At 54.1% G+C, this 51,564-nt stretch carries 48 protein-coding genes and 2 tRNA genes; 33 read left to right on the top strand and 17 right to left on the bottom strand.

Annotated elements, in window-relative coordinates; all coding sequences use genetic code 11:
* Positions 1–713: 713 nt before the first annotated feature.
* Positions 714–2,618, top strand: a complete 1,905-nt coding sequence (locus E8D52_12790) for a hypothetical protein (protein TKB67444.1) — start codon at positions 714–716, stop codon at positions 2,616–2,618.
* A gap of 124 nt (positions 2,619–2,742) precedes the next feature.
* On the opposite strand, the gene E8D52_12785 is transcribed toward E8D52_12790, so the two are convergent.
* From E8D52_12785 to E8D52_12770, 4 genes are all read right to left on the bottom strand, one after another.
* Positions 2,743–5,394: a CHASE2 domain-containing protein gene (locus E8D52_12785; GenBank protein ID TKB67443.1), complete on the bottom strand. Its 2,652-nt coding sequence runs from the start codon at positions 5,392–5,394 to the stop codon at positions 2,743–2,745.
* Between the two features lie 4 nt (positions 5,395–5,398).
* Positions 5,399–6,610: a tetratricopeptide repeat protein gene (locus tag E8D52_12780; protein ID TKB67442.1), complete on the bottom strand. Its 1,212-nt coding sequence runs from the start codon at positions 6,608–6,610 to the stop codon at positions 5,399–5,401.
* An 81-nt stretch (positions 6,611–6,691) separates the two neighbouring features.
* Entirely contained in the window at positions 6,692–7,120 is a 429-nt protein-coding gene (locus E8D52_12775; protein ID TKB67441.1) for an HIT family protein, read from the bottom strand.
* Complete coding sequence (locus tag E8D52_12770) at positions 7,117–7,758, bottom strand: hypothetical protein (protein TKB67440.1); 642 nt, start codon at positions 7,756–7,758, stop codon at positions 7,117–7,119. The genes E8D52_12775 and E8D52_12770 overlap by 4 nt, the downstream gene beginning before the upstream one ends.
* Positions 7,759–7,974: 216 nt before the next feature.
* Between E8D52_12770 and E8D52_12765 the strand changes: the two genes are divergently transcribed.
* From E8D52_12765 to E8D52_12720, 10 genes are all read left to right on the top strand, one after another.
* A complete protein-coding gene (locus E8D52_12765; protein ID TKB67439.1) occupies positions 7,975–8,793 on the top strand; it encodes a hypothetical protein in 819 nt (272 codons plus the stop codon).
* Positions 8,790–9,212, top strand: a complete 423-nt coding sequence (locus tag E8D52_12760) for a YjbQ family protein (GenBank protein TKB67438.1) — start codon at positions 8,790–8,792, stop codon at positions 9,210–9,212. Before E8D52_12765 ends, E8D52_12760 begins: the two co-directional genes overlap by 4 nt.
* Positions 9,213–9,243: 31 nt before the next feature.
* Positions 9,244–10,323, top strand: a complete 1,080-nt coding sequence (locus tag E8D52_12755) for a trypsin-like serine protease (GenBank protein TKB67437.1) — start codon at positions 9,244–9,246, stop codon at positions 10,321–10,323.
* Positions 10,324–10,388: 65 nt separating this feature from the next.
* Positions 10,389–12,125, top strand: coding sequence for an AAA family ATPase (locus tag E8D52_12750; protein TKB67436.1), 1,737 nt, complete (start codon positions 10,389–10,391; stop codon positions 12,123–12,125).
* Between the two features lie 86 nt (positions 12,126–12,211).
* Positions 12,212–13,738, top strand: a complete 1,527-nt coding sequence (locus E8D52_12745) for a peptidase (protein ID TKB67435.1) — start codon at positions 12,212–12,214, stop codon at positions 13,736–13,738.
* Positions 13,735–13,929, top strand: coding sequence for a ubiquitin-like protein UBact (locus tag E8D52_12740; GenBank protein TKB67434.1), 195 nt, complete (start codon positions 13,735–13,737; stop codon positions 13,927–13,929). The genes E8D52_12745 and E8D52_12740 overlap by 4 nt, the downstream gene beginning before the upstream one ends.
* Positions 13,930–14,011: 82 nt before the next feature.
* Complete coding sequence (locus E8D52_12735) at positions 14,012–14,785, top strand: proteasome subunit alpha (protein TKB67433.1); 774 nt, start codon at positions 14,012–14,014, stop codon at positions 14,783–14,785.
* Positions 14,778–15,587, top strand: a complete 810-nt coding sequence (locus E8D52_12730) for a hypothetical protein (protein TKB67432.1) — start codon at positions 14,778–14,780, stop codon at positions 15,585–15,587. Before E8D52_12735 ends, E8D52_12730 begins: the two co-directional genes overlap by 8 nt.
* A gap of 4 nt (positions 15,588–15,591) precedes the next feature.
* Positions 15,592–17,079 carry a hypothetical protein gene (locus tag E8D52_12725; GenBank protein TKB67431.1) on the top strand — a complete coding sequence of 496 codons (1,488 nt, stop codon included), beginning with the start codon at positions 15,592–15,594 and terminating at the stop codon, positions 17,077–17,079.
* Positions 17,080–17,182: 103 nt separating this feature from the next.
* Complete coding sequence (locus E8D52_12720; GenBank protein ID TKB67430.1) at positions 17,183–17,641, top strand: hypothetical protein; 459 nt, start codon at positions 17,183–17,185, stop codon at positions 17,639–17,641.
* A gap of 38 nt (positions 17,642–17,679) precedes the next feature.
* Here E8D52_12720 and E8D52_12715 read toward each other — a convergent pair whose 3' ends face one another.
* From E8D52_12715 to E8D52_12665, 11 genes are all read right to left on the bottom strand, one after another.
* Positions 17,680–18,684 carry an alpha/beta fold hydrolase gene (locus E8D52_12715; GenBank protein TKB67429.1) on the bottom strand — a complete coding sequence of 335 codons (1,005 nt, stop codon included), beginning with the start codon at positions 18,682–18,684 and terminating at the stop codon, positions 17,680–17,682.
* A gap of 247 nt (positions 18,685–18,931) precedes the next feature.
* Positions 18,932–19,007 (bottom strand) — tRNA-Asn (locus E8D52_12710).
* Positions 19,008–19,070: 63 nt separating this feature from the next.
* The gene (locus E8D52_12705; GenBank protein ID TKB67428.1) at positions 19,071–19,340 is read right to left on the bottom strand and encodes a hypothetical protein; all 270 of its coding nucleotides are present in this window, start codon (positions 19,338–19,340) and stop codon (positions 19,071–19,073) included.
* 75 nt (positions 19,341–19,415) lie between these two features.
* Positions 19,416–19,694 carry a pyruvate ferredoxin oxidoreductase gene (locus E8D52_12700; protein TKB67427.1) on the bottom strand — a complete coding sequence of 93 codons (279 nt, stop codon included), beginning with the start codon at positions 19,692–19,694 and terminating at the stop codon, positions 19,416–19,418.
* Between the two features lie 23 nt (positions 19,695–19,717).
* A complete protein-coding gene (locus E8D52_12695; protein ID TKB67426.1) occupies positions 19,718–20,425 on the bottom strand; it encodes a ferredoxin oxidoreductase in 708 nt (235 codons plus the stop codon).
* A gap of 17 nt (positions 20,426–20,442) precedes the next feature.
* Positions 20,443–21,351 (bottom strand): ferredoxin oxidoreductase, encoded by a 909-nt coding sequence (locus E8D52_12690; protein TKB67425.1) that lies wholly within the window; start codon positions 21,349–21,351, stop codon positions 20,443–20,445.
* Between the two features lie 54 nt (positions 21,352–21,405).
* On the bottom strand, positions 21,406–22,617 hold the full coding sequence (locus E8D52_12685) for a ferredoxin oxidoreductase (GenBank protein ID TKB67424.1): 1,212 nt from the start codon (positions 22,615–22,617) through the stop codon (positions 21,406–21,408).
* A gap of 56 nt (positions 22,618–22,673) precedes the next feature.
* Positions 22,674–23,309 (bottom strand): carbon monoxide dehydrogenase, encoded by a 636-nt coding sequence (locus E8D52_12680; protein TKB67423.1) that lies wholly within the window; start codon positions 23,307–23,309, stop codon positions 22,674–22,676.
* Positions 23,310–23,681: 372 nt separating this feature from the next.
* Positions 23,682–24,947, bottom strand: coding sequence for a hypothetical protein (locus E8D52_12675; GenBank protein TKB67422.1), 1,266 nt, complete (start codon positions 24,945–24,947; stop codon positions 23,682–23,684).
* Positions 24,948–25,023: 76 nt separating this feature from the next.
* Positions 25,024–25,305 carry a hypothetical protein gene (locus E8D52_12670; GenBank protein ID TKB67421.1) on the bottom strand — a complete coding sequence of 94 codons (282 nt, stop codon included), beginning with the start codon at positions 25,303–25,305 and terminating at the stop codon, positions 25,024–25,026.
* Between the two features lie 61 nt (positions 25,306–25,366).
* Complete coding sequence (locus tag E8D52_12665; GenBank protein ID TKB67420.1) at positions 25,367–25,783, bottom strand: DUF2203 family protein; 417 nt, start codon at positions 25,781–25,783, stop codon at positions 25,367–25,369.
* A gap of 542 nt (positions 25,784–26,325) precedes the next feature.
* On the opposite strand from E8D52_12665, the gene E8D52_12660 reads away from it, so the two are divergent.
* From E8D52_12660 to E8D52_12620, 9 genes are all read left to right on the top strand, one after another.
* Positions 26,326–27,573, top strand: a complete 1,248-nt coding sequence (locus E8D52_12660; protein ID TKB67540.1) for a transcription termination factor Rho — start codon at positions 26,326–26,328, stop codon at positions 27,571–27,573.
* A gap of 96 nt (positions 27,574–27,669) precedes the next feature.
* Positions 27,670–27,876 carry a 50S ribosomal protein L31 gene (gene rpmE, locus E8D52_12655; protein ID TKB67419.1) on the top strand — a complete coding sequence of 69 codons (207 nt, stop codon included), beginning with the start codon at positions 27,670–27,672 and terminating at the stop codon, positions 27,874–27,876.
* A gap of 97 nt (positions 27,877–27,973) precedes the next feature.
* Positions 27,974–29,056, top strand: a complete 1,083-nt coding sequence (gene prfA, locus E8D52_12650) for a peptide chain release factor 1 (protein TKB67418.1) — start codon at positions 27,974–27,976, stop codon at positions 29,054–29,056.
* Positions 29,053–29,946, top strand: a complete 894-nt coding sequence (gene prmC, locus E8D52_12645) for a peptide chain release factor N(5)-glutamine methyltransferase (protein TKB67417.1) — start codon at positions 29,053–29,055, stop codon at positions 29,944–29,946. Before prfA ends, prmC begins: the two co-directional genes overlap by 4 nt.
* A 9-nt stretch (positions 29,947–29,955) precedes the next feature.
* Positions 29,956–31,224, top strand: coding sequence for a UDP-N-acetylglucosamine 1-carboxyvinyltransferase (gene murA / locus E8D52_12640; GenBank protein ID TKB67416.1), 1,269 nt, complete (start codon positions 29,956–29,958; stop codon positions 31,222–31,224).
* A gap of 9 nt (positions 31,225–31,233) precedes the next feature.
* The gene (locus E8D52_12635) at positions 31,234–31,932 is read left to right on the top strand and encodes an ATP phosphoribosyltransferase (protein ID TKB67415.1); all 699 of its coding nucleotides are present in this window, start codon (positions 31,234–31,236) and stop codon (positions 31,930–31,932) included.
* Positions 31,929–33,212 carry a histidinol dehydrogenase gene (hisD, locus tag E8D52_12630; GenBank protein TKB67414.1) on the top strand — a complete coding sequence of 428 codons (1,284 nt, stop codon included), beginning with the start codon at positions 31,929–31,931 and terminating at the stop codon, positions 33,210–33,212. Before E8D52_12635 ends, hisD begins: the two co-directional genes overlap by 4 nt.
* Positions 33,209–33,817, top strand: coding sequence for an imidazoleglycerol-phosphate dehydratase HisB (hisB, locus tag E8D52_12625; protein TKB67413.1), 609 nt, complete (start codon positions 33,209–33,211; stop codon positions 33,815–33,817). Before hisD ends, hisB begins: the two co-directional genes overlap by 4 nt.
* A 69-nt stretch (positions 33,818–33,886) precedes the next feature.
* Positions 33,887–34,507, top strand: coding sequence for a hypothetical protein (locus tag E8D52_12620; GenBank protein TKB67412.1), 621 nt, complete (start codon positions 33,887–33,889; stop codon positions 34,505–34,507).
* A 50-nt stretch (positions 34,508–34,557) separates the two neighbouring features.
* On the opposite strand, the gene E8D52_12615 is transcribed toward E8D52_12620, so the two are convergent.
* Together E8D52_12615 and E8D52_12610 are read right to left on the bottom strand one after the other, a co-directional pair.
* Positions 34,558–34,971, bottom strand: a complete 414-nt coding sequence (locus tag E8D52_12615) for a DUF86 domain-containing protein (protein ID TKB67411.1) — start codon at positions 34,969–34,971, stop codon at positions 34,558–34,560.
* Positions 34,964–35,359: a nucleotidyltransferase domain-containing protein gene (locus E8D52_12610; protein TKB67410.1), complete on the bottom strand. Its 396-nt coding sequence runs from the start codon at positions 35,357–35,359 to the stop codon at positions 34,964–34,966. The genes E8D52_12615 and E8D52_12610 overlap by 8 nt, the downstream gene beginning before the upstream one ends.
* 179 nt (positions 35,360–35,538) lie before the next feature.
* On the opposite strand from E8D52_12610, the gene hisH reads away from it, so the two are divergent.
* The 13 genes from hisH to E8D52_12545 all read left to right on the top strand — a co-directional run bounded on the left by hisH (position 35,539) and on the right by E8D52_12545 (position 51,350).
* Entirely contained in the window at positions 35,539–36,147 is a 609-nt protein-coding gene (hisH, locus tag E8D52_12605) for an imidazole glycerol phosphate synthase subunit HisH (GenBank protein TKB67409.1), read from the top strand.
* Between the two features lie 2 nt (positions 36,148–36,149).
* The gene (locus E8D52_12600) at positions 36,150–36,887 is read left to right on the top strand and encodes a hypothetical protein (GenBank protein TKB67408.1); all 738 of its coding nucleotides are present in this window, start codon (positions 36,150–36,152) and stop codon (positions 36,885–36,887) included.
* Position 36,888: 1 nt separating this feature from the next.
* A complete protein-coding gene (gene hisA, locus E8D52_12595; GenBank protein ID TKB67407.1) occupies positions 36,889–37,614 on the top strand; it encodes a 1-(5-phosphoribosyl)-5-[(5-phosphoribosylamino)methylideneamino]imidazole-4-carboxamide isomerase in 726 nt (241 codons plus the stop codon).
* A gap of 44 nt (positions 37,615–37,658) precedes the next feature.
* Positions 37,659–38,438: an imidazole glycerol phosphate synthase subunit HisF gene (hisF, locus tag E8D52_12590; GenBank protein TKB67406.1), complete on the top strand. Its 780-nt coding sequence runs from the start codon at positions 37,659–37,661 to the stop codon at positions 38,436–38,438.
* Between the two features lie 4 nt (positions 38,439–38,442).
* Positions 38,443–39,108 carry a bifunctional phosphoribosyl-AMP cyclohydrolase/phosphoribosyl-ATP diphosphatase HisIE gene (locus E8D52_12585; GenBank protein TKB67405.1) on the top strand — a complete coding sequence of 222 codons (666 nt, stop codon included), beginning with the start codon at positions 38,443–38,445 and terminating at the stop codon, positions 39,106–39,108.
* 10 nt (positions 39,109–39,118) lie between these two features.
* Positions 39,119–39,463, top strand: a complete 345-nt coding sequence (locus tag E8D52_12580) for a histidine triad nucleotide-binding protein (GenBank protein ID TKB67404.1) — start codon at positions 39,119–39,121, stop codon at positions 39,461–39,463.
* A gap of 89 nt (positions 39,464–39,552) precedes the next feature.
* Positions 39,553–41,409, top strand: a complete 1,857-nt coding sequence (locus E8D52_12575; protein ID TKB67403.1) for a DNA primase — start codon at positions 39,553–39,555, stop codon at positions 41,407–41,409.
* A 2-nt stretch (positions 41,410–41,411) separates the two neighbouring features.
* Positions 41,412–43,226, top strand: a complete 1,815-nt coding sequence (gene rpoD / locus E8D52_12570) for an RNA polymerase sigma factor RpoD (GenBank protein ID TKB67402.1) — start codon at positions 41,412–41,414, stop codon at positions 43,224–43,226.
* Positions 43,227–43,377: 151 nt separating this feature from the next.
* Positions 43,378–43,454, top strand: a tRNA-Met gene (locus tag E8D52_12565).
* A gap of 55 nt (positions 43,455–43,509) precedes the next feature.
* Positions 43,510–44,229 (top strand): hypothetical protein, encoded by a 720-nt coding sequence (locus E8D52_12560; protein ID TKB67401.1) that lies wholly within the window; start codon positions 43,510–43,512, stop codon positions 44,227–44,229.
* A 798-nt stretch (positions 44,230–45,027) separates the two neighbouring features.
* Complete coding sequence (locus tag E8D52_12555; GenBank protein ID TKB67400.1) at positions 45,028–47,310, top strand: hypothetical protein; 2,283 nt, start codon at positions 45,028–45,030, stop codon at positions 47,308–47,310.
* Positions 47,311–48,617: 1,307 nt separating this feature from the next.
* Positions 48,618–49,784, top strand: coding sequence for a hypothetical protein (locus E8D52_12550; GenBank protein TKB67399.1), 1,167 nt, complete (start codon positions 48,618–48,620; stop codon positions 49,782–49,784).
* Between the two features lie 168 nt (positions 49,785–49,952).
* Complete coding sequence (locus tag E8D52_12545; GenBank protein TKB67398.1) at positions 49,953–51,350, top strand: hypothetical protein; 1,398 nt, start codon at positions 49,953–49,955, stop codon at positions 51,348–51,350.
* The last annotated feature ends 214 nt before the right edge of the window (positions 51,351–51,564 follow it).

Here is a 51,564-nt window from a genome sequence, read left to right as displayed (position 1 = left end):
CATTCACTTCGCCTTGATCGTCGAAGGCTTACGGTAGCGTTAACAGGCCCTAGTCAGGAGAGCCGATTCAAAAGCATCACTGGCTAAGCGCGGAGACTGTTCTCATGCACGGAGTAACTATTCTGACTGCTCCAGCCCTTCCTAACACAGACCATCGCTCTCAGCGGGAATGCGAATTGGAGTGATTTGCAAAGCTTTGTTTCTGAGAGTGCTCGATCATCTCTCTGCTAGCAACGCACTCGCTGGGGCCCGGCGATAGCGTCGTCGGCGTATCACGCTCCTTCACATAACGAAGTTAGGCGATCCTCTCAACTCCTAGTTGCATAGCTGCGCACAATCTGCTGGAGGACGTATCCAATCAGATACCATCTGTATCATTTCAGATTCACCACTCTCCGATATCGGCACAGAGTGCAATCTAATAGATGATCTAGCAACATTCCTGCGTTTCCTTCTAGTACGGGGATGATATAGCTACGCAGCGCCAGCGAAGCGCTTGTCAGTTGTGTCTTTTGTCCATTGAAGGCACGCACAGACATCAACTGCATCTCAGTGGACCGCACCGAATTTCTAGGCCAAAGAAGAGCAACCACACCTTTGCGAAGACCTGGCATCAGTGTTGCTCTATTCAAGTCAAGTATCGACGACGAAACGTGGCCACGGTCGAGCTGTAACCATTGAGCAACACACACCGTTACTCTAAGGAGATCCCAATGCCCTTTCCAACCCCCAATTCAGATGAAAGCCTCGTTCAGCCCAATGCGCCGTTTATCGGAAACTTTCACAAGACCTTGCCGCACAATGAGTTTGGCGAGGTTGAACCTATTGCATACCGAAAGTTCGAGCGCGTATGTATCGAAATTGAAGCCGGGTCCCCACGCAACTTCGATGAGGTGCCAAGTGGCCCCTTATCTCCATCGGGCGGGGTTCCTCAGACACCATTCGTTTTAGGTCCGTCGCCGACGCCTGAGATTCATGCCTTGACCCAGTCAGTTGCGAAGTTCGTAAGCCCGCTGGCCGGCGCGGCGACCGAGTCCCTGGGGCCAGACCCAAAGACGCTGGAGATGCTGCCCGCCCCAGGATGTCGCTCGCTCACGGCTATGGCCGAGATGGTGGAGCTTTACTGGATGGCGTTGTTGCGTGATGCGCCGTTGTTGGCGTTCCAGGTTGACCGCGATTCACCGAAATCCAACTGCGCCAACCTCACTGCCCACAATATGCAGCTTGGCTACAACCTAAACAACCGTGTTCAGGATGCTCTCACTGCCGTCGATAAGATGTTCGATATCGCGATAAATGATAACAAGGACTTCGGTAAACTGCGCGCGCCGCTGGACGTGGAGTCAGGTCCCGGTGGTGCCAACATCACCTTGCAGACTTTGTTCCGGAGCGGTCTACATGATGAGGAGTTCGGTCCATTAGTGAGCCAGTTTTTCATTCGCCCCATCAGCTACGGCGTGCAGACTATCGATCAGAAGCAAGTGCCATATATTGCGAAACAAGACTTTCTCACCTCGCACGGCGACTGGTTGCTGGCTCAAAATACCGGCAAGGACAAATACGGACGTGATTATGGCAGCTGTAATAACTATTCCGATCAGTTGCATCGCGGGGCAAGCTACTATCCTGCAGGGAATCCAGTTCGCTATCTCTCGACGATGCGAGATATCGCGCGTTTCGTGAACCGCGATGCACTGCACCAGGCGTACTTCAATGCCGCGCTGTTCCTGCTTGGTGTTGGTGCGCCGCTCGATGAGGGCAATCCATATCGGGAAAATCGATACTCCCGAGAGCTTCCATTCGCCACGTTGGGGGGGCCGGATCTGTTGACTCTCGTCTCTGAGGTTGCCAGTCGCGCGCTCAAGGTTGTCTGGCGGCAGAAATGGCTAGTGCATAGACGGTGTCGCCCCGAAGTCATGGGCGGCTTGATCCAGATGCAGCGCAACGGCTTCGGTGGCAAGAAGCGCGACTATGGTCTGCCGACCAGTTTGTCTCTGACCCCCGCCTTCAAGGCTCGACTCGACGACACGCTCGATGAAATTAAAGAACACAATGCTGCGCTCAATGGCGGTGCGGGGAAAGGCACCTTGTTCCTCCCGATGGCATTCTCAGCAGGTTCGCCGAGCCATCCTGCCTATGGAGCGGGGCATGCTACTGTGGCCGGTGCTTGTGTGACGGTGCTCAAGGCCTGGTTCGAAGAAGATGAACTTCTGAAGACGGTCTTTGACAATGCGAATAGGAGCGCATCGACTGCCAAGACTGGTCCGAGTGACCCACCAGGAGGAACACTGACATTGCTACAGCCCGGATACCGCAAGAAAAGTACTGACCTCGAGGACTTCTGTCCTCCGCAGGAATACACCGGGGCCGACATGGGTAAAATCACGGTCGGCGGCGAATTAAACAAGCTCGCCAGCAACGTGGCGATGGGGCGTTCAATGGGTGGTGTGCATTGGCGCACAGACAATACGCGCAGTCTACGGTTGGGTGAAGAGATTGCCATCGAGATTCTGCGCAAACGCACCATGGAATATGCAGAGCGGCCGGTTTCGTTTACCTTCCGGTCTTTTGATCGGCAGCGAGTGCATATCACACAGGGGCAAGTCAGAAAGGATTGAATAGGTTTGCGGCAGAGGCGCGCTGATTTTGGCACACCTCTGCCGCAAGCTGTGCAGTAACAAAGGAATGGTACAGCCGGAGTAAATTCGCTGAGCGAATACGCGGTTTGTATAGAGAGAGGAGTCAGGGAGATTTCCCCAACCTAAGCGGTGTGAGTTGATCTTGTAGATAATGTCTTCGAACCAGTGTCTCGACCGATGAGAAGTGGCGTTCCGGAAGATTCTTGAAACGCCGTCTGCAATCAACCAGGGCTTCTTCGGCGGCCGTGAATGGTTCGATGGCGGATCGTAGGTGATCATAGTAGTCCATCAGTTTGATCTCAACGGTTCGCAGGTGACTAGAGTCGCCTGCGATGGTCAGCGCGGCCTTGGCCTGATCGCCGTTGGCTTCAACGAGTGCCTGGAAGCAGAGCCCCTTTAAACGCTGTGTCACTGTGCTGCGGTCCCATCCAAGCGTCTTGGCCGTGGACTGCATGTCGAAGCCATGTCGTCGCAGACAGGTCAGGACCGCGGCATCACCGGCTAGGTCGGGAAACGTCTGTTCGGTCCGTCCCCTTGCTGGCCTACGCTCTTCGCCAAGTCTGAGAGAGTCTCTGGTTAACAGGGTTCCCTCGTTCAGCGTGATGGCCTGTTCCAAACAGTGGCGGAGCTCCCGCACATTTCCTTTCCAGTCATGTTCGGTCAATACACGAAGCGCTTCATTCGTCAGCTGAGGGACAGGCTTCCCGATTTGCTCGGCAAGCTGGTTGAGGAAGATGTCAGCGAGCAGCGGAATGTCTCCGGTACGCTCACGCAGCGGTGGGAGATGGAAGACCATCCCGTTCAGCCGGAAGTACAGGTCTTCGCGAAACCATCCCTCCGACACGCCTTTCTGTAAGTCGCGATTAGTCGCGGCCACAATGCGAATGTCCACCGTCGTCGGGGTGGTGGCGCCAACTCGATAGAATGATTTGTCCTGAAGCACCCGCAGCAGTTTGCTCTGATGATCCATTCGAAGGTCACCGATCTCGTCAAGAAAGATCGTGCCGTGGTCGGCGAGACCGAAATAGCCAGGACGGTCACCCGTCGCCCCGGTGAAGCTGCCTCTCATGTGGCCGAAGAGCTCACTCTCAAACAGCTCAGGAGAAATGGCGGCCATGTTGACGGCGATGAAGGTCTTTCCCGATCGTGGACTGAGCCGGTGGATGGCATGGGCGAAGAGCTCTTTCCCGGTACCTGGTTCTCCGAGAAGGAGGACGGTCAACGAAGACTGTGCGCTCTTCCTCAGGTCGTGAAACAACCGCAGCAGAGCGTGATCTTGGGTGAGGATGCCGAATTGGCGGGATTCGACTTGAAGGCGGTTGAGTTCCGCATCGCGGATGGCGCTTGATACGGTGCCGGCTGCCCGGAGATCGCCAAGTTGTCGTTCCAGTTCCTGTAGGTGTCGACGGGCATCCTGTTCCTGGCCCTGGGCTTCAGCGATTTGGAGCTGCAGTAAGTTTGTCGTTCTGGTCAACTCTTCCTGTTGGCCGGCCGAAAAAGATATGGCCGCGTTAGCGGTGTCTAAATCTTCTTGAAGAGCTTCCGCTCGATCCTCATGCAGAACAAGGGCTTCTCTCACGGCAGCAGACTCTTGCTGGATGCGGATCATGTCACGTTCCAGCAAGATCAGACGTTGGCTTGCCGTCAGATTCACCCACAGGGCTGTGCCGATGAAGACGGAGAATGAGGCTGCGAGCGGGGTGGCGATTGGTATCAGGAGCGATGCCCAGCTCAACATCGCGGTGGATAGTACCCCATACCCAACAACGACGGCACCGGCAAACAAGATGCCCATCATCCCACGAAACTGTAAGAGGCTCCAGGCCGCCAGTGAGGCGAGCACGATGGTGACGGTGAAGCGGCCGAACCAGCCGAGTGAGTCGATCCGTTCATGGTTGAGGAAGGCATTCACGACATGGAGGTGGGCGGTCAAACCGTCGACTGTGGAGTTGGAGGGTAAGAGCCATGTCTCCGAGCCTCCAGGACTTGATCGGATCACCACGGCTTTGTCCTTGAACCAGGAGGCCAACAGTGGTTCGTCGTGCCGTTCGACGGCGCTCCAAACTGATGATAAAGGGATCGGCTGAAGGGCAGCCAGTGATCCGTTGCCCACGATATTGATCAGAAGGTCGGCATCCGAGTGGTTCGAAAGAACCTGCGTGGGGGTGGCGGTGTGTCGGTGAAAGATATCGGACAGGATCGAACCGAAAGCCGGAACGGGTTGAGTTCCGATTCTGATAGACGGTGGAATGTGACGGGAGATGTGATCGAGGTCACTCGTGACTGTAATGTGTCCATAGCTCGCGGCGTCGGACTGAAGCAGTGCATCCGTATCGTGAATCAGGACTACGGGTGATGCTGTACGAAGCGCTTCAAGGATGAGCGCATCGCTCGCGGCTCCCCCAAGGTGAGCAGGGCTCGCATAGTCCAGACGATGGTCTAGGCCGATGACAGCAGCGCCGGCCTCATGGATCGTCACAATTAACTGAGCGAGAATACCGCGATCCCAAAGACCCCTTCCGAAGCGTTCTTCACTGGCTCCGTCACGCGTCACGATGGTCAGCGAGGGGCTCACCTGGGCGGTCGTGCGGTGGCGAAGCCAGGTGTCGTAGACGGTGTAATCCAGCGCCGTAAAGGTAGCAGGGGCGGCGGACCACAGCATCGCCGATAGGAGCGTGGTTAGCACACCAGTACCCAACGCTTGCAGAGGAAGCGACGAGATGAACAGGCGCCAGAATTTCTGCCGGTCCAGCATACGGCTAGTGGAATCCTAGCTCATCGAGCAAGGATTGTGTGTCTTGTTTGGGGAGACCTTTGAGGAGAGCCTTCGCTTTCGGGAGGTCGGCATCGAGACCGAGCCCCTTGGCATAGATACGAGTTAGGATTTTCTTCGCCGGGCTGAAGCCGTCTGCCGAAGTCGTTTGAAAACAAGTCAGAATGTTCTTGTCGAACGGTTTCAAATACTGATCCCATCCGGTTTCGTAGAGTGTGGCGAGTTCGGCATGGGCCTCTTCGCTCAACGCGAAACACTCTCTCAAAAGTATTGGAATCGCATCTTCCGCACGGTTCTGTTCGCGAAGGACCTTTCCCAACGATTGCGGTTCACTCGGGCGACTGATATCAGGAAAGTCGTTCCAAAGTGTGTTGCGGTAGCTCTGCAACGCGCTCTGCAACTCCATGCGCCGCTGCTTCGTCGATTCAGAGGAGAGCGCCTGGCGCCGCACCTTGGACAACGAGTCGGAAGCGGTGTGCTGGCCAAGGTCGGCTGCCTGCATCCACCAAAAAATCGCCAAGCCGAGGTTTTTCTCGACGCCCTGCCCGGTTTGGTAGGCATTGCCAAGAAATAATCTGGCCTGGGGCACCCCGCCGGCCGCTGCTGTTTCCAGATGTTGGGCCGCTTCTCGCGTGCGTCCCGCAACTCTCAGCAACAGCGCGAGTCGATAATGTGCGTCGGGGAAATGAGGGCGCAGCTCAAGCGTTCGTCGATAGGACTCAACCGCGGCCGTCACATTGCCGAGTGAGTACTGTACGCTTCCAAGGCTGTAGTGAGCATGGGATAGGTCCGGTTCCAGTCGAATGGCTTCTCCCAGAGCGGAAGCGGCGGCCCGCCATTCTTGTTTCGCCATGAGCATGAGGCCAAGTTGGAGATGGGCGTTTCCATCATCCGGTTGTAATGTAATAGCCGCTCGACATTCCTCAACGGCGGCATCCAGATCGCCGACACGAAGAAGGGCTCCGGCGAGTTGTAGCCGGTAGTCTGGGTCGTTCGGTAAGAGACGGACTGTTCGACGCAATGAAGCAATCTCTGTCATCGCATCGGCTGGCTCGTTGAACCCTAGTCCGGAAATTGACCCAGAGGCTTGGGATGATTCGGAGGGATTGTGTGCACTCGGTGAATGAGAACGGGCGAGAGACGAAGAGCACATAGTCGCGGCGACAGTGAGGACCAACAGTATGGATCTGGGACGCATCAGAAAAGTTTTACGCCTCGACAGAGCGCCATAATAGCTTTCAATTATATCATCTGTGCGGGGGATGCGGGACGAACGGGTTTATCCGGCCAGGCGAAGAGGGTGCGCTAGACGGTTGATAGCTTCATGAAGCGCCGTTCCAGTCAGAAGCAGGGGACTATGCGGCACCCGCCATACTGGTTCCAGAGGGGCCGGATCGCCTGCGAGGCGGGGAATGATATGCCAATGGATATGAGGAAGTTGGTTCCCGAGTAGTTCGTAATTCATCTTCTTCGCTCGGTGGACTGTGGCCGAGATATCCGCTACTCGGTTGACCTCTTCGATCAGCTGACAACGTTCGGCGGGCGCCAGTTGGAATAACTCAGTCGCATGACGTTGAAACACGACGACGGCCCATCCGGGGAAGAATTGGTCATCGTGGAGATAGACCTTCGACAATCCGAGGTCTGCGATGAAATGGTCTTGTCTCGGCCAGGTGCCTTGGCAGGCCCTGCAGGGTGCGTCCCTCATGGCTGATTGGCTTTGCGCCACTCTTCTTCAGTCAATACACCCTTTTTGATCAGCAGCTGAATCAGCTTGTCGACGGCATGACGATTAGTGGCTGTCGACGGTCCGAGAGCCGGAGATGCAGGAGATATTGGGGACTCTGCACGCTTTGCTTCCGGAGGGGGCCGCTTCTGTCCTAGCACTTTGAATGAAGGGGTGAAGACCGCCACGTAATCCCGATTCCTGATTCGGACCACGGTGGGCAGACTATCGGTTTGCGGAACGAGGTTGGGGGAAGTCCCAGCGGGAATGCGGAAGTATGGCTTCCCATCGTCTGTCTGACCATCTTGGTCCAGCACGTCGAATCGTTTCAGAAAGGATTCTCCCGTCAGACCTTCATGATCCTCGCCGGCCAGGTTGGTAATCTTGTCCAACACGATGATCAGGGAGTCGCCTATAATGGCGTCCGGCGAGAGGTTCCTAGCACTCACGTCGTAGCGATATTCACTGACGAAGTTGTCACGACTTTTCAACGTTACGATGGCTTGTACGCGTCCGGTCAGATCGGTCAAGTTGTCGAGTGATCCGGCGAAGCCGTACAGCGGCTCTGTGGCGATGGCCGAAGCCGCGGCGAGACACCAGGGGCGTACCCAGTTCATCATCGGAATATTCTCACGTACGTACTGTCGCTGAGCATAGCAAAGTCCATGAGATTGGGCGAGTCTATTCCCTCGGAGTCGTCTTGACACATCCTTTCAACCGACGATATTCTCGCCACGGTCTCTTCAGTTGTTCAGCTCTGGCTGCGAATTATGGCTCTATCTGATTCTCGTCGACGGAAACCTCTGGAAGTCTCCCGTTCTCTCGCGAAGGCCCTCATGACACTCTATGATTATCCTCACCCTCATCGACCGGGCTGCACCATCCGCGGTTATGATCGGCCACACGCCGTACGAACGGCGAAGATGTGTGTGGCCGTGGCCGACCGCCTCGGACATCCACGCGATCGGGTCCGGCTCTATCACGTTGCTTGCCTACTGCATGACCTGGGCCGTGCCGGCCTTGATCGGCAACTCTTTGGAACTATTTGGTCTTGGGCCAAGCAACGGGGTATTCCGACGAGGCCTCGTGAATGGCGTGCCCTTCACCCGAGGACGATGTATGGCCGGGAGACAGAAGCCTTCGTGTCGTTGTATCGCCAGGATCTGATGGCCTCCGGCGTGGCCATGGACTCATGGGCTGTCGAGCAGATCGAAATGCGGTTGGGCTATGCGCGGCGTCTGGCCAGGCGATTGCGTGTGGTGAAGCCGACGTTGAAGACACTGGGCGTCGAGTGGACACCTTGGATGCAACAGGTGATGCTGTATTACTACTACCCGGAACGGCTGGCGAAGGCGACGGTATGGGTGCGGCAATTGGCGGAGATTCTTGTCGCCTGCGAACAGTTTGAAGCCTACAGCAATCAGCGCCGAGGACGTGATTATTATGCTCGGAAAAAAGAAAGCTTGTCGGACGCCTTTGCGTATCTCGATAAGTTAGGGCAAGAAGGCATCCTGAGCGATCAAGTCTTGAGCGCGGTGCGGGCGTTGACAGCAGAAGGGGTGTTCGATCTAATTTTGGAAGCAGCGCGAGGCGAGTCGCTGACCCGGAGCGACCGCCGCTACCTTCGTAGCCTCACGGGTGGGAGAAAAGGATGAGTGTCCACACCGTTTCCCTGACGATCCGTATGGAAGGCGGTACGCAGGTCCACAACATCACGAAATCCGTGGCCGATGCCTTGGCCAGTTCCAACCTCACCGCTGGAATTGTGACGGTATTCGTCAAACATACCACCGCCGCCGTCATGATTATTGAGGATGAACCGGGGATTCGCGCAGACACGAAAACGTTTTGGGATCGTCTCGTTCCTCCTGATCCTCGATGGCAGCACAACACGGTCAATCCTGGTGAAGACAACGGCCACAGCCATCTTCGAGGGCAACTCCAGGGGCCGTCCATCACCATTCCGTTTACCGCCGGTGCGCTTCTGCTCGGCACGTGGCAACAGATCGTGTTGGTGGATTTCGATACTCGTGCCAGAATGCGTGAACTCGTCGTGCAGGTCCTGGGTGAATAGCTTCGTCAGATCTCTGATATTTTCCCTGGTTATGGCAACGCTGTGCTCGTCGACCCATGCTGCCGAGTGGGGCAAGCCGTTGGGTGCCATCTATGACGGTCTTGAAGGGAAGCCGCGTCCAGTGACGCCCCCACCGACTGAGCTGAGTGCCGATGAGCGGGCGACGATCACGGTGTTTGAACGGGCGACCAAGTCTGTTGTGTTCATTGCCAACACGGCGATACAGCAAGATATCTGGTCTCTGGATGTCATGGAAGTGCCGCAGGGGTCGGGGTCTGGTTTTATATGGAGTAAACAGGGCCATATCGTCACCAATTTTCATGTGATCTATGGGGCTAGCTCGATCAAGGTCAGATTGGCCGATCGGAATGAATACGAGGCGAGATTGGTCGGCGCCGATCCCGATCACGATCTGGCCGTGTTGCAAATTCAGGTGCCTGACGGTCATGCGGAGCCGCTGGCGATTGGTTCCTCGCATGATCTGCGGGTGGGGCAAAAGGTGTTGGCCATCGGGAATCCGTTCGGGCTCGATCATACCTTGACGACGGGAGTCGTGAGTGCGTTGGGACGGACCATCAAATCCATGTCGAATCGGACGATTGAAGGTGTGATCCAGACCGATGCGGCGATCAATCCCGGCAATTCAGGCGGCCCGCTTCTGGATGGAGCTGGTCGATTGATCGGCGTGAATACGCAAATCGTGAGTCCAAGCGGGGCCTACGCCGGGATTGGGTTCGCCGTTCCCGTGGATACGGTGAACCGCATCGTTCCGGAGCTCATCAAGCACGGTAAGCTCATCCGTCCAGGGTTGGGCGTCTCGCTCGTGCCGGACGCGATGGCGAAGCGATGGGGGATTAAGGGGGTCATCATCGGCAAGGTAACGCGCGGCGGTGCCGCCGATCGTGCGGGGCTCAAGGGAGCGCGTGAAACCATGATGGGGCAGGTCCAACTTGGTGACATCATTGTCTCAGCCGCCGGAAAGCCCGTAGCCACCATTGATGACCTGATGGATGTGATGGAAGCGCACAAAGTTGGTGAGCAGGTGAGTGTGGAGATTTTGCGTGGAAATCGGCGTGAGAAGGTTTCGGTGGTCCTCCAGCCTGTCAATTAGTGCAACGGTAATTCAATGCATGCGTATGATAGGATCATCCGTGCCGTCTTTATGGAGGATCTTTCATGGGTGATCGTAGAGCTCCTAAACAGGATGAATCCAACAATCGGAGCGATGAGCCGGCACTGAAGACAGACACCGATCCGCTTGAGTTGATTGAGCAATGTCTGTCCTCATTTCCTGAGGGGGATGCTCGCCAGAAGCTTTTGTATAAGCTGCGCCATGCGGTGACGCTGTCTCAAGCTGCCCATCAGCAACGTGAACTGGAATTCAAGAAAGTCGGCGAGGTCGTTGCCAAACTGACGGCACCGGCCAATCGAATCGGCATCTTGCTGGATATTCCAGGTACGGGACTCGCCCGCATCGTCGTCGGTGGGGCTGAGTACTATGCCAACGTGGACCCCCGCGTTTCCGATACTGATCTGAAGATCGGAACTCAGATTCTGGTCAATGAAGCCTACGCAGTGATCAAGACGCTCGGGTACGATCAGAATGGGCCGATCTTGAAACTGGCCGAGGCTATGCCTGATGGACGGTTGCGGTTTGAACAGGAGATGGGCCGACAATCATTGATTCTACAGCGGTCGACCGATCTCGTCGGCGTGGAGCTCAAGACAGGTGATGAGATCCGCATCGATCCTAGCCACCGTGTGGCGATCGAGAAATTGGGCGATCGCAAAGCAAGTCGACATGTCCTAGACGAAACCCCGAACATTACTTGGGAGCAGATTGGTGGACAGAATGAGGCAATCGCTGCTATTCGGAAGGCGATTGAGTATCCACTGCTTCATGCCAAGACCTTTGAGCGGTTCAAGTTTTCCCAACCCAAAGGTTTTCTTCTCTACGGGCCGCCCGGATGCGGGAAGACCCTTATCGGGCAAGCAGCCGCTGGTAGCTTGGCCAAGCTGGTCAGCGAATCCAAGCCAGAGCACCAACCCGATGGGGACACGCGTCCGCCGGTGACAGGCGGAGCATTCCTGCATGTAAAGGGGCCTGAAATCCTCAACATGTGGCTGGGGGAATCGGAACGGATGGTTCGTGACCTCTTCGAGCAAGCGAGGGCAAGACGCCGGGACGGCGCGTTGCCGTTTATCTTCATCGACGAAGCGGAGTCGATTTTGGGAACGCGCCGCGCCATGCGTTCCTTCAATATCTCGAACACGCTCGTGCCAATGTTCTGCAGCGAAATGGATGGGATCGAGTCGCTGCATGACGTCGTCATCATCTTGGCTTCTAACCGCCCCGACTTGATTGATCCGGCGGTGCTGCGCCCAGGCCGCATTGATCGGAAAATCAAAGTCAGCCGACCGAATAGGGATGCCGCAGCTGAGATTATGAGGGTCTATTTAACATCTGATCTGCCGCTGGATCCTGCGTTGGTCCAGGAACGAGGCGGTGAGCAGGTGCGAGCGGTGGCCTCGCTTGTTGAGGACATCATCGAATCCATCTTTCGTCGAACGGAGGATAATCGGCTGCTGTCGATCAGGCTCAGGAGCGGGCAAAACAAGGTGCTCTACCGTGGTGATCTGGTGAGCGGAGCCATCTTGGCGTCGATTGTTCAGCGTGCCAAGGAAAAGGCGATCGACCGTACGGTTCAGTCGGGGCAGCCGTCTGGCTTGCAACCCAAAGACTTCTTGGATTCCGTCTCAGCAGAATTTCGAGAGGGTGACATGTTGCCGCCGGACGATGCGGCGGAGGAGTGGCTGAAACTGCTGGATCATCACCCGGAACAGGTTATTGGGGTTTCGTCGTTCCGGCGGGGGCGTCAGACCGAAGAACGCCTCGTGAATCAGATCATTTGAGGAGAGGCTGATAGGGAACAAGCTGGCAAGATGCAGGCGATGTGCGCCTGTCAGCCTGTTGCTTGTAAGGATGTCAGCTGACGATTATGCGTCTTTTTGGCATTGAAACCGAATACGGGATTACGCGCGATGACGTACCGGAGGTGGATCCGGTCGTCGAGTCGATGGAATTGGTGCGGGCCCATCTGGATGCTTCCTTTGAGCGGCGTTGGGACTATGCGGGTGAGGATCCCCATGAGGACGTTCGCGGCTTTCGTGCCTCGGGCTTGCAGCAGGATCGAGAGGAAGATGAGTTCGCACAACGCGATACCCATCGCCCCTTTTCATTCCATGACATGAAGAGTGATCTGGTGTTGCCGAACGGCGCCCGCTTCTACAACGATCACACGCATCCGGAATATTCGACGCCTGAGTGCCGAACACTTCGAGACCTGCTGGCTCAGGACCGCGCGGGGGAACGTATCGTCCTACGCGCCGCCGAGCGACGCAATCGGGCGCTCGGTGGCCCGCATCTCCGGCTGTACAAAAACAACACAGATTTCCATGGCCACAGCTATGGCTGTCACGACAACTATCTCGTCTCGCGGGCCGTTCCCTTTCCGGATCTCGTTGCAGGCTTGATGCCGTTCTTGGTGAGCCGACAAGTCATCGCCGGCGCAGGAAAGGTCGGGACTGAAGCCCAGGAGTCCGGACATGTCCCAGGGTGGTATCAGCTCTCTCAACGCGCCGACTTTATGGAGGCTGAGTTGGGCGTCGATACGATGCACAACCGACCGATTCTCAATACCAGAGATGAGCCTCATGCGGATCGGATAAAATATCGGAGGCTCCATCTCATCATCGGCGATGCCAACATGTGCGAGTATGCAACGGCGCTTAAGGTCGGGACGACCAGGCTTGTGCTCGATCTCATCGAGCGAGGGGCTATGCCTCACATCGAGCTGGATCAGCCGGTGGCTGCCGTGAAACAGTTGTCGCGCGATCCGGACCTGAAAGCAGTGGTTCGTCTCAAAGACGGACGCCGGCTTTCTGCTGTGGAGCTTCAAGCGCAGTACTGTGAGGCGGCACGCCGCGAGTTAGCCGGATCAGACGAAGAGTCGGATTGGCTATTGAATGAGTGGAGTAATACCTTGGGTCTGTTGTCACAAGACCGTTCACAGTTAGTGGGAAAGCTGGATTGGGTCACGAAACAGTGGTTACTCGAGACGTTTCTGCGAGAAGAGCGGATCGGCTGGGACGATCCCTGGTTGGCCAGCTTGGACTTGGAGTATCACAATATCAACCCCGAACAAGGGCTGTACCTGGGATTGGAAGCCGAGGGGAAAGCTTGGCGGATGACGACCGACGAGGCAATTGACGAGGCGATTCGGAACGGCCCAAGCGATACCCGTGGTGGGTTGCGCGGACTTTGCGTACAGCGTTTTCCTGATCAGATTCAATCGATGCAATGGGAACAGATTCAGTTCGTGGGAAGGTTACGCGCACATAGTCTGGACATGGGAGATCTCTTTGATCCGCAAGAAGTCCGACGATGCATGGGTGTTTTCCAATGTGCCCATTCACCGGCTGATGCGCTGGCAACGTGGCGACACAGGAAGGATGGTGAGGCATGACACACAGTATGATGCCGGAACGACGTGAGGGGCCAGTTGATCCTATGCCGAAGTCGCCAAGTCCGCTGGAAGAAGGCGGCGGGCCGCGACGGCCCGATACGGGATCGCCCGAGAAGGATAGCCTTATGAAACGGATGCGCAAGGTCGATCCCAAGCAGGCAGAACGGTATAAGCAGCGGACGGGCGAATAGGACCTGAGGGGTGAGGCGGGAGGCATAAGAATGGGGAGAAAGTTCTCCTCACCATTGCCTCCCTACTGGAGCGGAGTGACATATGGGTATGCAGAGCGATTTCTATCAGCTGTTGAAAGAACAAGGGCATGTGTTTGGCGTGCCGAGCCAGGCGGCGCGAGGACAGGAACTGACCACAGCTACGACGATCCTTGCGTTCAAGTACCTGGATGGGGTGTTGGTTGCCGGGGACCGGCGTGCGACAGCCGGCAATATGGTGATGTACGACCGCACTGACAAGGTGTTGGAGATCGATCGACATAGTGTCATGGCAATTGCCGGAGTGCCAGCGACCGCGTATGAAATGGCGCGCATACTTGAACATTCGTTCAAGTATTTTCGGCGGACACAGCTTCAGGAACTCAGTTTTGAGGGTAAACTCAGGGCTCTCTCAAAGTTGCTGAAAGACAACGTCCCGGCGGCGCTGGCGGGTACGGGTGCTGTGGTGCCGATCTTTGCCGGGTACGACTTGGAGCAGGAATCGGCAAAGATTTATTTTTACGACATTCTCGGTGCGGAGTTCGAAGGAGCGGACTATGCAGTATCCGGGTCTGGTTCACCGACCATTCGCGGAATCCTACATTACGTGAATACATGGGGTGAACAGCCGCTGAGCGCGATGCCGGAAGAGCAGGCAACTGTTCAGGCATTACGACTGTTGACGAGTGCCGCAGAATTCGATAGCGCGACCGGAGGAGTCAACCGAGAAGCTGGTCTCTATCCGGTGATCAAATTCATTACTGCTTCCGGTGTGCGCACGATGCCGGACGCGCAATTGAAGCCTCTCTTCGAGACAAAGGTTAGTCGCCATGTATGAAGAGCCATATAAATGGGTTGAAGCGGTCGGCAATCGTCGGACCTATCTCGACGAACAGTTTAAGGAGGGAGCCCCTGTTGTTGGAGTTACGTGTGAGCGCGGTATTCTGCTCATGACAATGAGCAAGGGCACTCCCAAGCTCTATGAGATTTACGATCGTCTCGCCTTGGGTGGGATGGGGCACCCGGCTGATCTCGAGAAGCTGCGCTTCAATCTGTTGGAGATGGCTCACGTCGAAGGATTCAATCGCTCCGCTTCCGATGTGACTGGAGGACGTCTGGTGAAGTACGGGATGGCGCCGGCAATCAAACAGGCGTTCGAAGAGGTGTTCAAAGCCCCTTTTATCGTGAAAATCTTACTGGCAGAGCTCGGACAGAAAGCCGGGAAAGACGGGTTCTTGACGATCAACTACGACGGAACATTTGAGGAAAAGAGCCAGTATGCAGTGCTTGCCGCGACGTCAGCGGTCGAGCAGAAGATGGCTGGATATCTCCGAGAGCAGTCTCTTGCGTCTCTTGCGGACACTGTAGGTGCATCGATTCGCACGTGGGCGGTCGGTGATCGAGCGCAGCGACGCGCCCTGGACGAGGGAGAAGGCCATGATGAGGCGGGGACTGGTCCTGATCAGCAGGCGACGGACTCTGAGACACTCTATGCCTATCTGCGGCAATGTATTGCTGAAAAGACGATCGAATGTGCCTTACTTGATCGCCATGTGCAAGGCCCCTCCAAGTATCGAGCCCTTGGGGTTGATGAACTGAAAACACTGCTCCCCAATGAGCTGAGCCCATCACTCGCGTAATAGCATGTTGAATCGTATCTTCGGTTTAGAGACTGAATACGGACTCTTGATCCACGAGGATCGACCGGACCATTCTCCGACGTGGTTTGCGCATAAGATTCGTGACCATCTCTTTCAGGTTCAGCGGCGCGGCGTGCTGGATTTGCACCATCGGGGGCATGATGAGCCTCCAGGCAATGGGGGATTTCTGACCAACGCCGGACGAATGTATTTGGACATGGGGCATTTGGAGTATGCTTCACCGGAATGTCATTCCCTCATGGATGTCGTGGCGTCGGACCGTGCTGGGGATCTCTTGTTGCAGCGAACGATCGAAGCTCTCGGGTTCTGTGACCAGGTGTCCTTGATCAAGAACAACATCGACCATGAGACGGATGCGACCTTTGGCTCGCATGAGAACTATCTGGTGCCCCGGCGGTTTCCTTTTTCGAGGAGCGGGATGGCTCCGCTCGTGACGTTTCTTGTGACCAGGCAGATTTTTACCGGCTCTGGGCGTGTCGGTTCCGCCCCCCTCCAGGATGCCTGGATTCAGGTGGATCGGTTACTTGTTCCACGGTCGGGTTTCGGTGCGCAGCCTATATCGGAGTTGCCCTTTCAAATCTCCCAGCGTGCCGACTATATCGTGAACGATTTCTTTGAATGGGTGCAGCAGAATCGGGCGATTGTGAATACGAGGGATGAACCGTTGGCGGACCCCAATCAATACCGACGGATTCATCTGCTGCTGGGCGATTCCAATATGGCTGAATATGCGACGGCATTGAAGCTCGGTACGACCGGGCTGGTGCTGCAGTTGATTGAGGAGGGACATGCGCCTCAAGAATTGGAAATCGACGAACCGGTGGAAGCGCTTCAAGAGATTTCACAGGATCAAGAACGGCGCTGGCTGGTCCGGTTACAGTCTCACAAGATGATGTCGGCTGTGGATATTCAAGAACGGTTTCTTGACTGTGCTGTTCGACATTACAGCGGGCAGGATGAAGAGACCGATTGGGTTCTTGCCCAATGGGCATCAGTGCTCCATGATCTGCGCGGCGATTATCAGAAGCTCGTTGGGCGTGTCGATTGGGCGTCCAAGCTGTGGTTGCTGGACTGCTTCCGAGAAGCAGAACATGTCGAGTGGACCGATCCTATGCTGAAGAGTTTAGACTTGGAGTATCACAATCTGAATCCAGCGAAGGGGCTGTATTACGGATTATTGGAAGAGGGGCGTGTCCCTCGTGTGACGACGGACCGCCTCATTGATCTCGCGATGGACACCGCGCCCAAAAACACGCGTGCCTATGGCCGCAGTGAGATGGTTAGATATCTTCTGAGTGAGCGGCCCGCTTCAGTGGCGGATCAGCTTCCAGCCTCTGATGGCTTATTCCCTGCCTATGTCATCAATTGGTCGATCTTCCAAGTGAGGGGTCGCGCCCCGTTTCCCATGCCGGACCCGTTTAAGACCTATCTGGAAGATGTGCGGACACATCTCAACAGCGTGATCGTCTAAGCTGATCAGACTCAGTAATGACTGTTTATTTCTCAGTCAGAATCCCCTTGTGCTAAGCTTTGGCACATACAGTGGACGGTTATGCTGCATGAGAGGTTGGGTTATGGGCGCTAGACGATGGGTGATGGAATATGGCGTCGCTCTGGTTCTAGCATTTCTCTTCGCAATGATCCTTGGACAGATGTCGTTGTTTCGAGAAAGCTCGCTGGGAAAACTTCGGGCGTCAGACCTTGTCCAATTCGTGGGCTACAGTGGCTCAGTGGTGATCGGGTGGTTGGGTGCCAGAGAGTTGGCGAGAAACCCACCGGTGGAATGGAAGTGGATCGTACCGTTTCAGGGGCTGGTCGTGCCTTGCGCGACGCTGCTCGCAATTACCATTGCGTACGGTGTGCTGCTCTTTGCGCTCGATCCGTTTCTTGGGAAAGTGGGCGAGGCAATTTACAACTGGGTCTTCATTGTGGCCATCGTTGCCGATAGTGTCTGGCTCATCCTCAGCTGGGTCTGGAAGTGTGCTCCGCTCGTCGCAGCCATGGAGTCTCGCAAACTCCGCAAAGCTGCGTAGGCGTTCTGCTCCAGGGGACAAGCTTGACGCAGCGTCCGTCATAGCCGCCCCAGCAGAAAATCTATGATTCTGTTCTCCGCCCAATACGAGTCTTCTCCATTTTGGCCTCTGTGAAAAAACCCGCAATGGCCTCCATAGCGAGGTGCGGACACACGTATGTGTGGGTGCCGCTGAATGGTTGGTACGGTAAACATTGAGTAGGGAATAAACGGGTCGTCTTGTGCCGTAATGATGAGCGTAGGGACCGCGATGGCATCGAGCACATGGCGTGCGCCCGCTCTGTTGTAGTAATCGGCGCCGTCTCGATAGCCTCCGTCGTGAGCGGTGTAGCGATCATCAAATTCGCTGATCGTGGCGATCTGATCGAGTTGGGACAGATCCCATTTCCCCGGCAATAGCGCCGCCTTTTTCCGCAACCTCAACTTCAAGCGAGTCAAAAAGTGGCGATGATAGATGAAGTTGCGAGGCTTCTCCAATGCACGAGCGCAAACGGCTGGATTGATATTTGGGCATACTGCTGCCACTCCGGCGAGGGCGGGCTGGGTTTGGCCCAGCTCGCCTCCCGCTTTCAGGACGAGATTCCCACCCATGGAATACCCGATCAGCCATATGCGGTCGAGTCCATCTCGGCGTGCTAGTTCATTGATGATCGTGCGGTAGTCTCCACTCAAGCCGCTGTTATACAGAGTCGGAGTGAGATGCTCGGTTCCACCACATGTTCGTTGATTCATGCGAATGACGTTAAAGCCAGCTCGATAGGCCTTGGCCGCAATGCCGCGCATATACCGAGATTCGCTGGAGCCTTCAAGGCCGTGAACCAGGACTGCTGTGGGAGACGCCATACGATCGTCTTGCCAATGACAGAATCCCTGAAGCTGTGTTTGTGGCTCAACAGGAAAGAACCGAGTCTCCTGTGGCAATCCCATTAAGGATGTGTCCCGGGGCATGTAGCGAGGGACAAGAGTCATGAGATGAGCATTCCGGAGGGGGATCGGAGGCTGAAATGACGAGGCGATATCAAGTTTGTTGGAATTGGTTGTCATGTCGAGTATGCGATGCGGAGAACTTGAAGGGGCTCCTGATGGCTGTGCGGTGCAAGTCTAAGACTTAACAGGAAAAACATTCAATGCAAAACCATACGATTATTGTCACGGAGGAATCATGCAGAGGGTGGCCCCGTGAGATCTTGGTTGAGTGATTGAAAACTGTCTCGATCTGCTCAAACCATGAGATCAAAACTTTCCTTAGCCCGATGAGGAAAGAGGGGAGATCTGGATAAGAGAAGTGTTGTGGCTCCCCGGGCAGGACTCGAACCTGCGACCAGCCGGTTAACAGCCGGCTGCTCTACCAACTGAGCTACCGGGGAACAGAGATTTGAGTCAACGCGAGTTGTATTTTAGCAAAACTTTTCCAGGAATAGGGAGATTTTTTAGACGTCGAAATCTTCGGTCTCGTCTTCGTCGGAAGAAGCGTCTGTGTTGCCTTTAGCGACAGCAGCGTAATGTTTAGCCCATGTCAGATAGAGGTTACCGCTATCACGCATTGTGTCTGCCGCTTTGATTAGCTTGTCCACAAGCTCAGGGTCTTTGCCTGTCGCTTGAATGATCGCCGCCTGCCGTTCGATGGCTTTGGGGTATTGGGTGATCAAGCCGGAAATCTCGCCGAGCAGCGCATCGATCATATTGTCCTCGTGTTCCATCAGTTACCTCGTGCCTAAAGAAAAACCCCATAGCGCGAACGCCATGGGGTTTTGAGAAGTTTAGCCCGTGACGAACTATCCCTGATACGCTTGTCCCAAAGCCGCAGACTCACCTTTATTAGACATGAGCTGTCCGGTGGCACTGACGGCCTGCATGGTAATGGCATTGTGCTTGGCTGCATCACAGACGATCACACAGAGTTCACAGCCCTTACAGCGGTCGATGATCACTTCGGCCACCATCTTGCTCGAATTGAGATCAAGGGTGTTGGCCTCCGGGCAATACATGATGCAGAGCCGACATCCCTTTTTGGCTACGCATTTTTCATCAATAACTTGAGCTACGTTATACATGCGAGCTGGTTCCTTCTCTCTCGTTAAGCCGCCACGGCAGGATTGCCGACTCGCAGCTCATACTGATTCTTCTCGGCCCACGCGGTGGCGATATCATAAGCAGCCTTCACGGTTGCCAGGTTCTTGGCCAGCAACATTTCTTTCTTGGCGAATTTCTTCTTGATCGCTTCATCCAAGGAGGCGGTTCCACCGGAGGCGACGAACTTCTTCCCGAACCGTTCCTGTAAGGCGCCATCCAGAGCTTCCATTGAGACGCACTTGGTGATGCCCGCAACCGATCCGATCATCGACATGTTCGTTGATAACTCAGTGCCGGCCACCTCAATCGCGAGTTCGGTTCCTGCAATGTAAAATACCTTTACGTTCAGATCCTTGAGCCGTTCAATATCATCGTTCGATAGAAGCTCTTGATCAGAGTTGATCACCACGAGGCCGCCTTCTTTCACGCCGGAATAGAAGGGCATGGTGTAGCTTTTGCCCATAGTGATGACTTGTGGATGAAAAACCTGGATGACATCGGGAAATACTAACTCGCCGCGGTCATAGATTCTCTCGATGCCAATGCGGCAATAACTTTCCGCTGGCGCCATGCGCTTCTCGGCGCCGAAGAACGGGTTGGAGATGGAGAATTTTCCGTCCCGGTTGGCAGCCATGGCCAAGACATGTGCTGCGGTGACCGCACCCTGTCCGCCCAAGCCTGACATCCGGATATTCAATCGTCTCTTAATCATGTCTGCCTCCGGTCTGACTATGCTGATGCTTGTCCTGCCAGCTGTTTGGCGGCTGCTTTCCGTTCCTTATCCTTTGCTGCTAATTCAGCCAGCAATTGTTTGGCTGGCTCACTGATGTATTCCTTGTAGGCGAAACGCTCGGTTGGCTTTTCAGAATCACGCATTTCCTGAAGGCCTTCCATGCTGTTCTTGCCGATTTCAAGAATGCATGGCGTGTAGAGCTGGAGATAAGTTGGGCCAATTTCACGGGCAATATGGACGGCATTGCGGATGACCTTCTCGACCAGTGACGGCTTGCTGACCGTGCAGTTGATCACGTAATGGCAGCCGGATTCACGAGCAATTTCAGGCAACCGCACCTTATCGAATAATTTTCCGACTGGTGCCATCTTGGCCACAAAGCCCTTTTGCATCAATCCACTTTCCTGGCCGCCTGTATTGGCATACAGTTCGTTGTCAAAACAAATTGTTGTGAACTTCTCCTGCCGGAACCAAGCCTGCAGCGTCATATCCAATCCGATGTCAACAGTTGCACCATCACCAGCAAGGACAACGACATCCTTCACACGACCGGGGAAGCGGACACTCAAGGCACGTTTGAGGCCTGATGCGATGGCGTTCTGGTTGCCGAACAATGAGTGGATGTTATGAACCGCCACCATTGGGAATACCAGGCTGGTACAACCAGTTGATCCGACCATGACCGTATCCTCTGGATTCGGGAGAGATGCCAATATGTATCGGAAGGCCATTGACTCAGGACAGCCAGCGCAGAGTGAGTGTTGCTCAATCAGTTCCTTTGATGTGCCTATATCTTTCCAACCTCTATCTTCCTTGCCGTATGTGGCACTTTTTACGAGGTCTTGATAATCCGGTGGCATGATATCGTATAAGTCTTCGGATATTTGTATACGCTCTTTGCTCATATCGCCTCCTCAATATCGCTCATAAGAACGACATAGGTTTGAAGTCAGTACAACTCAGCTTCCACGACCGGCCAAGGAGAAAGTCTTCATCCCCAGGGCTGTTTTAATTTCGGACACGATGATTTCCGGCGGCATCGTCATGCCTCCGCAGACACGGGGTCCTGCATGTACTCGTTCAGGATTAGGAATCGTCGCCTTAATCTCTTTTGCCAGCCAGCCGGTCACATTGAATTCCGGAACGAAGATGTGCTTAGCGTTCTTCGTTGCTTCTCGGATTTCCTCTTCCGGCCAGGGACGTAATGTCTTCACCTTGACAAGTCCGCAGCGCACCCCTTCATCTTCCAAGAGGCGGATCGCTTCGCGGCCCTGCGAAACGGCAGTGCCGGATGCCACGATTATGATTTCCGCGTCAGTGTTCTCTGTGTCGATGAGGCCGTTCAGCCAGTGGATTGAATGCTTGCGCGAGCGCTCTACCGCGGCCCAGATTTCTTGCTGCCAGGACGCGTGGGTTGCATAGCTGATGTAGTTACTCTTCATCACGAATGGATCGCGCATCATGCGCACTGGTGGACATTCCATGTCCATGCAGGGCACCGGTGAGCGATAGGGATCGTATGGTGGCAAGCACATGTCGGCCGGTGTGAGATTGACGACGTCCTTCGTATGTGTCACGAAGAATCCGTCGCAGCACAGTGCAAGCGGAAGGTGCACATCCGGCTCCTCGGAGACCATATAGCCCTTTAAAATCCAATCAAAGAAGTCCTGAGCCGTTTCTGCATGCCACACCAACATGCCGGTATTCAGTAAATAGGCAATCTCAAGCGTGTCTGGCTGAATCGAGAGAGGTGAGTTAATACCGCGGCAAGTGACGATCATTTGGATCGGCAATCTTGCGCCAGACCACATTGGGAAGTTTTCCATCGCACGCATCGTGCCAGGTCCCGCAGTCGTCGTAAATACACGGGCTCCACCAAACGCAGCACCGGCGCACTGCGACATAACGGCAAATTCACTCTCACCACGGAAATAGTCTCCGATATAGCCTTCAGCGAATAGTTCGCCGATCAATGCGGCGGCTTCACTCTGTGGTGTGATGGGATAGGCGATCATCACATCGCAGCTGGCTCGGCGAAGCGCTTCCTTGATGACCTCGGAGCCCGTAAAGAACGATGGGGTCCGCGGAGCCTCGTTCATCAATTTCCACGTGTCTGTATAGGTCTGACCTTTTTTATTTTTTGTGCCGATGACTGAGTGTATATCCGCCATGGATCCAGCCTCCTTTTTACAGGCCCGAATTTACAGGCCCGAACGGTCTCAGGTCGTTAACTTGAAACCCCATTTCTAGCTGATTCTAGCCGTGGTTGGACGGTTCCTTTCAATCGCTTGACCGTATCGGCCAACTTCATGATCTTCTCAACCGACGCATCCCGAAATGATAGCATTGCATCTTCATGCCCGGCTTGTGCACACATTGCGATCGTATAGCAAGAAGTGCCTCCGCGAATGATCTTCAGGGATAGGTTGGCTTGATGACAATGCACTCCGATAAACATGCAGCAGTCGATTCTGTTGTGCCAGATTGTCAAATTTGGATGGTTTGGATTAATCTCGACTTCAGGGTTAATCTTTGGGTATTTGGGACGGTAGTCAGGCATAGGGATCAGCATTGGTTTTTGCCCAGGCTGAACGCATTCGACAAGCGTATTAAAAAGATGTCGAACGGCGGTGGCTTTCTTAGCGGCCTTTTCGTTCCAGGCCCACAATACGAGGGGCCCTGGGAAAATTGTTGGTACCTTCGCCATTAAGAATTGACGCGCCGCTTCCTCATAAGCCTTTTCTTCTGGAGCGATCACACCATTAATATGGGCTTCTCCAGGATTTGGCAAGCAAATCCCCATACTGGCAGCAGCTGGCGGCAGAAAGTGTTCTGGCCCTGGAAGCACACGATAGTCACTCATCACAAGCTACACTCCATGAAAATTATAGTTAATGGAAGAAGCGTTTGTTTCTTTTAAAAAAATACTTTTAGTTTTCTTTTACTACTCTAAGCTGTTTTCCTACTCGTGTTCAAGGTCACAGAAGACCCAACTCAAAGAGATTTTGGGTCACTATTGAGCAGGTAGTGTAGGCCATTTGCTCTTCGTGTGCGTGTTAGGGGAAGCTGCTCAAGGGCCGATGAACAAAACCCAATCCATTATAGGTGTCGCCCTTTTGGATTGTCAAATGAGCGTGTAGGGTCAGGTTATATGAGATGGCTGGCGAAATGCTGAGGTGATGCGCGCGCAGCTTGGCTGCAGTCAAGCCTGGCGTGGGAGTGCGAAGCGTGATGACTACGGAAGCTGTTCGCAGGCGACTGTTGCTCCGAGCATGCACGCATGTTCAAGATCGTCTTTTGCAGCACGCCCTTGTAGTCCTTCCTGGTAAAGCGCCGCTCTTGCGAGCAAGGCCTGTCTATCAGTGGGATCGGTTCGCAGGATCGCACTAAGGTCGTCAATTGCTTGGGCGGGCAGGTTCAGGTTCTTGTAGATTTCGCTCCTGAGCAAATAGGCCTCCTTTTGATATGGAGTCCAACTCTCAGGCGTTTGTGGGGGTAAGCACTTTTGCAGGACGGTAAGGGCGGGCGACAATTGCTTGAGGGAGACCAATTTGCGAGCCTCGGCGGTATACAGATTGATGAGACGATGACGTGCTAAATCAAAAAAAGGGTCTAACTCAAGTACTTGCTCGAATGCGTGGGCTGCCTCGATGGGCCGCTGTAACCATGTGTTGACGTCTCCTTGGCCAAGAAGGGCCCAGGTATTCTTTGGATCAATGAGAATGGCTCGATCGAAATCCATTCGGGCACTGTCGATATATTCGGAGTACTCACTCTGTCTAGATTTGTTGGCGTAGGCCGCAGAGGCGAGCCGTAAATACGTTTGCCCACGCACAATCAAGGGTTCCACAGACTGAGGGTCTAGAGCAGCCGCCCGTGAGGCTAGATCGAGTTTCTGGGGAAGGTGATGAGCCAGAAACGATCTTTCGACCAATATCCGAGCCTGCTCTCGACTTTTTGTGTGGCTGAGCGGCTCAAGGGTGAGAGTTCGCACGCCCCTCGGAGCGGTTCGTAACTCATGGAGCTGGGCCTTGAGTTCTGCATTCTCGTTCTGCAGTCGACGGAAATGTTCAGCGAGTCGCTCTTCGGATTGCCATCGTCGAACGGCTGCTTGAAGATTGTCGAGGTCGACGACTGCGCGGATTCGGATATAGAAGCTTGGTCGATCATTTTCGATGGAACGCCGAGATTCCAGGAGTTCGGTTTTTGTTATCGCGGCCGCAATAGTACGAATCTCCAATGAGCTGGATTGGAAGCTTTTGCCGGGAGAGGATTTTTCGATATCGTGAAAGGTAGACTCGATATACAGTCCGGCCTCTTCAACCGCTCGGCGCTGAGCCAATCGGAGGACCTGTTCTTCAGCTCTTGCGAGAGTATCGCCATCTCCCATTACATAACGCCCCTCGGTGACTACCATGGTTTCTGAAGCACTTGCCTGTTGATGGAGGAGAAGGAAGAAGGCGACGACGGGAAGAATTCTTAATACACGTCGACTATTCATAAGAGAACTATACCGCTCTGGGTAGTATCGGACAATGCTTCGAAAGAGGAGGCTAAATCCAAGGAGTGACGGAAGTTTACGAGGGGGATTTTGGGAAAACCTGCAGGAACGGGTGAATTTCAACTCGTTCAAAGACACCGTAAACCGTATAGGGGTCATGATGGGCGAAGTTTTCAGCTTCCTCCTGCGTCTCAAATTCTAGCACCAGAAGGCTCCCAGTTTTATCTGTCAGAGGGCCTGCGAGAATGATTCGCCCTTGCCTATCCAGCGGTTCGAGGTTAGCTAAGTGGGCGGACCGATGGATTTTTCGCTTAGCTTCCCCTTGTGGGCTATCGTAGCCGATGATGACGAATTTCATACCGTATAAACTGCTGTGCGCTTCAGTGTTGTGTGCCGATCCCTGTTAAGGAGGTATGGGACTAGGCAGGATCGTCTTCGATGGGACAACGATCGTCGTATCCGGATGTGACTTCGTGCCACCAGCGGATTTCTTTCTCGCCAAGTTTCCAACATAAGTAGACGACTCGACCGTCACGGATGTGTGGGAAGTCGCACAGCCCAAGATCGATGTCTTTTACAGTGACTCCCAGCTCATGGATGGCATGGAGGTTGGCACTGATGTCCTGAAGGCTTTTCACGTAGGATACGCCTGCTGGTGTCCCACCGCCGAAACATGCATTGGCCGATGCTTTGCTCGCCTCCTCGCGAGTTCGCATCAAGACGGTTTTACCTTCTCGCACGGTTGACAGATGCAACTGGAGCTGAGGGATAAGCTGATTGGCTTCCAGGAGTGAAAATACGCGGCCCGGGCTAGTTTCGTTTTCGTCACGCGCCATGTCGTACTCGCTGTCTCATCGATGTTAGATTCGAGATTCTCCTGTGTAACACACTTTAAATTCATGGAACAACCTGTGAGCGACATTAACTAGGAAGGATTGTTCGCATAATTGTAGAGAAAACAAAATTCTGGATGCTAGTTGACAACCGGTCGATGCCTGGGTATCATCGCCTCATCATCTAAGGCTGGGCTGATTCTCTCCACCGAAGAATTCAAATCCTGAACCTGTCCCGAATCAAATCTAGCAGCGAGCGTGACGTAACGTAAGTGAGCCCATCAAAGATCCTGCTTGAGCTGTAGACCTCGGAGAGTTTTAGAGGTGGCCGTAATCCCTGCAGTTCATAACAAGAGACAACTCAGTAAAGAAGCGGACAACGAATCTTCCGCAAGCAATTCCAACCCAAACAGACCAAGACCTAAATAAGCTCATTGCTACGATAAAAGCACGTTTCGGATGACCAAATCAGTTCGAGTGTATTCTGGAGAATAACAAACCCACGGCTTGAGAGGAGTTCTATGTCAGTAGATAGGGGGGAAGTAATGCATCTTGCAGAACTGAAACAGAAGTCCATCGCCGACCTGAATGACGTGGCGCGTGAACTGAAGATCGAAGGGGCCACCAATCTGAGAAAGCAGGAACTGATCTTTGCGATCCTCCAAGCTCAGACTGAGAAAAACGGTGTGGTCTTTGGGGAAGGGGTGCTAGAGACTCTTCCTGATGGATTCGGCTTTCTCCGCGCGCCGGACTCAAATTATCTGCCGGGTCCCGACGACATTTATATCTCCCCGTCACAGATCCGCCGGTTCAACCTTCGTACCGGCGACATTGTGTCGGGTCAGATCCGTCCCCCGAAAGAGAGTGAACGGTATTTTGCCTTGCTCAAGGTTGAGAAGGTCAACTATGAAGACCCCGAGGTGTCGCGCGATAAGATTCTCTTCGATAACCTCACTCCGTTGTACCCCGAAGAACGACTCAATCTGGAGTTCGACCGAGAAGAGTATTGTACCCGCGTCATGGATTTGACTACTCCGATCGGAAAAGGCCAGCGAGGGCTGATCGTGGCGGCTCCGCGTACTGGTAAGACGATGCTTCTCCAAGCGATCGCTCGGGCCATTATCAGGAATCACAAAGAAGTCACACTCATCGTGTTGTTGATTGACGAACGACCGGAAGAAGTGACCGACTGGCAGCGGCAGGTGAAGGCAGAGGTTATCAGTTCGACGTTTGATGAACCGGCGCAGCGACATGCCCAGGTGGCGGAAATGGTCCTGGAGAAAGCAAAGCGGCTTGTCGAACACAAGAAGGACGTCGTCATCCTGTTGGACAGTATCACCCGTCTCGCCCGGGCCTATAACACCATTGCGCCGCCCAGCGGCAAGGTGCTTTCTGGCGGTTTGGATTCCAACGCGCTGCAGCGGCCAAAACGTTTCTTTGGAGCGGCCCGCAATATTGAGAACGGCGGGAGCCTCACCATTATGGCAACGGCGCTGGTCGATACCGGTAGTCGTATGGACGACGTCATCTTTGAAGAGTTCAAAGGGACCGGTAATATGGAGGTTCATTTGGATCGGCGCTTGGCGGACAAGCGCCTGTTTCCAGCGATCGATATCAGTCAGTCCGGTACGAGGAAAGAAGAACTGTTGGTGGATAAAGATCGCCTTAACAAGATGTGGATCCTCCGGAAGGTGCTTAGTCCGTTGGGGACGATGGAAGCCATGGAGTTCCTCATGGATAAGATCGGCGGGACCAAGACCAATCAGGAGTTTCTGCAATCGATGAATCGATAATGTGGTGCTTGTTTCTTAAGCTTCCTTCGGTTAAAGTATTGGCCCTTGGGAAGAAACCACGCATGTTTGTCATTCTTGGGTAAGGAGTTGTAGGTCATGCAGAAGGGTATTCATCCGCTATACCGCGAGGCAACGGTTCACTGCGCCTGCGGAAATTCGTTTAAGACCCGTACCACTATTGGTGATATCAGTGTTGATATCTGCTCCAATTGTCATCCGTTCTTCACCGGTACACAAAAGATTATCGATACTGAAGGACGCGTTGAGCGGTTCAAAAAGAAGTACGCGAAGAAGGACAAGTAGCCACTCTACGTGTCATATGAAGGGACCCTGCTTCGCCTGGAGCAGGGTCCCTTTGTTTTTCGGCCTGGATTAGTCGTGCATCTGAGGACCGACCACGATGGAAGCCGCGTTACTCAAGAAATGGGAATTCGTGGCGTCACGATTTCAAGAGTTGATCGATCAGCTCATGGATCCCTCTGTCGTCAGTCAGCCAGCGCAGCTTCATAAGCTCAGCAAGGAACGTGTCGATCTTGAGCCGGCGGCTCAGTTGTTCGAAGTCTATCGTAGCAATGCTCGCCAGCTGGAAGAAGCCGCGCAGATTCTGGCAGATCCATCAGCCGGCAGTGACATGCACAAGATGGCCTCTGACGAAACCGTCGAGTTGCGGAAGCAACAGGAAGTCATGGAAGAGCAGGTCAAGGAGCTCTTGATTCCGAAAGATCCACGGGATGAAAAAAGTCTGCTTCTGGAAATTCGGGCCGGCACCGGTGGAGACGAAGCGGGGTTGTTCGCCGGGGAGTTATTCCGTTCGTATATCAGATATGCGGAGAAGAAAGGCTTCAAGGTCGATACGGTCGAGGCGGCAGAGAATGGTGTCGGAGGATATAAGAACATCACGGTGCTGATCGAAGGCAAGGGGGCCTATAGCCACTTCAAGTACGAAGCCGGCGTGCATCGTGTGCAGCGGGTGCCGGTGACGGAAGCGGCGGGCCGGATCCATACTTCTACTATCACTGTGGCGGTCATGCCGGAAGTGGATGAAATCGATGTGAAGATCGATCCAGGAGACCTCCGGATCGACACGTTCTGCTCCTCTGGCGCCGGTGGCCAGAGTGTCAATACAACGAAATCAGCCGTGCGCATCACCCATATTCCCACCGGAGTCGTGGTGAGTTGTCAGGACGAGCGTTCGCAGCTGAAGAATCGCACGAAAGCCATGCGGACCTTGCGCGCGCGCATTGTGGAAGCCGAGCGGGAAAAACACGAAGCGGAGATCGCCAAAAACCGGAAATCCCAGGTCGGAACGGGCGAGCGGAGCGAGAAGATTCGCACCTACAACTTTCCTCAGAACCGTGTCACCGACCATCGAGTCGGGGTGACGTTGCACAAGCTTGAGCTGGTTATGGAAGGCGACTTGGATGAATTTGTTCAAGCGCTGAAGGCACAACAACAGCAGGCCGAAACCGCCAACGTGTCATGATGGTCGTCCCCATTACCGCAGATCCAAAGACGATTGGCATGGTGCTCACGTGGGCTCAACGTGCTTTGGAAAGAGCTGGATCGACCAATACGTCTCAAGAAGCGATCTGGTTATTGGCCTACGCATTTGGACTGAAACATCACGAGTTGGCGAGTCGGAGAGACCAAGCGGTGTCAGCTGAAGGACTCGCTCGTGCCGAATCAGTCGTATCGAGGCGGATGGCATGCGAACCCCTCCAGTATATTCTTGGCACACAGGAATTTTGCGGTCTCGACTTTGATGTGAACCCGGCGGTGTTGATTCCTCGGCCTGAGACCGAACTCCTTGTTCAGGAGACTCTCAGGGAGGGCAGGTTTGCAGAAGGTGCGGTAGTGGTTGATGTGGGAACTGGGTCCGGATGTGTGGCGGTGACCTTGGCGACCATCCTGAGCGGCATGCGAATTTTTGCCCTGGACTGCTCCGGGGAAGCGTTGACGGTTGCCAAGAGTAATGCGGAGAGACACAGCGTCAGCGATAAAATTACTTGGAAGGAAGGGGATCTATTGTTTCCCTTGCACGAATGCCAGTTAATCGGAGCCGTGGATGCGATCGTGTCTAATCCCCCGTACATCGCCGAAGAGGTCTGGGCCGGTCTGCAACCAGAGGTCCGAGATTTTGAACCGCGGTTAGCGTTGGTGGCTGGACAGAGCGGAACAGAGTTCCATGAACGATTGCTCCACGATGCACGGCAATTTCTCGTGCCTGGTGGATTGCTCGTCATGGAGCTTGGTCAGGGGCAAGCTCCAATTGTGCGACTGGCGGCAGAACATGCAGGGGGCTACACAGGACTTCAGACCATCAAGGATGAGGCCGGTATCGAACGGGTGATGATCGCGCGGCGGGTAGGCTAGGATCACGGTATGGATGAGATTCTTATCAGAGGCGGCAAGAGACTCGCCGGAGACGTTCGCATTAGCGGCGCAAAAAATTCCGCTCTTCCGATCTTGGCCTCGACCATTCTGGGAGGCGGGGAGTGCGTCATCACCAATCTTCCAAGGGTCGTGGATGTGCTCACGATGGGAAAGCTCTTAGGGATTCTCGGAGCCAAGGTATCCCATGAGGGCAATCGGGCGGTCATCCAGGTCAATGCCATTGAATCAACTGAAGCTCCCTACGATCTTGTGAAGACGATGCGGGCGTCGGTATTGGTCCTTGGTCCGTTGGTTGCCCGTTGGGGGGAGGCCAAAGTGTCCCTTCCTGGGGGCTGTGCGATCGGATCCAGGCCAGTGAACCTTCATTTAGCGGGATTGGCAAAATTAGGGGCTGACATTTCCATTGAGCACGGCTATATCACGGCGAGAGCAAAACGATTGAGAGGTGCGCGGATCTACTGTGATACGCCGACCGTCACCGGCACTGAAAATCTCATGATGGCGGCGACATTGGCCGAGGGAGTGACGACGCTAGAAAATGCGGCCAAGGAGCCAGAAATCGTGGACCTGGCCGAATTTCTCGTCAAACGCGGCGCGAGAATTCGAGGAGCGGGAACCGATGAGATCGTGATTGAGGGAGTGCGAAAACTTCATGGTGGGGATCATGACGTCATTCCTGATCGTATCGAGGCTGGCACATACTTGGCGGCAGCAGCCGTGACCCAAGGGGATGTCATTGTGACACATTGCCGTCCGGGTCATCTTGAGGCGGTGCTGATGAAGTTGCGTGAGGCAGGGGCCGACGTGCAGGAAGGCAACGATCATGTGCGTCTGACCATGCCTGGCACATTACGAGGCACTGATATTAGGACGTTGCCCTTCCCAGGTTTTCCCACCGATATGCAGGCTCAAATGGTTGCGTTGCTGAGTCTCGCCGAAGGCACGAGTGTCGTGACTGAAACGGTGTTTGAAAGCCGGTTCATGCATGTCGAGGAGCTGCGGCGGATGGGAGCCAATATCCGCGTTGAAGGGAACCGGTTGGTGGTGACGGGACGCAAGCAGCTGACTGGCGCGCCAGTCATGGCGTCAGATCTTCGAGCGAGTGCCGGGTTGATCGTCGCTGGGCTGGCGGCCGAGGGAGTGACGCACGTCCAACGGGTGTACCATCTTGATCGGGGATACGAGAGAATTGAAGAAAAATTAGGTGCATTGGGGGCTGAGGTTCAGCGCCAAAAGTCGTCGACGAAGATACACTAGGGGTTAGGTATGGTGACGATTGCTCTGTCAAAAGGAAAACTCATGGAGTCCGCGCTGGAGCTCTTCCGACGAGCCGGCTACGACATTCCGGGGCTGTCAGGCGAGAGCCGTCGTCTGATCTTTGTCAGCCCCGAGAACGAGATGACCTTTCTCATCGTCCGGCCCAGCGATGTGCCGACGTATGTGGAATATGGGGGAGCGGATGCCGGAATTGTCGGGAAAGACGTTTTGTTAGAACAGGAAAGTGATGTATACGAACCATTGGATTTAGGATTCGGAGCGTGTAGAATCTCGGTCGCCGCGCTCCGGGGAGAGGGGGCACATGATCGCCTCTCGTCAAAGATTCGCATTGCGACGAAGTATCCACGGATCAGCGAGCGCTATTTTAATACGCGAGGAATTCCGGTCGAGATCGTCAAGTTGTATGGCTCTATCGAGTTAGCTCCGGTTGTGGGGCTGGCAGATCGGATCGTGGATTTGGTCGAAACCGGCAGCACACTCAAAGCTCATGATCTTGCCGAGGTCGAGGTTATTACTCAATCGACAGCCCGTTTCATCGTCAATAGGGCGAGTTTTCGGCTCAAACAAAAGCCACTGATGGAGTTGATTCGTAAACTTCGGGTAGCGGTGCGGAGTCAGAGCGTTCCCTCCCGCAACGGTCGCCCCTCGACGGTACTCGCGCGCAAGCGGAAGGCAGCTCGCTCATGAAAATCGTGACGCAAGCGGATCGCAGCTTTCTCCCATCCCTCAAGAAAATTGCACTTCGCGGACGGACAACCGGCGCGGCGGTTGAAAAAACCGTGCAGGCTATTCTGAGAGGGGTGGAGCAGGGAGGAGATAACGCGATCCTCCGCTACACCAAGCAATTCGATAAGGTCGCGTTGAAGTCGGACGCACTGCGTGTGACTCCTGAAGAGATCAAGAATGCCTATTTCCACATCCGAAAGGATGAGGGAGATGCGCTGCGGCTGGCCGCTCAACGGATTACGTCGTTTCATGAACGGCAACGGACCAAGACCTGGATGTACCAGGATGGGGATGCCACCTTGGGGCAGCTCGTTGGCCCAGTTGATGCGGTAGGGGTGTATGTCCCGGGGGGCAAGGCCGTGTATCCGTCATCCGTGCTGATGTGCGCGATTCCAGCCAAGGTTGCCGGTGTCCCACGCATTGTGATGGTCACTCCGCCCCAGAAGGAGGGGATTAATCCCTATTTGCTGGTCGCAGCTGATATTGCCGGAGTCACGGAGATTTATCGCGTCGGCGGCGTTCAAGCAGTCGCGGCCCTTGCCTATGGGACGAACACCATCGCGAAGGTCGACAAGATTGTCGGGCCGGGAAATATCTACGTGGCCACAGCCAAACGATTACTCTACGGCACGGTTGGAATCGACATGGTGGCCGGCCCCAGTGAGCTGTTAGTGGTGGCCGATGATGAGGCAAAACCAGCCCATGTGGCGGCAGATCTGCTTTGCGAAGCGGAGCATGATGAAGACGCGCAGGTATTCCTTGTGACGACTTCGGAGCGATTGGCCAAGGATGTGTCGAAACTGATCGAGAGTCAGCTGAAAGGTCTTCAGCGTGAAAAGATCGCGTCGAAATCAATTGCCCGTCATTCAGTAGCCTTTGTTGTAACCACTATGGATGAAGCCATTGAGGTGGCGAATGAAATTGCGGCCGAACACCTGACGCTCTCGGTGGATAATCCATTCGATTATTTGGAAAAGATCCGTCATGCGGGCGCGTTATTCTTGGGGCGGTATACGCCACCATCTGTTGCCGATTATGTTGCAGGGCCAAATCACGTCTTACCGACCGGAGGAACCGCCCGGTTCTTCTCGCCCCTGTCCGTCAATGATTATGTCAAGGTGAGCAACATCGTGCATTACACGAAACAAGAATTAGCCAAAATCAAAGATCCTCTGATTCGACTGGCGCAGATCGAAGGGTTCGACGCCCATGCCAAATCGGCGAACATTAGGTTCTCATGAAGAGAAACAGGGTTGCTTCACGACAGGCGAGCATTCATCGGGCTACCAAAGAGACCGATATCCATGTCGAGTGGACTCTAGATGGGGGCGGGAAAGGGAAGATCGACACAGGCATCCGATTCTTCGACCATATGCTGGAACTGCTCTCGAAGCATGGGTTTTTTGACCTGACGGTCAAGGCCAAGGGCGATCTCGATATCGACGAACATCATACGGTGGAAGACGTCGGTATCGTCATGGGAAAAGCATTCCATCAGGCTTTGGGCGAAAAGGCGGGTATCAAACGATTTGGGTTTGCCTCGGCGCCGCTCGATGAAACCTTGGCCCAAGTGACCGTCGATCTGAGTGGCCGGCCATTTCTGGTGTACAACGTGAATCTGCCGGACCGGAAGATCAAGACGTTCGATCTCGGTCTGTTCGAGGATTTCTTCCAGGCCTTTGTGACCCACGGAGGCCTGAACTTGCACGTAAATCTCATGTACGGCCGCAATCCGCACCACATCATGGAAGCGATCTTTAAGGCGCTGGCCAAGGCGTTGGATCAGGCGACAATGCTGGAAGAACGGCTAGCGGGGAAAGTGCTGTCGACGAAGGGGATGCTGTAGAACCACGAAGTGTTTGTGCAATTCATAAGTTCTAGGAGGAGGCAGGCCAGTTAGCCTGCCTTTTTCATTTTGGCGAAGAAAAAACAAGGCAGTGCGACGAGAACTAGTCCCCTTTTTGCATACTGTACAGATTTAGAGCTTACACTGATTGAACTGTTGGGGCCAAAAGGGCGATGGAATGGTCTGGCAGGAGCTTTCCAAAATCATCAGCAGGTGCGCAGAGCGATTCTTGATGCTACTCAGGCCATTCGCAAACGGCTGATGAACCTCATTACAGCGGATGATCGCTTACGACTTACAACAGATATCCATCTTGATCAAATCGAGAGACTGGCGAAGGACCTCAAGGCAGATGGCCAAGGGCTCTTGCCGCTTCTAGGAAATTTCATCCACCTTACGGCTCTATTACTTGGTTATGACTGGCTTGCCGGAAAGCCCAATCGAGAAGTCATTTATTACCAGAATCGCGAGCAGCAGATTATCGATGATGAGCAGCGACATCCTAATAGCAACTTCTTGATGGGCAAGATCGAGCATGATACCCGTGTTACCTTCATCAAGGATCTACATTCGAAAGGCATGCGAATATCCCAAATTGCTCGTGTTCTTAATCAGACGGAAACTTTCGTTAAAAACGTGCTAGTTCGCCAAGGAATCATCGCTCGGCAGAAGAATGTTAAACGCACTTGAGCGATGTTTTTGATTAGCCCTACTGCTAGATCGATTCTCAGACGTGACAGTTAAGCGTAGGTCTTCACGATCGTCGCAGAGAACGTGCGGAAGTCGTCCAACTGTTTGCTGATGATGGCATGCACCACATCCAGGTTCAGGCGGGTGTATTCGTGCACAGCCACGTTACGGAAGCCAACCATCCGCTGCATGCGCTGAGCGGGATTAGCCGAAAGAATGCCGGCGGTTTGCAGCAATGAGAATGCATCGCGGCTGTCTTGAGGTACGCCAAGTTTGCGCTGACTGACCACATACATCGCGAGGTCGATGGCTGTTTCACAGGCGCGCTGTAGGTTGAGCACGATCGCGTCTTGTTTGGTTTGATTCCCAACAAGGTTCTGCTCATTCCCTGCGTATTCCTCTTCAATGCGCTGAAGACATCGCTCAATGCTTGCGGCCTTGTTGAGAATGACATCGTCAGCCATAAATCAACCCGCTCATTCTGACCCTCTTCAGGATCTCTCTTCGTTCCTCGTTGAGTCTGGCATAGTCTGAATAGGCATACATTTCGAATTCTCGTCGGGCTGATTCGCCTGGTGCGTTCAGGCATTCTCCGGTCGAGATGACCTGCATGCGCATCACGGTGGACGCAGAGCGAAGATCCACGAGGTCCACATCACGGTGCAGTTGGGTGGCCAGCTCCTGTGCGAGTTCAAATCGGCGCAGTTCGGACAGGGCCACGCGCGAGAGTACGGCAAGATCTACATCACTATCTGGACGAGCAGTTCCCTTCGCCTGTGAGCCAAATCGATACAGTGCGATTAAATCAGGGATTGACTTCTTAATGTATTCAACGAGCCCTGTGTCATTCATGGGTCGCTCCGCCGTCTTACCGAGTTCAGGCTACTGGTTCGGTCCCATCCTGTCAATTGAAAGACCTCGACCCACGTAGACGGGTAGTCAGTAGTTGGTGGATCTAGAGTTGTAGATTGCCAGTGGCAGGATCGGTTCAGTTGCGGTATTGTTACGATTTCCTAAGTCTGGAAGAACGTATGATCGCCATTATTGACTACGGGATGGGAAATCTGCGCAGTGTCTCGAAAGCCTTTGAGGCAGTGGGACATCAGGTGATCGTCACGCGCGATGCGGCCACCATGCAGAATGCCAGTCATGTGGTCCTGCCAGGTGTCGGAGCGTTCGGTGATTGCATGGCAAATCTGAAGCAGTATGGTTTGATCGAGCCTATCAAGGCCGCGATTCAATCGGGAAAGCCGTTCTTGGGGATCTGCCTGGGGTTCCAGTTATTGTTTACGGAAAGCGAAGAGTTCGGCAGGCATGAAGGCCTGAACCTGTTTCCTGGAAAAGTGCGAGCCTTCTCAAAGGACCAGGCGCTCAAGGTTCCGCATATGGGATGGAATCAGATCGCGATCCAAAGACCCTGTCCGGTGTTCGAGGGCATAGCCGACGGGTCCAATTGGTATTTCGTCCATTCTTTTTTCGTGGACCCAGCTGAAAAACAGATTACGGCTACCACGACGAGCTACGGTCTTCCCTTCACGTCCAGTATTTGGAAAGACAATGTGGTGGCATGCCAGTTCCACCCAGAAAAGAGCCAGGCGGTCGGGTTGGAATTGATCAAGAATTTTGGAGCGTGGAAGTGATCGTGCACGGTCTACTATCGCGCATAATCTTGATGATCAGTGCGGTTGCCTTGGCCACCATGGCAACAGGATGTAGCGGATCAAAGGTCGCGACGAAATCGGCTCCGGAACTCGCCCGATATCGGATTCACTCCATTGCCCTCATCCCATTTACATCGATTGCCACGCCCCAAGCGCATGATCAAGACGCTCTCTTCCTTCCGGCCCCTGACAGTATCCGTCGGTCTGATATTTCCATGGGGGTTCCTCCGGGAGGGCACCCCCTGCCCAAGAAAACCATGGTGGTGCCGGGACATGCGGCGGAGACGGTGACGGAATTGTTCTGGGGGCGCCTTCGCGATCGAAAAGGCCTTCTCGTATTGCCTCCCGGTGATGCGGTCAGAGTCTCTGCAGCCGACGGAGAGCTGGTCACAATGGGGATGGAAAAGGTTGCCGCTGCGGTTGCGAAGCAACTGAAAGCGGATGCGGCATTAATTGGCCTCGTGTCGGTGTACCAAGAGCGGGTGGGTAGTCGACTGGGCGCTGACCCGCCGGCGACAGTCGGCTTTGAGGCCAAGGTCGTGGCGGCTGATGGGCAAGTGCTCTGGGTCGGTGGCTATTATGAGCGGCAGCGACCCATGACCGAAGATCTTATGGGGTTTTTGCAGCGATGGGCTTTCGTGACGGCGGCGGAGCTGGCAGAATATGGGGTTGCGGAGGTCTTGAGAGACTTTCCGTTCGGTGTAGGGGAGGGCAAGTAGGGTGTTGGTTATTCCTGCCATTGATTTGAAGGATGGGCGTTGTGTGCGGTTACGGCAAGGCGATATGGCGGCTGAAACAGTCTATTCTGATGATGTCACGGAGGTTGCCAGCAGGTGGCAACAACAGGGGGCCTGTCTGATTCACGTCGTGGATTTAAACGGCGCGGTCGACGGCGAGCCCAAGAATCTGCCCCACATCGAGTCCGTCATGAAAGCAGTTCGCGTCAAAGTTCAGGTCGGCGGCGGCATCAGGACTATTGAGACGGTCCGCCGGTATCTCAATGCGGGGGTGTCACGCGTTGTGCTCGGCACGGCAGCGCTCACGAACCGGGCGCTGCTTGATCAGGCCTGCCAGGAGTTTCCGCAGCGGATCGTCCTTGGGCTCGATGCACGTGACGGTCGAATCGCTGTGAAAGGCTGGACAACGGTATCCGATGTGAAAGCGATCGATTTGTTGAAGGAACTGTCAGGCTGTGCGATTGCCGCCGTGATCTATACGGATATCGCGCGTGATGGCATGCTGAACGGGCCGAATATTCCTGCATTGAAAGAAGTCGTCGAATACTCTTCGTTTCCGGTGATTGCCTCGGGAGGGATCACTCGTCTGGAAGATCTGCAAGCCGTACGATCACTTGGTCGAAAAATCGAGGGGGCGATCGTGGGGAAAGCCCTTTACGATGGGAAGCTTGATCTGAAGGCCGCAGTGGCGGCTCTTGGTAAGGAGTGAAGGGTTAGGAGCCGAACAAGGCGCTCCCTCACGTCAGTACGACTATGTTGACCAAACGCATTATTCCCTGTCTGGACGTCAAAGAGGGTCGCGTGGTCAAGGGCGTCAGCTTTGTGAATCTCCGCGATGCCGGAGATCCGGTTGAGGCTGCGGTGGGGTATGATCACGAAGGAGCGGACGAGCTCTGCTTTCTCGATATTACCGCCTCGCATGAAAACCGGAAGACGATCATTGATGTCGTGGAGCGGACGGCTGCCCGGGTATTTATGCCGGTGACGGTCGGTGGGGGTGTGGGTACGCTCGACGACATTCGGGCCTTGTTGAATGCCGGGGCGGACAAGGTGAGTATCAATACCGCGGCAGTTCAACGGCCTGAGTTTGTGCAAGAGGCTGCTCAGCGGTTTGGGACGCAATGCATTGTTGTGGCCATTGATGCCAAACGTGTAGCGAGTGATCGCTGGGAGGTTTTCACGCATGGCGGTCGCCAAGCGACGGGATTTGATGTGGTGGAGTGGGCCATGCGGATGGGACAGTACGGTGCCGGAGAAATCTTATTGACCAGCATGGATCAGGATGGCCGGCAAACTGGGTATGATCTGGATCTGACGGCGGCAGTGTCCGGGGCTGTATCGATTCCCGTGATCGCTTCGGGCGGAGTTGGCACCCTTGACCATCTCTACCAGGGCTTTGTGACGGGGAAGGCGGACGCGGTTTTGGCCGCTTCGATTTTTCATTTTCGGACCTATACCATCTCCCAAGCGAAAGCATACTTACAGGAACGTGGCGTCCCTGTTCGATCAGATAGCCTTTCTCGAGTGGCATGACACGATGAGTCAAGAATCGGCAGATCAGTTGAAATTTGATGGGCAAGGCCTGCTTCCGGCCGTGATTCAGGATTGGCTTGATGGGACGGTGTTGATGCTCGGATACATGAACCAAGAGGCCGTCGCGAAGACGGTCGCCACAAGGAGAGTGCACTTTTGGAGTCGGTCTCGAAACAAGCTCTGGGAAAAAGGCGAAACCTCCGGTCATACGCTGCACGTGAAGGAACTCTTTGTTGATTGTGATCGAGATACCATTCTGGTGAAGGCGCAGCCAGTCGGACCGACGTGTCATACAGGCGAGCGGGCGTGCTTTTTTTCTAGAGTCGATGATCAGGGTGAGGTCGTTCGTTCCAACCCACAGGATGCACATGGCGGAATTCTTACGGGTGTCCTGAGGACGATTCAGGAGCGTCGCGCCAATCCCCAGGCTGGTTCCTATACCTCGAAGTTGTTTGAGGGGGGGCATGACAAGATTCTGAAGAAGGTGGCGGAGGAGGCTGGAGAAGTCTTGTTGGCATCCAAAGGTGGCAAGAAAGAGGAGATTGTGTACGAAGTCGCGGATCTGCTCTTTCATACCCTCATGGTGCTGGGATATCACGAGATCAGTCTTCAGGAGATTTTTCAGGAATTGGGAACGCGGTTCGGTAAGTCTGGCCTGCGAGATACGTGAAAGGTGCGCTATGAGTGAGTGTCTCTTTTGCAAGATTGTGGAAAAGAAGATTCCAGTGAAGCTGGTCCAAGAGGACGAGCACACGGTAGCGTTTGATGATATCAATCCTCAGGCGCCCGTCCATACGTTGGTGATACCCAAGCGGCATGTTTCGGCCGTTCAAGATGTAGGGGTGGAGGATGAGTCGTTGCTGGCACAGTTGCTCCTGAGTTGTACGAAGGTCGCCGCGCTGAAAGGGCTGCGGGAGTCGGGCTATCGGTTGGTGACGAATATCGGTCGCGATGCCGGACAAACCGTTTTCCACCTCCATTTCCACGTGATGGGTGGCCGGCCTATGGCGTGGCCTCCAGGGTGAGGGAATTCGCTGAATTGACAGCTTTTCCACCGGTCTGTTAATCTGAACGGTCAATTATTCCTCTTACTTAGTAACCGACTCGTCCGGTCGTGTGCGACGGGAACGTAGGAGCTGCGACTCTGGTGGGCCGAAGCTTGATTTCAGACGAGACCCTTACCTTGATTAAGGACCGTCTCGACATCGTCGACATTGTCAACCGACATGTGTCCTTGAGCAAGGCTGGACAGAACCTCAAGGGTTTATGTCCGTTCCATCTTGAAAAGACTCCGTCGTTCACGGTCAGCCCATCCCGACAAATTTTTCACTGCTTCGGCTGCGGGGCCGGGGGGAATGTCTTCACATTTTTGACTCGGGTCACCGGAGGAACCTTCCCGGAAGTGGTGCGCGACCTCGGACGAACGGTCGGGATTGAGATTGAGGAGGCGACGGCTCGTTCTGGGCCGCAGGCCCACCTGGCCCAGACGGTTGAGCAAGTGAATGAAGCCGCCGCCGCCTGGTTTCAACAGACCTTACGTGATGAACGTGCAGGCCTTGTCGCTCGCGAGTATTTGACGAGCCGGGAGCTTCTTCCTCGTACGATCGATCAGTTTGGAATCGGAGTGGCACTGGCCGAATGGGATGGGTTGTTGAGGGGGCTTGCCAGGAAGGGATTTTCACAAGGCGAGATTGCGTCGGCGGGTCTTGTGATCGCCCGAACCGACAAGACGGGGTTCTACGATCGGTTCCGCGGCCGTGTCATGTTCACGATCACGGATTTGCGGAAACGTGTGGTGGGATTCGGCGGGCGTGTACTGGGCGAGGGGACGCCCAAATATCTGAACTCTCCCGATACACCGCTCTTCAAGAAAGGGCAGACGCTGTTTGCGCTCGATCATGCCAGGGAAGCGATTATCCGGACGAAGACGGTCATTGTGGTCGAAGGATATTTCGATGCGATTGCGCTTCATCAGGTTGGGTTGACGCATACAGTGGCCACCTTGGGTACGGCCTTGACGCCTGAACATATCCAAGTCCTCCGGCGGTTTGCCTCGAAGGTCGTCTTGCTCTTCGATCCTGATGCGGCCGGCGTCCGAGCGGCGTTGAGAGGGTTGGACTTGTTTGTGAATAGCGGGTTGGGTGTCAAAGTGGTGACGCTGCCGTCTGGGGACGATCCCGACACCTATGTGCGGAAACATGGGCCAGAATCGTTTGTACGCCTGGAAGAGCACGCGCCTAGCCTGTTGGACTTTGCCTTGGAATACAGTTTGAAGGCCACAGAGGCCAGTACGATCGAAGGACGGATCCGAAGTGTGGATGAAGTGCTGCGTATTTTACAGAAGAGCGAGCATCCGATTGAGCGGGAAGAGCGCCTTAAGCTGGTCGCGGAACGTCTGGGGATCAATCAATCACGGCTGATCGAACGGTACCCCGCACTCATGGCTCAACAAGCGGCAGGTCCGGGAACACTTCGACCAGCCGCTGTCGGAACGTCGGGAGACTCCCTCTTCAAGGGAATCCCCGAGGAACGAGACTTAATACTTCTCCTGTTGCGGGGCACGCTGTCCCCAGCCGATGTGCGGCGACTGCAGCCTGAGAAGTTTTCGGTCGAAGCCTGTCGCAAGCTTGCGGAGCTTGCTCTGACTCATCTGGATCACGATGGGCGCATTCAGGTCCAGCCGCTGCTGGATGAGTCAGTGGACGACCCTGCGTGCGGCGCCCTGGCGACGGAGTTGTCGCTTCGTGACGATCATTTCGATGACGCGCCGGCGCACATTATGGCCTGTTTGGATTGTCTGGACCGAAAGCGATCGGAGCAGGTCCTGAGAGAGCTGATTGCCAAGCTGAAAACGGCTGAGCGCGAAGGCCGTGTGGACGATGCAGGGATGCTGAATATGCAGATCAACGAGGTACGGATGCGGAAAGCCGGCACGCCGACCGCCGGTGTGGTTTCATTGGTGAAGGAGTAGTCATGTCGAAACAAGAGTTGCTCGATGAGGTGAAGAAGCTGATTACGATCGGGAAGGAAAAAGGCTTTCTGACGTATGACGAGCTCAATAGCACCTTGCCTGCTGAAGTCGTGGCATCGGATCAGTTTGGGAGCATCATGGCGATGTTTGGTGAAATGGATATCGAAATCGTCGAGGCAGGCGATGGGGATCGGCCGCAGAAGCGATCTGAAGGTGACGCGGGCGAAGAGGTGGAAGAGGCTGAGTCGGAGGCCGAGGAGGAGAACGAGAAGGCGATCGACCTGACGCCGGGCGCGCTCAGCCGGACCGACGATCCCGTGCGGCTCTATCTCAAGGAAATGGGGAGTGTGGCCCTTCTTAGCCGTGAAGGCGAGATTGAAATCGCCAAACGGATTGAAGAGGGGAAAAAAGATATCGCGTCGGTGATCTACGGCATGCCGATGACCATCGAGTTCGTCCTGGCGCTTCGGGATCAGCTCAAGAACGCCAAGATCGACGTGCGTGAGATTGTGCCGATCCAGGAGACCGAAGAGGAGTTTGAAGAAGACCAGCCACCAGTGGAACGGGATTACGAGGAGTTGCGGGTCAAGACTCTCGAGTCGCTCAATGCCGTGCGGAAAGTGTCGCTTGTGCTGAAGGCCTTGGCCGAAAAAGGCAAACATCTCGGCAGTGATCCGGTCAAGCAGAAGAAGTTCAAGAAGCAGTTCGAGGCGATCCGCCAGCAAGTGGTGGACAAGATTGAATCCGTCAACCTCCATGGTGTGCTGAAAGATCGAATGGTACAGCGTGTCCGCGATCTGGCGGTGCAGATCCGGGTTGCCGAACGGGAAGCGGTCAGCTGCCAACGGCGGATCGGCGTGGGAGGAGAAGCAGGTGCCGAACTGCTGAGGAAGATGTGCCGGAGCCGACCGGATTTCTTGGCGGTCAAGCGGAAGACCGGAGTGTCAGAAGACGCGCTGGTGGAGATTCGGAAGGTCTACCAAAACGCCAAAGCAAAGATTCGCCAGTTGGAAACGGAAGAGGCACTGGCTCCGGCTGAAGAGATCAAGGATGCCGTCAAGCATCTGGATATTGCCGAAGAAAAGGTCAAGCGAGGGAAGGCGGAGCTGGTCGAGGCAAACTTACGGCTGGTGGTCAGCATCGCCAAGAAATACACGAACCGCGGTCTGCAGTTCCTCGATTTGATTCAGGAAGGCAACATTGGGCTGATGAAGGCGGTGGACAAGTTCGAGTATAAGCGTGGGTACAAGTTCAGTACCTATGCCACGTGGTGGATTCGGCAGGCAATCACCCGAGCGATTGCAGATCAAGCACGAACGATCCGGATCCCGGTTCACATGATCGAAACCATCAATAAGCTCATTCGAACTTCTAGGCACCTCGTGCAGAAGCTGGGTCGTGAACCACTTCCCGAGGAGATCGCCGAGCGTATGGACCTTCCGCTGGACAAGGTTCGGAAGATTTTGAAGATTGCCCGCGAGCCCATCTCGCTCGAAACGCCGATCGGTGAAGAGGAAGACAGCCATCTGGGCGATTTTATCGAAGACAAGAAGGCCGTGTCTCCGCTGGAAGCCGCCATTCGCTACGACTTGCAGCGGCAGATCAACAGTGCCTTGGAGACCTTGACGCCTCGCGAGGAGAAGGTGCTGCGCAAGCGGTTTGGCATTGGAGAGGCGACGGACCATACTCTGGAAGAAGTTGGACAAGATTTCGAAGTGACGCGCGAGCGCATCCGGCAAATCGAAGCCAAGGCCCTGAGGAAATTGCGACATCCGAGCCGCAGTAAAAAGCTGAGGAGTTTTGTCGAGAGCGTATAGCGTTCAGAGTGATCAGGCAACGTGAATTGACTCTACTCAAAGCGGCGGCCTAAAATCACGGTTTGGGTGGCGACACCTATTGAGGCTGACGGAAGCCGTGAGAAATAATTGGCCCGAGAAGACATCAGCCTGAGTCCGAACCATTCCGATCGGGCCCATAGCTCAGGTGGTTAGAGCGGCTGACTCATAATCAGCTGGTCCTAGGTTCAAGTCCTAGTGGGCCCACCAGTCGGGACCGGTGCCTGACCCATGTCGGTGCATCAGCATTGCTGGAAAGGATACGTTGAACCAAAAGCTGTCCCCGCTCATTGACTTGCAAAAACTCGATCTCCGGATTACGGAGATCAATGAGATCCGCCGAAAAATCCCCGACCGTCTACACACTGCGGAAGTGCCTCTTCGAGAGGCAACCCAGCTCCTAAATGACACGAAAGCCGCCAGCGAGGCGGCCGTCAAGGAACGGCGCGCTCACGAAAAGGATCTGGAAGCTCATGAAGCGCAGACCGAGAAGATGAAATCGCACGCGGCGAGTCTGAAGACCAATAAAGAGTATCAAGCGCATTTATTCGAAGTCGAGTTGGCGAATAAGAAGCGGGGAGACTTTGAAGAGCGAATTCTCTTGGCCATGGACAAGGTCGATCAACTTCAGAAGACTATCCAAGAGCTTCAGGAGAAAAAGACCACGTTGGAGAACGTATTTACCGGGGAGAAGCAGGGACTGGACGCACGGGATAAGGAGCTGGCGACAGAGCTGGCTCAACTCGAACTCCGCCATCGAGAGGCGGCCGGGCGGATTGAGAAGAGTCTGCTCGATCGGTATAACCAGGTGAAGGCCTCGCGGAAAGATCAACCGCTGGCGGCGGTGCGCGATGGGATGTGCGCTGGGTGTCGTCTCCAGATCCCGCCTCAGCTCATTGCGCAAGTCAAACGCTCCGATGATCTACAGATCTGCCCCTACTGTCGGCGGATATTGTACTGGGAGGGAGAGCTGGTCACGGGATAGCCGTCCGCGCCACGTAGTAAGCCGTCGGAACTCGAAGTCGGGGAATCGGTTTGATTGTGTGGATGAGAAAAATATCTGTCATGAGTGGCTCGACAGTTACCTGATCACCCCCCTCTCTTCATTATCATCTACACTGAGCCAGTGTCGGTGAGGCGGTACTGTCTACTCGTATGTGATCTGATACAGAGAGATCCTATCAGATACGGGTATCGCCTCCGTCTTGCAGCACACATCGCCTACACAACCCCAAAAATCAGACACATCGCTCACCTTTTCGAGCCAGGCAAGGTCGTTGCTAGAAGAAGTTTGTAGCATCTTCTGATCACTCATTGCTCGGTTTGCACAGCAAGGAGGTGAGAGCGATGGCCAGCTATGCCTGAGAAGGTAGTGCAGGGTGGACCGGAGGGCTAGCTGAATTCCTCATGGACCAACTGAGCAGCCAGTCGATGTTTATGGACAACGACATCATCCCAGAGGTGTGGAGTTCGAGGAGTACATCGAGGCGTTAGTATTGGGAAAGCGAACCGAAAGTTTCATCCAGATGAACGGGTCTTGCTGCGGCTGTTCTGCAGTCATAGCCCTCCTGGATACGGTGGTGTCGCGACCGAATAGATACACCACTAGGATCTCTTTAGATACAGAGCCATATGGCCAGGATATCCTCGCAGTCGCCATATCCACTAGCATTATTGAGCAGTTATACGTATTCAGACGACTTGGATTCATGCTGTCGTGTGGCATGGTCTATGCTGAGGATACAAGATATCAGTCATCTTCCTGGGGAAAGGAGCACCCACCATGCCGCTCAATGCATTCATCATTCGACCGTTTGGGATCAAAGATGTTTTGCTGCCAGGCAAGGAGGAACTCGTTGAAGGGGCAAGAGTTCGTGTCTCAAAGTTAATGAAGGTCAATTTCGACGACGTCCACAAAAGACTGATAGCGCCAGCCCTGGGTCGCCTCCACATGGTCGCCAATACGACCGAGGCCGTGATCGAAGCTGGAAACATCCGTGAAGATATGTTTCATTTGCTGATGACGGCTGATGTTGTCATCGCCGATGTTACGATCCATAACCCAAATGTATTTTACGAACTCGGTATCCGCCACGCGTTCCGAGACAAATTCACATTTCTCATTCGGAGCGAGGGCAACGAGGACCCGTTCGATCTCAAAACCGATCGATACTTCACCTACAACCACGAACAGCCAGAGGAAAGCATCGAGAGGTTGTCCAAAGCGATTCGGGCAACCTTAGCCTCGGAGCGGACAGATAGTCCGGTCTTCCGACTGTTGCCGAAAATGCGAGCCGAAGATCGCTCACGGTTTATCTCAGTCCCAAGAGACTTTCTTGAGGATGTGGAACGGGCGAAAAAGCATCGACGCGGGGGCGACCTTCGACTATTGGCACATGAATCCGAGGGGTTTCTCTGGGAGGTTGAAGCACTTCGTGAAGTAGGACGCGCACAGTTTGAGTTGAATTTCATGGGCGGCGCGCGCAGCACATGGGAGGAAATAGCTCGGCGGTATCCGCACGATGTTGAAGCGAACATGATGCTTTCGACCGTCTATCAGTGGGTCAGCGAGGGAACACGTTCAGAGCAAGCGCTGGCGCGTATTGCGAAGCTCCATATCCCGGACGTCAATATTGTGGCTGAGATTCAGGCACTGAAGGGGCGGAATCTGAAGGCGAAATGGGCAGAAAGCTGGTATCCGCAACTGCACGAGGCTTTGGAGAATGAGGCCACCGGGATGATGAAGGCGAGTGAGAAGGTCAAAGAGTTCCGAGAGCGGGCGTTGCGCTCTCCACTGCTTCGGAAGGCACGGGAGGCGTATGCGGAGGCCTTTCGTGGCAATCTGAACTATGCCTATTCCGGGCTCAGCGCCCTGTCACTCCTCATGATTGAAGTGTCATTGGCCAAGGAATTTCCAGCGGTGTGGAAGCTGCTGGCCAATCGAGGTGAGAATCCTACGGCGACCTTAACGAGCCTCTGTGATGAGATTCAAAATCTCACCGCGGCGCTGGCGTATGCCATCGATGTCGAACGAAAGCGGTTGACAGACCAGGGCCGCGTCAATTTTTGGTTCGAGACCATGGAAGCAGCGTTTCTGTGTTTAACCTCAGACAATAGGGACAAGGTCGCCCAATCCTACTTGGAAGCCATGTTGTGGGCGCCTCGCTATGCCGAGGTGTCCATGCGGCGCGCGTTGGCCCTCTACCTTGACTTGAATACGAAACATCCCGATCATCCAACCATCGACTTGCAGGCCAATGTCAGGGCCGCGCTGGATGTGATTCGGCGGGAAGAGCCGAAGAAGAGAAGTGGCAATATCCTCATGTTCGTCGGCTTGAGAATGGAGGAGGCTGGAATCGAGGCCAACCGCACACTCGAGAAACCTGATGGGCCAATGCGGTTTCTGCCGACTGCGTTTACGGACATGGCCAAGCGCGAGATTCAACGAGCCATTAAACGCGAGTTGGCTCACCATGGGGAAGTGTTGTTCGGTATGGCGGCCGCAGCGAGTGGATCGGATCTCCTGTTCCACGAAGTCTGTGATGAGCTGAGTGTCAGGACTCGGCTGTACCTCGCCTTACCGAAGGATCAGTATATCGGTGAGTACGTGGCCCCAGCGGGTGTCGACTGGGTGGAGCGATTTAATAAGATCTATCAATCCCGGAAGACGGAGTCGCGGAAGGTCACCATGACGGAGGCGGATAGTGAAATGATTGTCAACGTGCTGGCCGAATCGATGGAACTTCCTCGATGGCTCCAGAGTAAGCCGTCTTACACAGTGGGCAAACGCAATGCGGTCTGGATGCTCCAACATGCCATGGTTCAACGGTATATCCACGATGCAGAGGGAACGAATCTGACGCTCATGGTGCTTTGGGACCGCCATGAAGTCGACGCTCGTGGAAGCATGGCCGATCTGGTACACCTTGCGCAAAAGAACGGCATCAAGGTCGTGCATATCGATTGTTCGGATTGGGGGGAAGCACAAAGCAAGACAGAAGAAGCGGAGAGTAATGGAACAGGTCGTGACTACACGTCTGATCTTGAGTTGGTGCCTCAGCTGTAGATGATGTCAGAGCAGGAGATAGAAGGAATCAGCTCTTGTCGTCAAAGGCTATTTGAGCAAGGGAGATTCTGACGCACCCGTATCCGATAATAAATCAATCGTCATACCTGATCCGATTGTCAGACCCCACCCTCCCATAATTGATCTACTCACCTAGACTGGAAGTCCTCGCCACATTTCCGAATCAACTTTGCCAGAGTTCATGGGTAACACTGACGGCTCGCAATCCAGGCGGCACTCGCCTCGGCACATTTTTTCATGGGGGCGATCATGGTTCTAAATCAGCGTTAGCAAGGGTATGTCGTCAGATCGCTTGATTCCCAACACCCTCCCTTCCTTAGTGGCCATCCATATGAGGCAAATATTCAGATCATGACGTGCTGAGTCACGCTCATGGATCGGATTGGATTCACCTCATGAATCTCTTTCGGTACATGCCTCTAAGGTCAATATATATACGTATCATGAACATTCTTATTTATAAATACGTAACACGCTGAAATTACTGACAGTTAGGATACCATCCGATGTATTCGTCATTCTTGTCCCATCCTGGCATCTAGCTTGCTGTATGCAGTGGATACGGAGTCGAGCACAAGAGAGCCTAGCGAAAGGAGTAGGGCTGGTAGTGGGTATTCACGGCTTCAAGTCATTGCAGTCGTCCGCTGATGCAAGAACTGCATCAGAGGCCCCTCGCTTGATAATGCTTGGAGTATTTCGAGGCAAGCCGAGGGGTCTGACCTCATAAATTTGACCTCTTAATTTATAAACCGATTTCCTGAACAAAACACAAAGGAGGAAGTATGGCGTTATCATTTTGGAGATATTTTCACAAAGGATGTGGGACGATAACTATCCATCAACAATTCCCCGACGGAATTGTTGAGCATGATTCAATGGTTGTTGCCTCAATATCTGAACTAATTACCGTACCCTTTCAGCCGACGAAGCCGCATACGGGTGCTGCCCCGATGAGCGTTCTGAATGTCGTTCCTCAATCAGGTAGCAAAGTTTGGACTAAGGTGAACGTCGAGTGGCCAGATGATCTTGAGTTTCAAGTGGTGTACCACATTGAGACGCCCTCACGGCCGGAACCGCCACCTTTCGTCAATCCCCCCAGGTAAAGACAACGTTACTTGGGTGGAACGAGGAAAAATCATAAGGCGCGTGGTCTGAGCGCTCTCTGGTTTCACTCGATCCAGGAAGTCGGGCAAGGAACGGTCCCTACCGTTCCTTGTCCTTCGAGTCTGGCATAACTATTGACTTAGGGGTTTCGCCCCTGCGGGACTTTTAGAGAGGAAGGCAAGATGAATTACAGATATTTTATTCCGACTGCCATGTTGGTCGCCTCGCTGGCGTTTGTATCATCAGCACATGCTCAAGGAACAAGTGATTGGTATTTTGGCAAGTGGAATTGCACGCTTGCCAAGTCGATCATGACCATCGAAATTTTCCGCGATGAAAATGGTGTGCCTGTCGGTCGCTCTATCGACCAGTCGGGGCTAGTGAATCTTCGATTGGCCTCCCACAGCGCAAGCGAGATTACGCTTTTGGATCACCGCTTTGTCGAGACCAGCAGTTTCACTATGCGGCTTGTCCCAAAGTTGAGCCCAAAACGCACGGAAGGTTCTGGCACCATCGACGGCCTGGCTGACTCACTAATCTGCGCCGAGCACCCTGCGACCCCACAATCGATCAGTCTGCAAATTTTTCGCTTTGACAAGAATGATGTTGCGAAAGGCTTTCAACCAATTCCTGGAAGACTGGTTGCTATTACTTCAGATGGCTCAGGAAATACATGGGGTGTGAACAACCTCGATGAAATTTACAAATACAACTCCAATACGGCGCAGTTTGAAAGGCGTCCTGGTCTGCTAAGACAGATATTTGCAGGAGGAGGATCGGTTTGGGGGGTAAATCATTTGAACAGTGTTTACCGCTATAGCTCCGCATCACAATCATTCGAGCCTATCCCAGGAAAGCTAATACATATGGTTGTTGGGGATAACGATGTAGCGTGGGTTCTCAATGGAGCATGGGCAATTTATAGATTTGATAAAAATACTCAACAGTTCGAAAACATTCCTGGAGCTTTGCGGCAACTCGCAGGCCGCTCGGAATCTAACTTGTGGGGCCTCAATCATTTAGGCAATGTTTACCACTATAACCAATGGAAAAAAGAGTTCGAGCAGGTCCCTGGCAATTTAAAACAAATAGCTGCTGATACTAGTGGCAATGCTTGGGGTATTAACGGAAAGAATGAAATATATACTTACACGCTAACTTCTGGTCGCTTTGTTCAGATGCCGGGTCAACTTGTGCAAATCTCTGTTGATAGCGGTGGAGCCGTTTGGGGGCTGAATCAGAATAATAACATTTATCGGTTCAACACAACGACTAGCTTATTTGAAAGAGTAGAAGGAGTCTTGACAAAAATAGAGGCGGGGAATGATTCGGTGTGGGGATTAAAGTAGTTAGGGTGGAAAGAAAACAGTCGGGAGTATTTTAAATGAAGCGTGCGATCGTCGTGAAGCCTCTCGTGCTAGACGAGAAGTGATAACGGACGGTGTTTAAGGTGCGCACAGCTCGGCAAGACCCCAGACTGATACAACGAGTTCAGACTAAAAACTGAGGAGGTTACAATGGCAAGATTGATGGCTTATCACGGTGCAAGCGCAGCCGAACACCAGCGCCGATTTGACGAACTCATGCCGCAGGGATTTAGGCTGACGGCTCTCACAGTGTCAGGCGACACTTCGGACGCCAGATACGCAGCGGTATGGGATGAGCGTCAAGGGCCAGCTTGGAAGGCGGTGCACGCAGTTAATGCCGCCCAATATCAGGTGGCCTTTGATCTCGCAGCTCGCGAAGGATTTGCGCCCATTATCATCTCCGCCACAGGCTCGGCCGGTTCTGAAATATTCGCGGCGGTCTTTGAGCAGAGCCACGACTCAGCTTGGTTCGCTCATCATGGCATGATGTGGGGAGACGAAAACACGGAAGGATCGTTTGTAAATGCTCAAAAGCGTGCGAAGGACCAGGGGTTCATTCCGAAGTCGCTTTGTGTGTACGGGAACTCGGCGGACCGGCGCTTTGCGGGCATTTGGCACGCCAACACGCAAAAGACGGCTTGGAGCTGGTGGTTCGTAGACCCATCATCCTACCAGCGCGTCTTTGACGCTCAGGTGGGCGGACATATGCGCCCTGGTGTGCTTGATGTAGCGGACGACGGTATGGTGCTGGCTGTGTTCCAGAAAGACTGGGTCGGCGCATGGTCGGCGCGCCACGATATAGATGCGGCGGAGTATCAGCGCGACTTTGATGCACATGTTGCTGCCGGACGCTTTCCGCTCGTGCTTGCCGCTGGTGGCAGTGGCGCGGGTACGCGTTACGCAGTCCTTTTCAGCGAAGAACGTGAATCCGTGAGCCTTGGAAACGTCTGCCTGGATTGTACCGCGCTCTCCCATATGTGGCTGACCTTACTTCCGCAGACAGATGGCCCAACTATTCCTGCACGATCGACGAATCCACTGGCCAGCCATCCTGACAGTGGTGGCTGGTTCTACAGCAAAGACCGTACGGTCGGCTTTGTTCTTGCTGATGGCCTTTACAATGTGACTGTTCAGTCAGGAACTAATTCGTTGGTGTTCTTCACGGTCACAGACGGGTTTATTTCATATCATCCTGAGCTTGAAGGTATTGTCGAAGGCGCTGGGACCAACAGACTAGTGCTGAAAGGTCTTCCTGTTTGTATCGATACAACTGAGGCCGACAACGATTTGGTGTATTTGCCAGGCGTTAATAGTTTGGATGGTAATCCATTGGTCAACCTTGCCAAGACTACGTTTCATGGAAAGTTGCTTCCGACGTCTCATGGTATCAACCAAGAGTGGGAGTATGGTTTCATGATTGGTTCTGGTGTGGCCGGGACGTTTACATTCAGACTGTTACTTGACGGCACGATAACACACGGAAGTGTAGTTGTTGGTAGCGTGACTGGCTGGGGCACGAACTCGTTGAAGATCAAAAGCTTCGTTTAACTTTGATTTGCCCTTGGCAGTCAGCGGGGCTGATTATTGTGTGCTAGGTAGGATATTGGTTCGCTGGAATGGGACTATTCGATGAAATGGTGTCAGACATGACGATTGACTTTGTGAATCCGGAGAAAGTTTGTCATGCACAGTACAAGATATAAACCTGCTTAGGTTCTAACTCCAAGTGCAACACGACCGGCCCAACTGGGCTAAGGTGTTG

It is taken from the genome of Nitrospira sp. (genome assembly GCA_005116745.1).
In the GTDB taxonomy this organism is placed as follows: Bacteria; Nitrospirota; Nitrospiria; order Nitrospirales; family Nitrospiraceae; genus Nitrospira_D.
This window is presented reverse-complemented; position numbering and strand designations above follow the sequence as displayed.

Coding starts and splice junctions, on each gene's coding strand:
- E8D52_12780 (TKB67442.1), bottom strand. CDS start 6,610: ATGCGTCCCAGATCCATACTGTTGGTCCTCACTGTCGCCGCGACTATG.
- E8D52_12615 (TKB67411.1), bottom strand. CDS start 34,971: ATGGCTGACGATGTCATTCTCAACAAGGCCGCAAGCATTGAGCGATGT.
- E8D52_12760 (TKB67438.1), top strand. CDS start 8,790: ATGAGTGTCCACACCGTTTCCCTGACGATCCGTATGGAAGGCGGTACG.
- E8D52_12680 (TKB67423.1), bottom strand. CDS start 23,309: ATGAGTGACTATCGTGTGCTTCCAGGGCCAGAACACTTTCTGCCGCCA.
- E8D52_12550 (TKB67399.1), top strand. CDS start 48,618: ATGAATTACAGATATTTTATTCCGACTGCCATGTTGGTCGCCTCGCTG.
- E8D52_12730 (TKB67432.1), top strand. CDS start 14,778: ATGTATGAAGAGCCATATAAATGGGTTGAAGCGGTCGGCAATCGTCGG.
- hisB (TKB67413.1), top strand. CDS start 33,209: ATGAAGAGAAACAGGGTTGCTTCACGACAGGCGAGCATTCATCGGGCT.
- hisF (TKB67406.1), top strand. CDS start 37,659: ATGTTGACCAAACGCATTATTCCCTGTCTGGACGTCAAAGAGGGTCGC.
- E8D52_12700 (TKB67427.1), bottom strand. CDS start 19,694: ATGTATAACGTAGCTCAAGTTATTGATGAAAAATGCGTAGCCAAAAAG.
- E8D52_12670 (TKB67421.1), bottom strand. CDS start 25,305: ATGAAATTCGTCATCATCGGCTACGATAGCCCACAAGGGGAAGCTAAG.
- hisH (TKB67409.1), top strand. CDS start 35,539: ATGATCGCCATTATTGACTACGGGATGGGAAATCTGCGCAGTGTCTCG.
- prmC (TKB67417.1), top strand. CDS start 29,053: ATGATGGTCGTCCCCATTACCGCAGATCCAAAGACGATTGGCATGGTG.
- E8D52_12690 (TKB67425.1), bottom strand. CDS start 21,351: ATGAGCAAAGAGCGTATACAAATATCCGAAGACTTATACGATATCATG.
- E8D52_12555 (TKB67400.1), top strand. CDS start 45,028: ATGCCGCTCAATGCATTCATCATTCGACCGTTTGGGATCAAAGATGTT.
- E8D52_12660 (TKB67540.1), top strand. CDS start 26,326: ATGCATCTTGCAGAACTGAAACAGAAGTCCATCGCCGACCTGAATGAC.
- E8D52_12610 (TKB67410.1), bottom strand. CDS start 35,359: ATGAATGACACAGGGCTCGTTGAATACATTAAGAAGTCAATCCCTGAT.
- E8D52_12635 (TKB67415.1), top strand. CDS start 31,234: ATGGTGACGATTGCTCTGTCAAAAGGAAAACTCATGGAGTCCGCGCTG.
- E8D52_12545 (TKB67398.1), top strand. CDS start 49,953: ATGGCAAGATTGATGGCTTATCACGGTGCAAGCGCAGCCGAACACCAG.
- E8D52_12745 (TKB67435.1), top strand. CDS start 12,212: ATGCGTCTTTTTGGCATTGAAACCGAATACGGGATTACGCGCGATGAC.
- murA (TKB67416.1), top strand. CDS start 29,956: ATGGATGAGATTCTTATCAGAGGCGGCAAGAGACTCGCCGGAGACGTT.
- E8D52_12755 (TKB67437.1), top strand. CDS start 9,244: ATGGCAACGCTGTGCTCGTCGACCCATGCTGCCGAGTGGGGCAAGCCG.
- rpmE (TKB67419.1), top strand. CDS start 27,670: ATGCAGAAGGGTATTCATCCGCTATACCGCGAGGCAACGGTTCACTGC.
- E8D52_12735 (TKB67433.1), top strand. CDS start 14,012: ATGGGTATGCAGAGCGATTTCTATCAGCTGTTGAAAGAACAAGGGCAT.
- E8D52_12585 (TKB67405.1), top strand. CDS start 38,443: ATGAGTCAAGAATCGGCAGATCAGTTGAAATTTGATGGGCAAGGCCTG.
- hisD (TKB67414.1), top strand. CDS start 31,929: ATGAAAATCGTGACGCAAGCGGATCGCAGCTTTCTCCCATCCCTCAAG.
- prfA (TKB67418.1), top strand. CDS start 27,974: ATGGAAGCCGCGTTACTCAAGAAATGGGAATTCGTGGCGTCACGATTT.
- E8D52_12685 (TKB67424.1), bottom strand. CDS start 22,617: ATGGCGGATATACACTCAGTCATCGGCACAAAAAATAAAAAAGGTCAG.
- E8D52_12785 (TKB67443.1), bottom strand. CDS start 5,394: ATGCTGGACCGGCAGAAATTCTGGCGCCTGTTCATCTCGTCGCTTCCT.
- E8D52_12775 (TKB67441.1), bottom strand. CDS start 7,120: ATGAGGGACGCACCCTGCAGGGCCTGCCAAGGCACCTGGCCGAGACAA.
- E8D52_12765 (TKB67439.1), top strand. CDS start 7,975: ATGACACTCTATGATTATCCTCACCCTCATCGACCGGGCTGCACCATC.
- E8D52_12665 (TKB67420.1), bottom strand. CDS start 25,783: ATGGCGCGTGACGAAAACGAAACTAGCCCGGGCCGCGTATTTTCACTC.
- E8D52_12770 (TKB67440.1), bottom strand. CDS start 7,758: ATGATGAACTGGGTACGCCCCTGGTGTCTCGCCGCGGCTTCGGCCATC.
- E8D52_12750 (TKB67436.1), top strand. CDS start 10,389: ATGGGTGATCGTAGAGCTCCTAAACAGGATGAATCCAACAATCGGAGC.
- rpoD (TKB67402.1), top strand. CDS start 41,412: ATGTCGAAACAAGAGTTGCTCGATGAGGTGAAGAAGCTGATTACGATC.
- E8D52_12695 (TKB67426.1), bottom strand. CDS start 20,425: ATGATTAAGAGACGATTGAATATCCGGATGTCAGGCTTGGGCGGACAG.
- E8D52_12715 (TKB67429.1), bottom strand. CDS start 18,684: ATGACAACCAATTCCAACAAACTTGATATCGCCTCGTCATTTCAGCCT.
- E8D52_12720 (TKB67430.1), top strand. CDS start 17,183: ATGGGCGCTAGACGATGGGTGATGGAATATGGCGTCGCTCTGGTTCTA.
- E8D52_12675 (TKB67422.1), bottom strand. CDS start 24,947: ATGAATAGTCGACGTGTATTAAGAATTCTTCCCGTCGTCGCCTTCTTC.
- E8D52_12705 (TKB67428.1), bottom strand. CDS start 19,340: ATGGAACACGAGGACAATATGATCGATGCGCTGCTCGGCGAGATTTCC.
- E8D52_12740 (TKB67434.1), top strand. CDS start 13,735: ATGACACACAGTATGATGCCGGAACGACGTGAGGGGCCAGTTGATCCT.
- E8D52_12580 (TKB67404.1), top strand. CDS start 39,119: ATGAGTGAGTGTCTCTTTTGCAAGATTGTGGAAAAGAAGATTCCAGTG.
- E8D52_12790 (TKB67444.1), top strand. CDS start 714: ATGCCCTTTCCAACCCCCAATTCAGATGAAAGCCTCGTTCAGCCCAAT.
- E8D52_12725 (TKB67431.1), top strand. CDS start 15,592: ATGTTGAATCGTATCTTCGGTTTAGAGACTGAATACGGACTCTTGATC.